This window comes from Rhodococcus daqingensis (genome assembly GCF_042665615.1).
Taxonomy (GTDB): Bacteria; Actinomycetota; Actinomycetes; order Mycobacteriales; family Mycobacteriaceae; genus Rhodococcus_G; species Rhodococcus_G daqingensis.
On the sequence record NZ_JBHTCS010000014.1, the window covers coordinates 1 to 56,416 of the forward strand.

General features: G+C 68.3%; 54 protein-coding genes and 1 tRNA gene (1 of these 55 cut by a window edge). 34 read left to right on the plus strand and 21 right to left on the minus strand.

Features of this window, described 5'->3' with window-relative positions; genetic code table 11:
- Positions 1-159 precede the first annotated feature (159 nt).
- The 4 genes from mscL to ACFQS9_RS12210 form a co-directional block, all read right to left on the minus strand.
- Entirely contained in the window at positions 160-552 is a 393-nt protein-coding gene (gene mscL / locus ACFQS9_RS12195; RefSeq protein WP_378404944.1) for a large conductance mechanosensitive channel protein MscL, read from the minus strand.
- A gap of 95 nt (positions 553-647) precedes the next feature.
- Positions 648-1,337, minus strand: coding sequence for an SAF domain-containing protein (locus ACFQS9_RS12200; RefSeq protein ID WP_378404946.1), 690 nt, complete (start codon positions 1,335-1,337; stop codon positions 648-650).
- 86 nt (positions 1,338-1,423) lie between these two features.
- Positions 1,424-1,726: an FmdB family zinc ribbon protein gene (locus ACFQS9_RS12205; RefSeq protein WP_378404948.1), complete on the minus strand. Its 303-nt coding sequence runs from the start codon at positions 1,724-1,726 to the stop codon at positions 1,424-1,426.
- 88 nt (positions 1,727-1,814) lie between these two features.
- Positions 1,815-2,408, minus strand: a complete 594-nt coding sequence (locus ACFQS9_RS12210; RefSeq protein ID WP_378404950.1) for a 5-formyltetrahydrofolate cyclo-ligase — start codon at positions 2,406-2,408, stop codon at positions 1,815-1,817.
- 87 nt (positions 2,409-2,495) lie between these two features.
- Between ACFQS9_RS12210 and ACFQS9_RS12215 the strand changes: the two genes are divergently transcribed.
- The 6 genes from ACFQS9_RS12215 to ACFQS9_RS12240 all read left to right on the plus strand — a co-directional run bounded on the left by ACFQS9_RS12215 (position 2,496) and on the right by ACFQS9_RS12240 (position 7,206).
- Positions 2,496-3,416: a UTP--glucose-1-phosphate uridylyltransferase gene (locus ACFQS9_RS12215; RefSeq protein ID WP_378404952.1), complete on the plus strand. Its 921-nt coding sequence runs from the start codon at positions 2,496-2,498 to the stop codon at positions 3,414-3,416.
- Between the two features lie 23 nt (positions 3,417-3,439).
- Positions 3,440-4,699: a molybdotransferase-like divisome protein Glp gene (gene glp / locus ACFQS9_RS12220; protein ID WP_378404953.1), complete on the plus strand. Its 1,260-nt coding sequence runs from the start codon at positions 3,440-3,442 to the stop codon at positions 4,697-4,699.
- Positions 4,700-4,729: 30 nt separating this feature from the next.
- Positions 4,730-5,359, plus strand: a complete 630-nt coding sequence (locus ACFQS9_RS12225) for a GNAT family N-acetyltransferase (RefSeq protein WP_378405368.1) — start codon at positions 4,730-4,732, stop codon at positions 5,357-5,359.
- 186 nt (positions 5,360-5,545) lie between these two features.
- Complete coding sequence (gene sepX, locus ACFQS9_RS12230) at positions 5,546-6,295, plus strand: divisome protein SepX/GlpR (protein ID WP_378404955.1); 750 nt, start codon at positions 5,546-5,548, stop codon at positions 6,293-6,295.
- Position 6,296: 1 nt separating this feature from the next.
- Positions 6,297-7,007 (plus strand): histidine phosphatase family protein, encoded by a 711-nt coding sequence (locus ACFQS9_RS12235; RefSeq protein ID WP_378404957.1) that lies wholly within the window; start codon positions 6,297-6,299, stop codon positions 7,005-7,007.
- 123 nt (positions 7,008-7,130) lie between these two features.
- Positions 7,131-7,206 (plus strand) — tRNA-Ala (locus tag ACFQS9_RS12240).
- 83 nt (positions 7,207-7,289) lie between these two features.
- On the opposite strand, the gene ACFQS9_RS12245 is transcribed toward ACFQS9_RS12240, so the two are convergent.
- Together ACFQS9_RS12245 and ACFQS9_RS12250 are read right to left on the minus strand one after the other, a co-directional pair.
- On the minus strand, positions 7,290-8,543 hold the full coding sequence (locus ACFQS9_RS12245) for a tyrosine-type recombinase/integrase (protein WP_378404959.1): 1,254 nt from the start codon (positions 8,541-8,543) through the stop codon (positions 7,290-7,292).
- Positions 8,536-9,201, minus strand: coding sequence for a helix-turn-helix domain-containing protein (locus ACFQS9_RS12250; protein ID WP_378404961.1), 666 nt, complete (start codon positions 9,199-9,201; stop codon positions 8,536-8,538). Before ACFQS9_RS12250 ends, ACFQS9_RS12245 begins: the two co-directional genes overlap by 8 nt.
- 100 nt (positions 9,202-9,301) lie before the next feature.
- Here ACFQS9_RS12250 and ACFQS9_RS12255 point away from each other — a divergent pair, with 100 nt between their 5' ends.
- From ACFQS9_RS12255 to ACFQS9_RS12305, 11 genes are all read left to right on the plus strand, one after another.
- On the plus strand, positions 9,302-9,529 hold the full coding sequence (locus ACFQS9_RS12255; protein ID WP_378404963.1) for a helix-turn-helix transcriptional regulator: 228 nt from the start codon (positions 9,302-9,304) through the stop codon (positions 9,527-9,529).
- A 71-nt stretch (positions 9,530-9,600) separates the two neighbouring features.
- Positions 9,601-9,975, plus strand: a complete 375-nt coding sequence (locus ACFQS9_RS12260) for a hypothetical protein (protein ID WP_378404965.1) — start codon at positions 9,601-9,603, stop codon at positions 9,973-9,975.
- Entirely contained in the window at positions 9,972-10,511 is a 540-nt protein-coding gene (locus ACFQS9_RS12265; protein WP_378404967.1) for a DnaB-like helicase N-terminal domain-containing protein, read from the plus strand. The genes ACFQS9_RS12260 and ACFQS9_RS12265 overlap by 4 nt, the downstream gene beginning before the upstream one ends.
- Positions 10,512-10,519: 8 nt before the next feature.
- Positions 10,520-10,906 (plus strand): hypothetical protein, encoded by a 387-nt coding sequence (locus ACFQS9_RS12270; protein ID WP_378404969.1) that lies wholly within the window; start codon positions 10,520-10,522, stop codon positions 10,904-10,906.
- Between the two features lie 37 nt (positions 10,907-10,943).
- On the plus strand, positions 10,944-15,419 hold the full coding sequence (locus ACFQS9_RS12275; protein WP_378404971.1) for a phage tail protein: 4,476 nt from the start codon (positions 10,944-10,946) through the stop codon (positions 15,417-15,419).
- A 41-nt stretch (positions 15,420-15,460) separates the two neighbouring features.
- The gene (locus ACFQS9_RS12280; RefSeq protein WP_378404973.1) at positions 15,461-15,787 is read left to right on the plus strand and encodes a hypothetical protein; all 327 of its coding nucleotides are present in this window, start codon (positions 15,461-15,463) and stop codon (positions 15,785-15,787) included.
- A 14-nt stretch (positions 15,788-15,801) separates the two neighbouring features.
- Positions 15,802-16,560 (plus strand): hypothetical protein, encoded by a 759-nt coding sequence (locus ACFQS9_RS12285; protein ID WP_378404974.1) that lies wholly within the window; start codon positions 15,802-15,804, stop codon positions 16,558-16,560.
- Between the two features lie 59 nt (positions 16,561-16,619).
- A complete protein-coding gene (locus ACFQS9_RS12290; RefSeq protein WP_378404976.1) occupies positions 16,620-17,117 on the plus strand; it encodes a P27 family phage terminase small subunit in 498 nt (165 codons plus the stop codon).
- A gap of 131 nt (positions 17,118-17,248) precedes the next feature.
- The gene (locus ACFQS9_RS12295) at positions 17,249-18,586 is read left to right on the plus strand and encodes a terminase large subunit domain-containing protein (RefSeq protein WP_378404978.1); all 1,338 of its coding nucleotides are present in this window, start codon (positions 17,249-17,251) and stop codon (positions 18,584-18,586) included.
- A gap of 8 nt (positions 18,587-18,594) precedes the next feature.
- Positions 18,595-18,969, plus strand: coding sequence for a hypothetical protein (locus ACFQS9_RS12300; RefSeq protein WP_378404979.1), 375 nt, complete (start codon positions 18,595-18,597; stop codon positions 18,967-18,969).
- A gap of 329 nt (positions 18,970-19,298) precedes the next feature.
- Positions 19,299-20,585 (plus strand): AAA family ATPase, encoded by a 1,287-nt coding sequence (locus tag ACFQS9_RS12305; RefSeq protein ID WP_378404981.1) that lies wholly within the window; start codon positions 19,299-19,301, stop codon positions 20,583-20,585.
- Here ACFQS9_RS12305 and ACFQS9_RS12310 read toward each other — a convergent pair.
- Positions 20,582-21,043: a hypothetical protein gene (locus tag ACFQS9_RS12310; protein WP_378404983.1), complete on the minus strand. Its 462-nt coding sequence runs from the start codon at positions 21,041-21,043 to the stop codon at positions 20,582-20,584. The two genes, ACFQS9_RS12305 and ACFQS9_RS12310, sit on opposite strands and share 4 nt — an antisense overlap.
- Positions 21,044-21,188: 145 nt before the next feature.
- Here ACFQS9_RS12310 and ACFQS9_RS12315 point away from each other — a divergent pair, with 145 nt between their 5' ends.
- Positions 21,189-21,419, plus strand: a complete 231-nt coding sequence (locus tag ACFQS9_RS12315; protein WP_378404985.1) for a helix-turn-helix domain-containing protein — start codon at positions 21,189-21,191, stop codon at positions 21,417-21,419.
- Between the two features lie 89 nt (positions 21,420-21,508).
- Here the strand turns inward: ACFQS9_RS12315 and ACFQS9_RS12320 are convergent, their stop codons facing one another.
- Entirely contained in the window at positions 21,509-21,760 is a 252-nt protein-coding gene (locus ACFQS9_RS12320; RefSeq protein ID WP_378404987.1) for a helix-turn-helix domain-containing protein, read from the minus strand.
- A 362-nt stretch (positions 21,761-22,122) separates the two neighbouring features.
- Positions 22,123-22,701 (minus strand): hypothetical protein, encoded by a 579-nt coding sequence (locus ACFQS9_RS12325; protein ID WP_378404989.1) that lies wholly within the window; start codon positions 22,699-22,701, stop codon positions 22,123-22,125.
- A gap of 658 nt (positions 22,702-23,359) precedes the next feature.
- Here ACFQS9_RS12325 and ACFQS9_RS12330 point away from each other — a divergent pair.
- The gene (locus tag ACFQS9_RS12330; protein ID WP_378404990.1) at positions 23,360-24,712 is read left to right on the plus strand and encodes a potassium channel family protein; all 1,353 of its coding nucleotides are present in this window, start codon (positions 23,360-23,362) and stop codon (positions 24,710-24,712) included.
- A 209-nt stretch (positions 24,713-24,921) separates the two neighbouring features.
- A complete protein-coding gene (locus tag ACFQS9_RS12335) occupies positions 24,922-26,352 on the plus strand; it encodes an Ig-like domain-containing protein (RefSeq protein WP_378404992.1) in 1,431 nt (476 codons plus the stop codon).
- Positions 26,353-26,448: 96 nt separating this feature from the next.
- Here ACFQS9_RS12335 and ACFQS9_RS12340 read toward each other — a convergent pair whose 3' ends face one another.
- Together ACFQS9_RS12340 and ACFQS9_RS12345 are read right to left on the minus strand one after the other, a co-directional pair.
- Positions 26,449-28,230 (minus strand): AMP-dependent synthetase/ligase, encoded by a 1,782-nt coding sequence (locus ACFQS9_RS12340; protein ID WP_378404995.1) that lies wholly within the window; start codon positions 28,228-28,230, stop codon positions 26,449-26,451.
- A 33-nt stretch (positions 28,231-28,263) separates the two neighbouring features.
- A complete protein-coding gene (locus ACFQS9_RS12345; RefSeq protein ID WP_378404997.1) occupies positions 28,264-29,673 on the minus strand; it encodes an aldehyde dehydrogenase family protein in 1,410 nt (469 codons plus the stop codon).
- Between the two features lie 173 nt (positions 29,674-29,846).
- Between ACFQS9_RS12345 and ACFQS9_RS12350 the strand changes: the two genes are divergently transcribed.
- The 3 genes from ACFQS9_RS12350 to ACFQS9_RS12360 all read left to right on the plus strand — a co-directional run bounded on the left by ACFQS9_RS12350 (position 29,847) and on the right by ACFQS9_RS12360 (position 32,656).
- Positions 29,847-29,990 (plus strand): hypothetical protein, encoded by a 144-nt coding sequence (locus tag ACFQS9_RS12350; RefSeq protein ID WP_378404999.1) that lies wholly within the window; start codon positions 29,847-29,849, stop codon positions 29,988-29,990.
- A 280-nt stretch (positions 29,991-30,270) separates the two neighbouring features.
- Entirely contained in the window at positions 30,271-31,692 is a 1,422-nt protein-coding gene (locus tag ACFQS9_RS12355) for an Ig-like domain-containing protein (protein WP_378405000.1), read from the plus strand.
- Between the two features lie 121 nt (positions 31,693-31,813).
- Positions 31,814-32,656 carry an SDR family oxidoreductase gene (locus ACFQS9_RS12360; RefSeq protein WP_378405002.1) on the plus strand — a complete coding sequence of 281 codons (843 nt, stop codon included), beginning with the start codon at positions 31,814-31,816 and terminating at the stop codon, positions 32,654-32,656.
- A gap of 13 nt (positions 32,657-32,669) precedes the next feature.
- Here ACFQS9_RS12360 and ACFQS9_RS12365 read toward each other — a convergent pair whose 3' ends face one another.
- Together ACFQS9_RS12365 and ACFQS9_RS12370 are read right to left on the minus strand one after the other, a co-directional pair.
- Positions 32,670-33,353: an ABC transporter ATP-binding protein gene (locus tag ACFQS9_RS12365; RefSeq protein WP_378405004.1), complete on the minus strand. Its 684-nt coding sequence runs from the start codon at positions 33,351-33,353 to the stop codon at positions 32,670-32,672.
- Positions 33,354-33,404: 51 nt separating this feature from the next.
- Positions 33,405-34,472 carry an ABC transporter permease gene (locus ACFQS9_RS12370; protein ID WP_378405006.1) on the minus strand — a complete coding sequence of 356 codons (1,068 nt, stop codon included), beginning with the start codon at positions 34,470-34,472 and terminating at the stop codon, positions 33,405-33,407.
- A gap of 128 nt (positions 34,473-34,600) precedes the next feature.
- Between ACFQS9_RS12370 and ACFQS9_RS12375 the strand changes: the two genes are divergently transcribed.
- Both ACFQS9_RS12375 and ACFQS9_RS12380 read left to right on the plus strand, forming a co-directional pair.
- Entirely contained in the window at positions 34,601-35,815 is a 1,215-nt protein-coding gene (locus ACFQS9_RS12375; RefSeq protein WP_378405008.1) for a sensor histidine kinase, read from the plus strand.
- Positions 35,812-36,444: a response regulator gene (locus tag ACFQS9_RS12380; RefSeq protein ID WP_378405010.1), complete on the plus strand. Its 633-nt coding sequence runs from the start codon at positions 35,812-35,814 to the stop codon at positions 36,442-36,444. Before ACFQS9_RS12375 ends, ACFQS9_RS12380 begins: the two co-directional genes overlap by 4 nt.
- 4 nt (positions 36,445-36,448) lie before the next feature.
- On the opposite strand, the gene soxR is transcribed toward ACFQS9_RS12380, so the two are convergent.
- Positions 36,449-36,913, minus strand: coding sequence for a redox-sensitive transcriptional activator SoxR (gene soxR, locus ACFQS9_RS12385; RefSeq protein WP_378405013.1), 465 nt, complete (start codon positions 36,911-36,913; stop codon positions 36,449-36,451).
- A gap of 120 nt (positions 36,914-37,033) precedes the next feature.
- On the opposite strand from soxR, the gene ACFQS9_RS12390 reads away from it, so the two are divergent.
- The gene (locus ACFQS9_RS12390; RefSeq protein WP_378405015.1) at positions 37,034-38,266 is read left to right on the plus strand and encodes an arginine deiminase; all 1,233 of its coding nucleotides are present in this window, start codon (positions 37,034-37,036) and stop codon (positions 38,264-38,266) included.
- A 173-nt stretch (positions 38,267-38,439) separates the two neighbouring features.
- The gene (locus ACFQS9_RS12395) at positions 38,440-38,901 is read left to right on the plus strand and encodes a hypothetical protein (RefSeq protein ID WP_378405017.1); all 462 of its coding nucleotides are present in this window, start codon (positions 38,440-38,442) and stop codon (positions 38,899-38,901) included.
- Between the two features lie 71 nt (positions 38,902-38,972).
- On the opposite strand, the gene arsC is transcribed toward ACFQS9_RS12395, so the two are convergent.
- From arsC to ACFQS9_RS12410, 3 genes are all read right to left on the minus strand, one after another.
- Positions 38,973-39,326, minus strand: coding sequence for an arsenate reductase (glutaredoxin) (gene arsC / locus ACFQS9_RS12400; RefSeq protein ID WP_378405019.1), 354 nt, complete (start codon positions 39,324-39,326; stop codon positions 38,973-38,975).
- 14 nt (positions 39,327-39,340) lie between these two features.
- Complete coding sequence (locus ACFQS9_RS12405; protein ID WP_378405021.1) at positions 39,341-40,711, minus strand: spinster family MFS transporter; 1,371 nt, start codon at positions 40,709-40,711, stop codon at positions 39,341-39,343.
- 82 nt (positions 40,712-40,793) lie between these two features.
- Positions 40,794-41,669 (minus strand): SGNH/GDSL hydrolase family protein, encoded by an 876-nt coding sequence (locus tag ACFQS9_RS12410; RefSeq protein ID WP_378405370.1) that lies wholly within the window; start codon positions 41,667-41,669, stop codon positions 40,794-40,796.
- Positions 41,670-41,810: 141 nt separating this feature from the next.
- Between ACFQS9_RS12410 and ACFQS9_RS12415 the strand changes: the two genes are divergently transcribed.
- The 5 genes from ACFQS9_RS12415 (at position 41,811) to ACFQS9_RS12435 (ending at position 46,202) form a co-directional block, all read left to right on the plus strand.
- Positions 41,811-43,079 carry a PucR family transcriptional regulator gene (locus ACFQS9_RS12415; RefSeq protein ID WP_378405023.1) on the plus strand — a complete coding sequence of 423 codons (1,269 nt, stop codon included), beginning with the start codon at positions 41,811-41,813 and terminating at the stop codon, positions 43,077-43,079.
- Positions 43,080-43,138: 59 nt separating this feature from the next.
- Positions 43,139-43,567 (plus strand): nuclear transport factor 2 family protein, encoded by a 429-nt coding sequence (locus ACFQS9_RS12420; RefSeq protein ID WP_378405025.1) that lies wholly within the window; start codon positions 43,139-43,141, stop codon positions 43,565-43,567.
- A 28-nt stretch (positions 43,568-43,595) separates the two neighbouring features.
- Entirely contained in the window at positions 43,596-43,955 is a 360-nt protein-coding gene (locus ACFQS9_RS12425; protein WP_378405027.1) for a GntR family transcriptional regulator, read from the plus strand.
- 100 nt (positions 43,956-44,055) lie between these two features.
- Positions 44,056-44,484 carry a DoxX family protein gene (locus tag ACFQS9_RS12430; protein WP_378405028.1) on the plus strand — a complete coding sequence of 143 codons (429 nt, stop codon included), beginning with the start codon at positions 44,056-44,058 and terminating at the stop codon, positions 44,482-44,484.
- Between the two features lie 83 nt (positions 44,485-44,567).
- Positions 44,568-46,202, plus strand: a complete 1,635-nt coding sequence (locus ACFQS9_RS12435; RefSeq protein WP_378405030.1) for a BCCT family transporter — start codon at positions 44,568-44,570, stop codon at positions 46,200-46,202.
- A 60-nt stretch (positions 46,203-46,262) separates the two neighbouring features.
- Here ACFQS9_RS12435 and ACFQS9_RS12440 read toward each other — a convergent pair whose 3' ends face one another.
- Both ACFQS9_RS12440 and ACFQS9_RS12445 read right to left on the minus strand, forming a co-directional pair.
- Positions 46,263-47,870 (minus strand): AMP-binding protein, encoded by a 1,608-nt coding sequence (locus ACFQS9_RS12440; RefSeq protein ID WP_378405032.1) that lies wholly within the window; start codon positions 47,868-47,870, stop codon positions 46,263-46,265.
- 169 nt (positions 47,871-48,039) lie between these two features.
- Complete coding sequence (locus ACFQS9_RS12445; RefSeq protein WP_378405372.1) at positions 48,040-49,548, minus strand: dolichyl-phosphate-mannose--protein mannosyltransferase; 1,509 nt, start codon at positions 49,546-49,548, stop codon at positions 48,040-48,042.
- Positions 49,549-49,620: 72 nt separating this feature from the next.
- On the opposite strand from ACFQS9_RS12445, the gene rsmI reads away from it, so the two are divergent.
- Together rsmI and ACFQS9_RS12455 are read left to right on the plus strand one after the other, a co-directional pair.
- Positions 49,621-50,451, plus strand: a complete 831-nt coding sequence (gene rsmI / locus ACFQS9_RS12450; RefSeq protein WP_378405034.1) for a 16S rRNA (cytidine(1402)-2'-O)-methyltransferase — start codon at positions 49,621-49,623, stop codon at positions 50,449-50,451.
- A 380-nt stretch (positions 50,452-50,831) separates the two neighbouring features.
- Positions 50,832-54,926, plus strand: coding sequence for a WD40 repeat domain-containing protein (locus tag ACFQS9_RS12455; RefSeq protein ID WP_378405036.1), 4,095 nt, complete (start codon positions 50,832-50,834; stop codon positions 54,924-54,926).
- A gap of 7 nt (positions 54,927-54,933) precedes the next feature.
- On the opposite strand, the gene ACFQS9_RS12460 is transcribed toward ACFQS9_RS12455, so the two are convergent.
- Positions 54,934-56,190, minus strand: a complete 1,257-nt coding sequence (locus ACFQS9_RS12460) for an aminodeoxychorismate synthase component I (protein ID WP_378405038.1) — start codon at positions 56,188-56,190, stop codon at positions 54,934-54,936.
- Between the two features lie 55 nt (positions 56,191-56,245).
- Positions 56,246-56,416: the 3' end of an NAD(P)/FAD-dependent oxidoreductase gene (locus ACFQS9_RS12465; protein WP_378405040.1), read on the minus strand. The gene runs 969 nt beyond the window's last position; the window shows 171 of its 1,140 coding nt (coding positions 970-1,140); the start codon falls outside the window, past its right edge; it ends in the stop codon at positions 56,246-56,248.

Consider the following 56,416-nt stretch of genomic DNA (forward strand, 5'->3'; position numbering starts at 1 on the left):
GTCGACACCGAGAACGTCAAGGGCACCGTCACCCTCTGGGGCCAGCCCTTCAGCATCGGCTGATCCGTCGCCGACCTGATCTGACAAGCTCTGGGCCCGTATCGAATTCGATACGGGCCCAGAGTGTTTCCGTCGCCGGGTGCTCCGGCGATCGGTGGCTCAGCCGCGGCGTCTGGCGGTGTCGCTGCCCAGCAGGTCGCGGATCTCGGTGAGCAACTCGATGTCCGTGGCCTCCTTCTCCGCCTGGTTCATGTACCGCTCCTTGGCGTGGTTGTAGGGCACGATGAGGATGAAGTACACGACCGCCGCGATGATGACGAAGTTGATGGCGGCGGTGATCACGGCCCCGATGTTCACGAAGGTCTCGGGGCTGTTGGTGATCTGGAAGCCGAACCCCATCTCGTTCGAGCCGCCGAGGGCGGCGATCAGCGGTTCGACGATGTTGCCGGTGAACGCGGTGACGATGGCGGTGAAGGCCGCGCCGACGATCACCGCCACGGCCAGGTCGAGCACGTTTCCCTTGAGCAGGAAGTCTTTGAAGCCCTTCAACATGAGTTGGGTCTCCGTTCCGTCGGCTGGTGATGCTCTCGGACATGAAAATCCTATGGACGCCCCGCGTCGACGGGCAACCGGTGGGGATCCGGGAGTCAGTGGAACGTGACCGTCAGCGCGGACGACAGTGAGGCGGCCGCGACCGTCGTCGCCTCGCCTGCGGGCAACGCGAGCATCACCACCCGTTCGCGCGCGCCGCGGCCGGAATCCTTGGGGGACACCAGGATCACCGTTGCTGCCGAGGCGAGCACCCGCGCGTTCGGCGCCGGCCCCTCGGTGTCGGGATCGACGGTGAGCACGTCCACCCGATCGCCCTCGCGGAGCAGGTCGGTGACCTCGGGATCGGCGAGACGGATCGGCACCACACGGGCATCGGTGGTGCCGGTGGCGGCATTGGCCAGCCGCGGACCGAGTAGCCGGACGTCGGTCAGGGTCTCACCCGTTCTGGCGGGCCCGGTCAGGGTGTGGCCGACGGCGTCGTCGAGCGTGCGCAGCGAGCCCGTGGGCGCCGTGGAGGCGGCCAGCTCGACGAGTCGCACGTCGTCGGCGGCCAGGATCAGTCCCGGCGTCAGGTCGTGGGCGGCCGTCACGACGGCGACCCGGTCGTCTGCCGGGTCGCCGCGTACCAGCAGGATCAGAGCGGTTAGGGCCAGGGCGGCGGCGAGCACCCGGCGGACGGTGGCGACGCGGGCCGATCCCGGCCTGGTCAGGCTCGAGAGTCGGTCTGCCCAGGTGGGGTCGAGGTGCTGGGGTCGACGTCTGCCCGGGATCGGTGCGCGGTCCATGGGGCCACGCTAGGGCGGCGACATGCCGCCTGATCGCCATCCGAGCGTGCCTGTGGATGGATCAGGCGGCTGTGGAGAACGGGGAACTAGGTGGCGGAGGAGCTCGCGCCCGCGCTCGCGGTGGACGTCGCCGCGCTCGTCGCGGGACTGCTTGAGGGGGTCGACGTGGCCGCCGAGTCGGACTTGGCCGGCTCGCTGGCGGTGCCGCCGCTGCCCCGGCTGTCGGTGCGGTAGAAGCCGCTGCCCTTGAAGACGATGCCGACCGAGTTGAACAGCTTGCGCAGCTTGCCGGAGCACTCGGCGCACACGGTCAGGGTGTCGTCGGTGAAGGACTGGACGATGTCGAACCGGTTGCTGCACTCGGTGCAGGCATACGAGTAGGTGGGCACTGAAGGATCCTCCGCACGGGGTACTCAGGCCTGGGTGGTGATACGGCAGGCGTTAGCACTTTACAGTCAGGAGTGCCAACGCCGGTAATCAGCTTCCTATTCCCAGGGCCCGCAGCCCGCCGAGCGGGGTGAGCACCCAGCCGACCCGGATGTCGTGCGACTCATCGGGCAACTCCGCGACCACCTCGTCGTCGCGGATCACCGCGATCAGGCGGGCCGCGGGATCGGCCAGGTCGAGCGTTCGGTCGTAGAACCCAGCGCCCCGGCCCAGTCGGACCCCTCGCCCGTCGACGGCGAGGGCCGGAATCAGGATCGCCGCCGCCGCCGCGATCGCCGTCGGCGGCAGATGCGGCTCGCCCGGTTCGCGTAGGCCGAACGGTGCGCTGACCAGGGCATCGGTGCCGTGGTACTCGGCCCAGTGCAGGGGGCCGGGCTCCCTGGCGACGGGCAACAGGATCCGTGCCACCCGCGGCCGGAGGGCATCGAGGATCGCCGTCGACCCCGGTTCGGTGCCGACCGGTACGTAGGCGCAGACGGTGGCGGACGGTCCGAGCGCGATGCCGAGGTCCGCCGCCGCGGCGGCCAGGGCTCGGTTCTCCGCATCCCTGGTCTCGGCGTCTCGTGATCGGCGTTCGGCGAGCACCCTCGCCCGCCACTGTGCCTTTGTCGCTGCATCGGTCACCGATGCCACCCTGTTCCCCTGGTCCGCGGCCTCATGCTGCCCACCCTAGAATCCGGAGCGCACGAACGAGATGGTTAGGGTGGGTCCATGACAGAGGTCGGCACCAACAAGAACAGGCACTTCCGCACGGCGGTGGTGCCCGCAGCAGGCCTGGGCACCAGGTTCCTGCCCGCAACCAAGACGGTGCCGAAGGAACTGCTGCCGGTGGTCGACACCCCGGGCATCGAACTCGTCGCCGGTGAGGCCGCCGATTCCGGCGCCAACCGGCTGGTGATCGTCACCTCGGAGGGCAAGGACGGCGTCGTCGCCCATTTCGTCGAGGACCTGGTGCTCGAGAGCAAGCTCGAGGCCAGCGGCAAGTCGCACCTGCTCGAGAAGGTCCGCAAGGCGCAGGGCCTGCTCCAGGTGGAGTCGGTCATCCAGGAGGAGCCGCTCGGGCTCGGCCATGCCGTCGGCTGCGTCGAATGCGTGCTCGACGACGACGAGGACGCGATCGCGGTCCTGCTTCCCGACGACCTCGTCATGCCGCGCGGGGTGCTGGAGACGATGGCCCGGGTCCGGGAGAAGCGTGGCGGCAGCGTGCTCTGCGCGATCGACGTGCCCAAGGACCAGGTCAGTGCCTACGGCGTCTTCGAGGTCGAGGAGGTGCCGGACACGACGAATCCGGACGTCCTGCGGGTCACCGGGATGGTCGAGAAGCCGAAGGTGGAGGACGCACCCTCGACCTTCGCGGCCGCGGGCCGGTACCTGCTGGACCGGGCGATCTTCGACGCGCTGCGCCGGATCACCCCGGGCCAGGGTGGCGAGCTGCAGCTGACCGATGCGATCGCGCTGTTGATCTCCGAGGGACATCCGGTGCACGTCGTGGTGCACCGTGGGTCGAGACACGATCTCGGAAATCCCGGAGGGTACCTGCGGGCTGCGGTTGACTTTGCCCTGGACAGTGAAGAATACGGTCCTTCGCTGCGCGACTGGCTCATCCAGAGACTGCAGCAGACGGGACCTTAGTGGGGTCGGGAGGCAGTGACTACATGCGCTCGGTTGAGGAGCAGCAGACGAGGGTGACGGCCGCTGCGGTCGCACCCCGGCCGGTCCGGGTGGCGATCTCGGAGGCCCAGGGTCTGCTGTGCGCCGAAGAGGTGGTCACCGAGCGCCCGCTGCCGGGATTCGATCAGGCCGCGATCGACGGCTACGCCGTGCGCAGCGTCGACGTCGCGGTAGCGGGCGGGGAGAACCGGGGCGAGGACGGTGAACCCGTCGAGGTGACTCTGCCGGTGGTCGGTGAGGTCGCCGCCGGTTCGCGCCAGCCGATCCGGCTGCAGCCGCGACAGGCGGTGCGGGTGGACACGGGGGCGCCGCTGCCGACGCTCGCCGACGCGGTCCTGCCGCTCGATCGCACCGACGGCGGGCTGAACAGGGTGAAGGTCCTCTGGCCGGTCCGCTCGGGTGACTACGTCCGGCGCATCGGCGATGACGTGCAGCCGGGAGATGTCGCCGTGCGGGCGGGCACCATCATCGGCGCGGCCCAGGTCGGCCTGCTCGCCGCGGTGGGGCGGGACAAGGTGCTGGTGCATCCGCGACCGCGGCTGTCGGTCATCTCGGTCGGCGGGGAGTTGGTCGACATCGATCGCACCCCCGGCCCGGGGCAGGTCTACGACGTGAACTCGTACGCGCTGGCCGCGGCCGCACGCGATGCGGGCGCCGATGTGAACCGGGTGGGCATCGCGGGGAACGACCCGCGTCGGCTGCGTGAGGTGGTCGAGGGGCAGCTCATCCGCTCGGAGATCGTCGTCATCGCGGGTGCGGTCGGTGGCGGGGCATCCGATCAGGTTCGGGAGGCACTCCGTGAACTCGGCGACCTCGAGGTGGAGCGGGTGGCCATGCATCCGGGGTCGGTGCAGGGATTCGGCCAGCTCGGCCGCGACGAGGTGCCGACGTTCCTGTTGCCGTCCAACCCGGTCAGTGCGCTGGTCGTGTTCGAGGTGATGGTGCGGCCGTTGATCCGGATCGCGCTGGGCCGGCGGCAGCCGATGCGCCGTGTGGTGACGGCCCGCACGGTGGCCCCGATCACCTCGATCGAGAATCGCAAGGGATTCCTGCGCGGGCAATTGATGCGCGACGAGTCGACGGGGGAGTACCTGGTGCAGGCGCTCGGCGGGGCGCCGGGCTCCTCCTCGCATCTCCTGGCGACGCTGGCGGAGGCGAACTGCCTCGTCCTGGTCGATCCGGAGGTCACCGACGTCCGGACCGGCGACGAGGTCGACGTGGCCTTTCTCGCCCAGCGAGGCTGAGTGTTGGGAACGCCGCTGCGCAAGTACTCGATGCATCCGGGGTGGCCGGCGCATCTCGGCCCGCTCACCGTGGGCGCCGGACGGGTGACCCTGCGTCCGATCCGGTTGCGCGACGCCGCGTCCTGGAGCCGGATCCGGATTCGCGACCAGGAACACCTCGAACCGTGGGAGCCGACGGGGGAGGGGCCGTGGGACGGCAGGCATCACATCGGGAACTGGCCCGGGCTGTGCGCTTCGCTGCGCTCGGAGGCGCGCAAGGGCCGGATGGTCCCGCTGGTCATCGAGCTCGACGGAAAGTTCTGCGGGCAGCTGACGATCGGGAACATCGTGCGTGGTGCCCTGCGCTCCGCGTGGATCGGTTACTGGGTGACCAGGGAGGTCGGTGGCCAGGGGGTGGCGACCGCGGCGGTCGCGCTGGGACTCGATCACGGCTTCGGGGCGCTGGGGCTGCACCGGGTGGAGGCCACCGTCCGGCCGGAGAACCTGGCGAGTCAGGCGGTGCTGCGCAACGTCGGGTTCCGCGAGGAAGGGCTGTTGCGCCGGTACCTGGACGTGGACGGTGCGTGGCGCGATCACCTGCTGGTCGCGATGACGATCGAGGAGGTCGAGGGCACCGTCAGCGACAGGTTGGTCCGGGCGGGCAAGGCGGCGTGGGGCTGACGCGCGGACCCCGTCGGATCCACTCGGTGGCGGGTAGTGCAAAACACCACTCAGGTAAGTGACTATTGTGACAGTTGGGAAAGTTGAGTCGGCGCGTCTGCGGGGAACTGCGCGCCGAGGCAATTAGCCTGAATGGGCTGATTGAGTCAAATGTGCTGGTAGACGACTGGGAGGGAGGTCGCCGGTATGCCGAACTCGATCCTGTGGATCGCTTTGGTCGGGATGTGGCTGTTCGTGCTGCTGCCCATGCAGGCGAAACGTCGCCCTCGGATCCGTCAGACCACCGATGCAGCGCTGGCGACCCGTGTGCTCGACCGCGACCAGCTCGCGCGTCAGCAACACCGCGGTCCCGCCTCAGGACACCGCAGCGACCCGAACTGGCGCCGCGAAGCCCCTCGCCCCAGGTACGCGGAGGACCGCATGGACACCCACGCAGAAGTCGACGAGTTCGACGACGAGCGGGCCGCGGCTCGTGAGTACGTCCCGCAACGCCGCGGTCGCGGTGGGTTCGACCCCGAGGCCGACGCGATCGCGCGGGCCGCGCGGTACGGCTTCCGGCAGCGCGCCGTCCTCGGCCTGATCCTGGTCGCGATCATGTCGGCCGCGCTCGCGCTGATCGTCTCGCCGATGCTGTGGTGGCTCGCCGCGGCCGCCTTCCTCGGCCTCGGCGGGTACCTGGCCTACATGCGCAGGCAGGTCCAGTTCGAGCAGGAGATCCGTCGGCGCCGGATGGCGCGACTGAGCCGTTCCCGGCTCGGGGTGGAGTCCCGCGAGGACGACGAGCTGCGGCTGATCCCGTCGCGGCTGCGCCGACCGGGCGCGGTGGTGCTCGAGGTGGACGACGAGGACCCCGTTTTCGAGCACCTCGAGCACTACGAAGTCCGGTTCGAGGAGGATGCGGCGCCCCAGGAGATGCGCCGGGTCGTCGGTCAGTAGGTTGACCGGCGCTGCGGACGGGGCCGGGCCGGAGCGCATCGTGCTGCTCCGGCACGGCGAGTCCGAGGCGAACATCGATCCCGCGATCTATGAGCGGGTCCCGGACTACCGGATCCCGTTGACCGCACGCGGCGTGGCGCAGTCCAGGGCCGCGGGGGAGCGTCTGCGGGAGCAGTTCGACGGGCAGAAGGTCTGCGTGTACGTCTCCCCGTACCTGCGGGCCTACCAGACGCTCGAGGCGCTCGGCATCGACGACCTGATCGAGCGCCGGATCGAGGAACCCCGTCTGCGCGAACAGGACTGGGCGAACTATCAGGACCCGGACGAGATCTCCCGGCAGACCCGGTTGCGCAACACCTACGGGCACTTCTTCTACCGGTTCAACGAGGGCGAATCCGGTGCGGACGTCTTCGACCGGGTGAGCACCTTCATGGAGACCCTCTACCGGCACCGTGCCAAGCCGGGGTTCCCGCCGAACACACTCGTGGTGACGCACGGCCTGACCATGCGGCTGTTCTGTATGCGCTGGTTCCATTGGTCGGTCGAGTACTTCGAGTCGCTGAACAACCCGGGCAACGCCGAGACCCGGACCCTCGTGCGGCAGGCCGATGGCCGGTTCGTGCTCGAGCAGCCCTTCGATCAGTGGCACGCCGTCCCGGAGGGGCAGACCATCCTCGACACCACGCGACGGGGCGCCATCCTCCCCGAATGAGGACCCTTCGCACGCTCGGACGAACCGCTCCGATTCACGGCGAACACCGGCCGGACCGGGCGATTTTTTCTCGGGCGGGCCGGGCTGCTACAGTTGCCGAGCGTTCCTTCGGGGGCGTGGTTCGGGGCTGTGGCGCAGTTGGTAGCGCGCTTCGTTCGCATCGAAGAGGTCAGGGGTTCGATTCCCCTCAGCTCCACCATTGTTAGAGCAGGTCAGAGGCGTTATCCGAGAGATCGGGTAGCGCCTCTCTTGCGTTCGGTCCGCAGTGGGTCCGCAGTAGATTCAGCGAGCAGCTCGGGCAGCGACATCGAGAGCCTCGGCCACTGCCTCAAGATCGTCCTCGAATAGGTCCGCGTACACGTCGAGAGTCATGCTCGCCTTCGCGTGTCCGAGCATCCGTTGGACACCCTTCACGTTCGCGCCGGCGCTGATCGCCAGAGACGCGGCCGTGTGCCTCAGATCATGTGGAGTCACGGTGGGGAACTCGAGGGTGACAGCCTCACCCGACTGCTCCGCTTCTCGCTTCCGGGCTCCGAGGGCCTGGGCCTGCAGACGTGCCACAGCTGGCGCGAAGATCCGCGGACGGTAAGTGCTGACCCGCAGCACCGCCCCATTCACCCCAGCGAACACCAGGTCGTCCCTGCCCTTGCCGCGCATGAGCCCGGACAGCTGGTCTACGAGGATGCGAGGGAAGGGCACAGAGCGTCGCTCGTGGGTCTTGGGGGTGCTCCATACGACCTGTCCCTTCACTTCGGCTACAGCCTGGGAGATGGTCACACGTCGGCGCAGCATGTCGAAGTCCTTGACTCGCAGTGCTGCCATCTCGCCCCATCGCAGGCCAGTGAGGGCGAGGAACCGCACAACTTCGGGGTGCGTGGTGACCTCCTGGGCGAGTTGCTCGACCTGCCTATGGGTGAGGTACCCCCGGGCCTTGTGCTGGCGTTTGGGGGCCTTTACAGCGGTGCAGGGGTTGGTGGCGATCTGTCGGTCTTCGACGGCGATGTCGAGGGCCTGGCGTAGGGCTCCGAGTGCGTTTTCGATTGTGGGTGTGCCGGTGCCGGCTGCCACCATTTCGGCGACCCATGCCCGCACTTCGGTTGTGCGTACGTCTCGGACGGCGGTGGTTCCCCATCGTGGCTGGACGTGGACTGACCAGGACACGGTTCGTGTGGCGGAGGTGGTGGCTTTGAGGTGCCCGTTTGCGGCGAGCCAGCGGGTTCCGAGTTCGGCGACGGTTCCGCGGCCGGCTGAGGGTGCGACGTGTGAGCCTTGGACTAGGGATGCGGTGACCGAGTCGAGCCATGCCTGCGCATCAACTTTCTTGTCAAAGGCTTTGGTGTGTTCGCGGCTTGTGTCGTCGACGTAGCGGGCGCGCCAACGCTTTCGGGCCGGTGGGGCGTCTTTGCCTTTGTCGTCGACTGTCCAGCCCGCGGTGTGGACAGTCTTTGTGCTGCCGTCTGTTTCGCGGATGGTCTTCCACCAGCGGTCTTCGACGCCGGCGCGGCGATTCCGCCGTGGCCCTTCTAGATCACTCACTGGTCCCACCTCCGAACGGGAATGGGGCGTGCTTCGAGATATACCGAGCTAGTCGGGTGGGGACGATTCTGTCCGCAGCGCGAGGGTCGTCGGCAACTTCGGCCCACTCAACCCCGGCAGCGATCAGCTCCTCCGGGAGTTCCATATCGCGAAGCACTTCGACGAGATCGATTCGGAGCCCCAGAGGTGTTCCCTCCGTGCATGACTCGACGTAATGGGCAATGTCATCAAGCGCGTCACTTACTCCTTCCCTCCGTCCAGAAGCCTGGTACTCGCGTAGCACCGTGAATGCCCTCCAGAGGGCCGTGGCTGCGTCATTTTCCGCCCTGAGTTCAGCCAACTCCTGTTCCACAGACACCACTTCGACACTCAGGTTCCCCGCTTGCCTTAGCCAGGTGCGCACCTGTTCGTCAACTAGTCGAGCGCGTGGGATCAACTCCTCGGTCGACACATTGAAGATGTGGGCCAGCGCAACTAGCTCGACAGCCGTCACTGGACGTTGACCGCGCTCGAGTCTCGTGATGGTTGTCGGGTCGACCCTTTCCTTTTCGAGGTTAGCGGCGAGCGCCATCGCCAACTGAGCTTGTGACATCGATTTGTCATTGCGTAGCTCGGCGATCTTGGCACCGATGATTGCGTTGACTTCCGAGAGCTGCATATGACGCAGTCTGTCACTGCTTGACGCGCAGAACAAGTGGTGGCACTCTGATCTGCGTCAGCTGCAGATCGCAACTGCATTAGATGCAGAAGGGGTTGAGATGATGTCGACCGCAAATGAGGCGACCACGACGGAGTTCATGACGACAGACGATGTGGCGCGCGAGAGGCGTATTTCGGTGAACACGCTGCGGTACTGGCGGATGACCAATGTGGGCCCCGAGTCATTCAAGCTCGGCCGCCGGGTCATGTATCGCCGGAGTGAAGTCGAAGCGTGGTGCGCGGCACAGGAATCTGCTAGCCGCCGCGGCGGCGGGAGTGCTGCGTGAGACAAGCCCCAATTAACACAACAACGCCCCTGGCAGATCCCGGTGTTCGTAGCACCGAGGCCAAGGGCGTCGTGATCACCAACCCGCTACAGGAAGGCGAAGCAATGTCCACTATCGCACCGACGAACGACAATGTCGACTTCGTCCACCACGTCGCCGAGATCCCCACGGATGGGGGCGAACTCGACATTGAGGCTCAGGTCTGCCGCAACGCGGACACGTCGGTGAGCCGGCTTGTGGTCGTCGGCGGCCGCGGAATCGAGCTCGATCAGATTCCGGCGCTGATCGAGGCGCTGTTCGCGGCGTACGCCATTGCTGCTCCCGGGGGCCCCCGCACCCCGGGCGACGCTGGCGACATCGTCCGCGACGTCAGCGTTGCTCTGTCAGCTCGTGCCACATCCGCACACGTCGCTTGCTCGTACTTGCTCCAGCAGGAGGCCGCGTGACGATTGCCGATGAGCGGGAGGCTCCGGCCGGCGCTTTGGCACCGGCCGGGCCGCCGCCCGCGGAAACACTGCTGCTCGGGTCGCTGATGGCCTGGTTCGCGGCGCCTCAGGAAGTCACCAGGGTCCTCGCTCTTGTCGAGGATGAGGACCTGGAGGATCCGTTTCACCAGCAGATCCTGGCTGCGATCCGCTCGTTGGTGGCAGCCGGGCGTCCTTGCGATCCGGTCACCGTGCAGGCCGAGTTGATGCGAATCGGGGCGGTATCTGAGGACCACGCTGCCCGTCGCTCCAAGCGGCTGATGGATGCAGTGACCTGCAATGCATCCGATCTAGCTGGGCTGGAGTACGCGGCCGTTGTGGTTGCTTCCGCGTATCGCCGCCGGTACTTGGCTCTCGCCGCTGGCCTGGCGGGCTTTGCCGCGACTCAGCCTGAGGCGGAGCTCTTGCCGTACCTCGTCCTCGTCGGCACGCAGTGCCGCAGCCACTCCGAGCGTCTCGCGCAGTTGCGCGGAGACGCCCCCATCGAACCCATCTAGGAGACCGCATGATCGACCTCCCACCGGACCGAAACGAGTCACATGCACTCGACGATCTCCACGCCTTGATGAACGCGGTCTCGGCAGGTCAGATCGACTCACTCGACAGCATGCTCGACACCATGTCGCAGCCCGAACTGCGCAACACCCTGCGCCTGGCCGCCGGCCAACTCGCACTCCGCGGCCTCAACAAGCCCCAGGTGCCCGCACCGGCCCTTTCCGTACTGGTGTCCATGGGGCAGGCGATGCGCGACCACATGGTGCAGATGGCGAGGGATTGCGAGGAGTCCCCCAACGTCGAGGCTCAGGAACTCAATCAGGCGACCCTGGCCAAGGTCGTCGAGATGGACGCGCTACTGACGAGCCTCCGTCAGATCGCGGGTGACCAGCAATGACCCACATCCAGACCCAAAGGTCCCGAGGAGGTAACCCGTGGCACTTGACGTAGGAACATTGGTCGTCACCCTCACCGCCGACGACTCCGGTCTGCGCACCAAGATGCAGTCCGCCAAGGCGGGAATGGCAGACCTGGACCAGGCCGCTGGGAAGGCGTCACGGTCCCTCGTCGCGGTCGGTGACGGCTTCGACGGGCAGAAGGTCAAGCGGGAAGCCGACCAGGCGTCATCGTCGATGAATGCCCTCGGCGCCGCCACCGAGCTGACGAAGAAGGCGGCGATCGGCATCGGCGCCGCCTTCACGCTGGACAAGGCCGTCACCTTCATGAAGGACGCCGTCATGGCCGCGTCCGACCTGTCGGAGTCCACCAACAAGGTGCAGCAGGTGTTCAAGTCCGGCGCCCGCGACATTGAGGCGTTCGGGGCGACCGCAGCCAAGAGCATCGGCATGTCGAACCTCGCCGCCCGCGAGGCCGCCTCCACGTTCGGCGTGTTCGGCAAGAGCGCAGGCCTGTCAGGGAAGGACTTGGTCGGGTTCTCCACGAACCTGACCAAGCTTGCCGGGGATATGGCGTCGTTCTCGAACACCACCCCCGAGGAAGCGATCGAGGCGCTCGGTGCCGCGTTGCGCGGAGAGAACGAACCGATCCAGCGGTACGGCGTCCTGTTGGATGACGCCACCCTCCGCCAGGAGGCGATGAAGCAAGGCCTGATCGCCACCACCAAGGACGCGCTCACCCCGGCACAGAAGGTTCTCTCCGCCTATGGCGTGGTGATGGCACAGACCAAGGACTCTCAGGGCGACTTCGGCCGCACCTCCACCGGACTCGCCAACCAGATGCGAATCCTCAAGGCCGAGTTCACCAACACCTCGGCCGAGATCGGGTCGAACCTGCTGCCGATCGCCGAGTCGTTCGTCTCACTGTTGGCCGGCCCCGGCATGGCCGCATTCGGTGCAACCGCGGACGTGCTGAAGGTGATCGGGACCGCGGTTGGCACGCTCGGGTCCGCGTTCGGGTCCCTACCTGGCCCGGTGCAGGGCGTCATCGGCGCGATCGTCGCCCTCAAGGTGGCGCAGGCCGCGCTCGGTACTGAGATCGGCCAGAAGTTCACCGGCAAACTCGCCGACGCCCGCGAGTCCCTGGTCGGGCTCGGCCGCTCCGCCGCCTCAGGTCCCGGCGCGATGCTGTCCTCCCTGCGGGAGACCTTCGCAGCTGCGGGCGGTCAGGCGGAGGGCTTCGGGAACAAGCTCAAGGCCGCGGGCACAGTCGGTGTCGGTGCCATGCGCTCCGGCCTGTCCAGCCTCATCGGGCTGATGGGCGGCCCGCTCGGCATCGCGATCACCGGGGCGACACTGGCGTTCGCGCAGCACGCGGCCGCGGTCGCCGACGCAAAGGCGCAGACCGAGCAGATCGGAACCGCCGTCAAGGGTGTGGCCGACGAGATGGGCAAGTCCGGCGGAAAGTACACCGACGCCGGGCAGAAGGCAGCCGCCGCCGCGCTGTCGCAGATCAAGCTGCGGGATGGCACCACCAGCCTGTCCAAGGCCTTGTCCGACATGCATATTCCGCTTGACACGGCAGCGCAAGGTTTGGCCGGGCTCGGAAAGTCCGCCGACAAGACCCTCGAATCCCTCAAGGCGCAGAAAGCCGAACAGGAATCCCAGTTGTCGGGCTGGGAACGGTTCAAGCAGGGCGTCGGCATCGTCCTCGACGACCCACTGTCCACCAAGCCCGTCAACCAGCAGTACAAGACCCAGGGCGGGGACGCCCTCAAGGCGTACGAAGAGGCGCGGAAGCAGATCAAGGAGCAGCAGGACCAGCTGCAGCGCGACGCCGACGCCGGCGCATTCACTCTCGATGTTGCCCCGAACGGTAAGAAGTCGATCTCGGACATGTCGCAGGCGATGGCCGATCTTGCTGAGAACGGCGATGGCGCGGCGAATGCGGTAAAGATCCTCTCGACCACCCTCGACAAGCTCATGTCCGACGGGCTGACGATGGACGACGCCCTGCAGGGCTGGAACGATGGTCTCGCCGAACTCCGCACCGCAGCCGCCGAGGTTAACGGACCCCTGTTTGACCTGGCCGGAAACGTCAACTCCGCCAATACGTCCGTGTCCGCGTTCTATTCACAGGCCAAGACCGGCGCATCGGACATGCATGCGGTCGCCGCCGCTGCACAGCAGCAGGGCGCATCATTCCAGGGCATCGTCGACGCGGTCCAGCCGATGTACGACGAGTTCGTGCGGATGGCTCAGGCTGCGGGGATTCCGCAGCCGGAGATCGACAAGCTCGCCGCCAAGCTGAACATGGTGCCGACTGATCTGGCCCTCAAGATTGAGGCTGGGGACCTGCCCGTTACCTCGCAGCTGGCAGACATTCTGCGCGGCAAGATCGTCGACATCCCCGACAGCAAGCACATCGAGGTGTCCGACAACTCGCCGGAGATCATCAAGAAGCTGCAGGATCTGGGACTCAAGGTCGACACGTTGCCGAATGGGCACATCGTTGTCACCACCAACGCAGCCCAGGCCGGCAAAGAGGTCGACGATGTAGCGAACAAGCCACGCCAAGCGTTCATCGACGTCTACCAGCGGATGATCACCGGGGCCAACACGCCCGAGGCACAGAAGCCGCGAACCGGTGGACTGGCTGGGTTGATGCTGCCCAACAACGCCAATGGCTCGGTCCGCCGGTATGCCAACGGCGGCATCTCAGGGGCGCTGCCCGATCGGGCGGTCATGCAGCCCGCTGTCCCCGGTGGGCTCGTGCAGTGGGCAGAAGGTGAAACCGAGGGCGAGTCGTTCATCCCGCACGCCTCATCCAAGCGGGCACGCTCGCTGAAGATTTGGGCGGAGACCGGTCGCATCCTCGGAGTGTTCGCCAACGGCGGCATCACTGGATCGCTCATTGACCTGGCCCGCAAGCAGGCCCCGGGCCTGCAGGTCACCGACTCATTCCGGGCTGGCGCCAATGACTACCACGGCAGTGGCAACGCCGTCGATTTCTCGAACGGCTCGGGCAACACCGACGAGCAGCTCGCCTGGGCCAACTATCTCGCCGACCACCACGCCGCCGAACTGGCGGAGCTGATCTACGACGATCCCCGGTTCACGCGGAACATCAAGAACGGCAAGGTTGTCGACCGCTCCTTCTATGCCGGGGCGGGGGACCACACCAACCATGTGCACGTGGCAGCCAAGGCGCCCCTCACCGGCAACAAGGATGCGCGAACCGAGCGGGAGAGGGTCGTCGACGCGATCGTCGCCGAAGGGCGGCGTCGCGGGATCTCTGACAAGGGCATCAAGACCGCCATCGCCGCGGGGCTCGCGGAATCGAACCTCCAGGATCTGCCGGACATTCCGAACAGTGAGTACGACTCAGCTGGCGTGTTCCAGCAGCGCCCGTCAATGGGCTGGGGTCCAGCTGGTCAGGGCGTTACCCAGGACGCCGGAGACTTCTACGAGCGGCTAGCGCAGCTGGACTACGAGGGCATGGATCCGGCGGCGGCAGCGCAGTCGGTGCAGCGGTCGGCGTTCTCGGATGGCTCGAACTATCAGGCCAAGCTCTCCGAGGCGGACCAGGTGTTCGCGGATTCGATGGCCCGCAACGGCAACGACACATCCACAGCCCCCACTCCTGACTCGTCGTCGCGGGGTGGGTCGGTGCAGGACGTGTACGTCACAAACTGGCCCGGGGGCTACAGCCCTACCGGCAGCGGCGACACAGGCATGGCAAGCGGTATCGGCACCCCGGTATCGGCACCCGCCAGCCCGGTCGACGAGCAGGCCCCCGAAGGCCCCAAGGGTGACCCCCTCCTAGGCCCTGACGGACTGTTCGGGTCCGGCTCGGACCTGGTCGCCGCCGCAAACATGGCCGGATACCAGATCAACCGGGCCGCCACCGGCAAGTCGGGTCCGCCGATGGGCCGGTCGATGCTCGACGTGTTCCCGATCCTCGCCGCCAAGGGTGAGCGGGTCATCGACGCGGAAACCAACGCGAAGTTCGGTCCGATCCTCGACGCCCTCGTCAAGGACAAGGTCCCCGGCTACTTCTTCGGCGGCACCGTCGGGTCGAACCCGAACTTTATGCCTGGCGGGTCTAAGCACAACGACACCGTCAAGGCATGGCTCGGCGCTGGCCCAGCCGGGGGCGGAGCACTGTCGACGATCGCGAAGGCGAACCCAGCGGTCGTGCGAGGTGAGCAGGCGTACCGCGGCGCTGTCGGCGCCGTCGGCGCGATCATCGAGGTAGCCAGCCTCCTTTCCGGTATGGCGTCCTCCGGCATCTCCGGCCTCGGATTCGACGTCGCCAAGCAACTGCTCGAACACCAGCAGGGCCAAGGCAAACCGCAGGGCGGTGGGTCGGCGCCGGTCGGGCAGACCACCCGCAAGTCCGACACGGCCGTGGGCGCCCAGTTCTTCGGTCCCGTCCAGATCAACGACGCCGAGGGCTTCCTCACCCGCAACGCGGACATGGCCCGCGACGCTTTCGCAAAGAACAACTTGTAGCCCGAAACACTCAGCACACCAACAACACCCAGGAGAACACCATGACAAGCAACCCCCAGCAAGGCCACCCCGCATTCGGCTGCCACTACGACACCGAGACCGGCAACTTCGTCATGCGGGGCGGCTCGCAGCTCACACCGGCTGGCCTCTACATCGCACCCGACGGCAGCCGACCCTACGGCGCACGGCGCCTCCGCCTCCGGGTCAAGGACGGCTCGATCTCTGCCGCGATCCCGCCGCAGGACGGAGCAAACCCGCAGCCCCTTCCCCCGCTCGTTCCCCAGGGTGATGGATGGCCGGCAGCGCCTGAAGGCTTCGGCTGGCCGAACCTCCAGAACCCCAACTCCATCTACGACCAGCACAACTAAGGGAGACCGCCATCATGAACACCATCAAGGATCTGCAGAAGAAGGCCCGCGAGCTCAAGCAGGATCGCCAGTCCAAGCTCAATGAGATCGTTGCGAAGGCGAACGCGGACGCGATGATGACGCCATCCGAGCGTGCTGAGTACATCGCACACTGGCGTCAGGCCCTCGCCAAGCAGTACGCCCCGAAGTTCGCCGCAATCAAGGAGGAGGTTGCGTCGATCGCCAGCGCGACGCGCCGGGAGGCCGACAGGGCTCGCCCTCAGTTCGACCCGAACAGCCCCACGGATCTCGTCCGTACTGAGCAGGCATGGCGCAACGTCGTTCTCCCGCAGCTCGAAAAGGGACGCAGCCTCAAGGCCGCCCTCCGCAATGCAGGTGCCGACGCGGTCCTCGGTGCCGAGCGCTTTGCTCCCGCCTGGATGCAGGCGAACCTGCCCGGCCCGAACGCCAGCGGTCTGGCCGGCATGCAGGTCGAGGTCCAGAAGGTCCCGGGCCGCAATGGCGGAAAGCTCGTGAGTGCAGACAAGGAAGTGGACACCTCGGGCGTCGCGCGAGCCGTAGCCGGCAGGTTCGCCGAGCTCGCAGATGCTCAGGGCGCCGCAGCCATCGCCTCGGCGATCACGCTCGACTCAGTCCTGCCCGCGTTCGATCGCTACATCGACGACCTCGACAGCGGCACCGGAGGTGGGCTCGACACTGCGATCGGTCTGCATATGGCCATGAGTCAGGGCGCCGACGGCGACGAACCTGACGCTGGTGAGGACGCAGCGTAGCGACTCCCCATAGCGGCCCCAGTCATTCGCCGACTGGGGCCGCCCCGGAAGGACCCACCATGGCCAACGAACCCGACACCACCGATATCGCCTCCCACATCAGCCAAGGCCCCGCCCGCGGCTACTCGTGGGAGCCGTTCAAGCCGGGCCACACCAAATCCCTCAAGCACGGCGCCCGTTCCGAGCGCGTCATCGCCCCTCTGACCGCCGAAATCGCCAACGGCCTCATGCAGAACCACGAGCGGCTCCAGAACCCCCTCTATCGAGAAACGGTCCTCGAGTACTCACGCCTCCTCGCGCAGGTTGAAGTGCTCGAGGCCTACATCGACGAGCACGGAACCATCATCGAGTCCGGCGACAAGGCCGGGAAGGTGCAGCCGGCCGCCGAATACCTGCTCAAGGTCCGCAAGCAGGCAACCAACGTCGCCGACAAGCTCGGCCTCAACCCCCTCGCTAATGCCCGGCTCGGCAAGGACACCGCCGCGGGCCAGCTCGATCTCACCAAGATCTTTGCCGCCATCCAAGCCCAAGCCGGAGAAGGGAACTCACCCCTGTGACGACTACCCCCACCGCCGACGATCTTCGCGCCGCCCTCGCCAGCCCCACAGTCTTCGCTCAACGTCTCGTCGGGCAGCCCCTCTGGGGCCACCAGCAGGCCCTCGCCGAATCGCCCGCCCGCTACCGAGTCGTGTGCGCCGGCAGGCAGGTCGGCAAATCGCGCGGCCTCGCGATCCTCGCCCTCCACCGAGCCTTCACTCAACCGAACGCCCTCATCCTCCTCGTCTCCGCTGGCGAGACCGCATCACTGCGACTGCTTGAAGAGTGCGCCTCGCTGGCCCTGAATTCGCCGCTGCTGGCGGGTGCTGTCCTCGACGACCACAAGACCCAGCTACTGCTCTCCAACGGCTCACGGATCATCTCAGTACCCGCCTCCCAGAGGCAGATCCGCGGCTGGTCCGTCGACCTCCTCATCGTCGACGAAGCTGGGTTCGTCGACAACGAGATCTGGCGCGCCGCAGAGCCCGCCATCATCGCCCGCCCCGGATCCCGCGTCATCCTGTCATCGTCGCCGTGGGGCAACTTCGAGCACTTCTTCCGCCGCCTCTGGAAGCAGGGCATGGACCGTCCAGACGCCGACGTGGCGAGCTTCCACTGGCCATCCTCGGTGTCCCCGCACATCAGCCAGGACGACCTCGACAAGATCCAGGCCCGCGAACCCGCCCACTACTTCAATCGCGAATACCTGGCTGAGTGGACCGACGAGACCGGCGCCTACTTCACCACCGACGAGCTCGACAACGCAGTCGCCGACTACACCCTCGTCGAGCCCGCGCAGGTCAAGGGTCGACAGCTCGTAGTGGGAGGCATCGACTGGGGATTTTCCAACGATGCCAACGCAGTCGTGTTCCTTGCTGCCCAGGGCGATGTCGACCTGAACCGCGACCGGGTCGGCGACGAACAGGCCGTCTTCTACATCCCGTGGCTCGAAGCGCACCACCGCATGCCCTACGCCGCCTTCGTCGACCGGCTGGCCGCGCTCACACAGCACTTTCAGGTGTTCCGGTACATCAGCGAGTCCAACGGCGTCGGGTCGATGCCCACGCAAGTTCTCGCGGACCGAATGTACCGCCAGAGCCACGAACACGGCCTCACCTATGTAGCGAAGGTCGTGACGGATATCCGCCGAAAGGCGAGCGGATTCGGGCGCCTGAAAGTGCTTCTGCAGCAGGGCCGTCTTGTGCTACCGAACCATCCCGCGCTGCTGCGACAGCTGCACTCGCTCGAGTACGAGCAGTCCGGCGCCGGCCAGTTCAAGATCTCAGTACCCGAGGCCGCCGGCCACGACGACCTCGCCATGGCATTGATGCAGGCTGTCTCGCCTGTCTTTGTGATGCAGCGCGCACGGGATTGGGGTGTCACCGGCCGCGGCGATGTCCTGGCCACCCCCGGAGGCACGCGCATCCACCAGCAGCCTCAGGCCCACCCCGACGTCAATCTGTTCGGCTCCTCGCCGAACAAGGTCTAGGAGCCACGATGACAAACCCGAACAAGACCAAGGGGGACCGCGCCGAACGTGCAGTGCGGGACTTCCTACGCACCAACGGCTTTCCGCACTGTGAACGCACCCGCGCCGGATACACCCGCGACGCCGGAGACCTTCACCCCGCCCCAGGGCTCACCGTGCAGGTCAAAGACCGCGCCGCCTATGCCTGGCCCGAGTGGCTGCGACAGCTCGACGAGCAGAAGGACGAGGCCCGAGCAGACCATGCACTGCTGGTCCTCAAGCGCCGCGGGCTGGGCGATCCGGGGGAGTGGCTGGCAGTGATGCCGCTCGCCCGGATGGCTGAGCTGCTCCGTGCCGCTGGCTACGGCCACGCCATCGAACGCGACGCGCAGAGGGCCGAATAATGTTGAAAGACAGTGCTCATCATGGAATCATGGGTGTGTCGAGAACCGCACGGTACGAGACCTGAGACCCGCACGGGACCAGCGTTCACCCCCCACCCCTCGCAGAGCCTCTAAGGAACTCCCGTGCCTCTCAACCCTCGAACGGGTCTACCCGTCAAACCTGCCTCAGTCCGCGAAGGCGCCACCCGCGCCGACTGCACCACCCGGACGATTCACAACTACTTCACCCGGGGGCTTCTCACCCGATACCGCAGAGGCGGGCGGGTCTTCGTCGACCTCAACGAAGTCGATAGCCTCCTGGTCGCCGACATCCGTGACGGTGGTGCCGCATGAGCAACCCCGCACAAGGAGAAAGGCCCCTCGGGACCAACGAGGAGCCTTTCGATGAGGCCAACCGCCGCCAAGCCGCTGACTCTGCAGCGGACTCTATCGCAGAGCAGGGACATTGGACGGGAAGCGCAGACCCCTACAGCGACGTGCCGCACATCGCGGACGTGGTCATGCTCGACCGCCGCGACCTGCATGAAATCCAGGTCAAAGGCGAACTCTCCAAACTCCTCGTGCGAGAGGAGGCTCGGAGCCGCCTGCAGGCGCTCAAGAACGCGTCGACTCTCGCAGCCATCACGCCGCCAGTGTCCCTGACTGACTTCCTTGCCATCCCCGATGAAGACACCAAGTACCGAGTCGACGAGCTCTTCCCTGTCGGAGGCCGCATCATGCTCTCTGCGCAGTTCAAGGCCGGAAAGACAACGCTTGTTGGGAATCTCATCCGGTCGCTCGTTGACGGGGACCCGTTCCTCGGCAAGTTCGCAACGGAACCGGTCGGGCAAGTCACCCTCCTCGACAACGAGCTCGACCAACGAACGCTCAGAGGCTGGCTCCGAGACCAGGGCATTGAGAACGTGCAGGCAGTCAAGGTGCTGTCCATGCGCGGCAGAGTCGGCAGCTTCAACATCCTCGACTCCGATGTCCGAGCACGGTGGGCCGAAGTCTTGGCCGGGACAAACTTCCTCGTTCTCGACGTACTTCGTCCGGTCCTCGACGCGATTGGGCTTGACGAGAACCGCGATGCCGGCCGGTTTCTCGTCGCGTTCGACTCCCTGCTCGCCGAGGCTGGAATCGACGAGGCAGCCGTCATCCACCACATGGGCCACAGCGGCGAGCGGGCACGCGGGGACTCGCGCCTCCAGGACTGGCCAGACGCGCTCTGGCGCCTTGTCCGTCAGAATGACGAGCCCAACTCCGCCCGCTATTTCTCGGCATTCGGTCGCGATGTCGATGTCGCGGAAGGGCAGCTCACCTACGACGTCCGCAACCGAAACCTCACTTATGCCACCGGGAGCCGGAAGGAAGCTGTCGACACCGTCGCCGAAGCTGCCGCCCTTCCTGACATCCTTGAATTTGTTGGCCGGAATCCGTACTCGAGCGGTCGAGACATCATCGCCGCGGTGACCAAGCAAGGGCATCCGCAGAAGGTCGCTCGCGCAGCACTCAAGGGCGCCGCGTCAGGCGGCCATGTTGCGACGTGCCCCGGCCCACGGGGTGCGACGTTGCATACCCTTGTCGAGGCGGGCAACTCGCAGAAACTGGACGGCAACGGTTTCGTTCTGGACTAGCAGTTGTCCTGGACCCAGGAGCCGTTCATGAAGGTCCACGTCGCAGGCTGCATCTTCCCCTTCCCGTCGTACGACTTGATGACGACAGTCGCCACGGTGCCGTTCATGGTGATCAGGTACTGCTCCGGGCCTGAGAAGTCGCGGCCCTTGTAGCCCTCGTCGACCAGGGCTACGTAGTCTTCCCTTGGTGTCGCGAGCTGGCACCGTGGCGAACCGAAATCGTAAACACCTGACCAATCGCGCCTCTGGATGAACACATACTGATCGGCCAGGGTCTGTCGCAGCCCAGCCTCGCTCGCGGGATCGATCGTGGGCGTTCCAGTGGGACCTGGCGTGGAGATAACAGCATCACCAGGACTACCAACAGCCCCCTCCTCGCTTAGTTTCTCCGCGCTCGAGGTGCAGCCGGCCAGCAGCAAGGCCCCCGCGCTGAGGGCCACGATCATCGTCCGCTTCATGGATGAATGCTTATCAGATGAATCGGACGCCCTCGCGGAGTTGCGTCAAGGCCAGAATCTGTCGTTCAGCCAAGTTTTGGAAGCTGGCTGATGATGCCTCTGAGCCGCAGGGTGGGCCTGCTGCCGACTTCTGAGGAGTTCATCTATGCCAGCACGGATCGTCCTTCGCCGCCAACAGCTCACCAAGTACATGACCCTCGCCGGCATGACCCGTCAGAAGGACCTCGCAGAAGCCGTCGGCATCAGCGAGGCGTCCGTCTACCGCACCCTCGAAGGCCGCAACCCTCCCGGCGGAAAGTTCATCGCCGGACTGCTCGCCACCTTCGCGTTCGCCGGAGTCGACTTCAACGACCTCTTCGAGATCGTCACGCACTAGAATGACACTGAATAGGACGCCATCCCCTGCAAGCCGTTAAATGACCGGCCGTCAGAACGCGGGGGCGGGCGTCCTTTTCACGACGTCGGCTAACCGCCAGACGTCGCCGCGGTGCCTGGATCAACCACAACCTCAAATAGATCCTCGAACGACAACATCGGGAACGCAGTCAGGAGCCCGGCGATGAACCTCACGCCCGGGTCGATGAAGCCGTTGAGCGTTCGGGACAACGTGGAGCGCTCCATGCCCATTGCGTCGGCGAGTTTCTGCTGTGTGTCCATGCCGGATAGCTGCCGGTACTTCGCGAGCTGCCCCTGCTTGAGCTTGATCGTCCAGGCCATCAGGCCAAAGCCTCCTCACACTGCTCTTAGTCAGCTGCCAATCGCGGGGCCGACGCTTCCCTCGTCGGCCCCGCGATTTCCACCCTAGCTTCTATCGAACGTGCGTGCGAACCGCCCTAGGCTGAGGGCATGGCCGCGCACATCGAACCCGCGCCCACGCACTGCCCGAACGGCCACCGACTCGGCGCGAAACGCTGCCTCGTCGGATGGGAACAGTGCGGGTGCGACGATGCTCGCCGAGGTGGGCACCGGACCCACTTCTGCCGCGAGTGCGGAGTCACGATCCGCACCCCACCATGCGCAGGCCCGCGACCGCAGAAGGATCGGTGGGCGAAGTGATCGACAGGCAGATTCGCCGGAGCTCAATTGGTCCGAGCGATCGACTTCATCGCTTTAGCGATGGCCTTCAGGGACTCTTTTGGATCAGCAGGTGAAGTGACATATGTGCCATGACGGATAACCTCGGCGTCAAGCACAAACTCGTCCCTGTATCGATCCGGGCGGCGGTACCACCGCCCGTCGGCAGACTCGCACTCGAGAGTGACCGTCACAGGCGGGGGCATCGTACGGTCGGCATCCCAGTAGACGTTGCGTAGTTCAGCACCGGGCACAAGCGTTGCGACAAGGCTCGAGTAACGACGCTCGATGTACCGCAGGCTCGCGTCCTCCGCGTCCACCTGATGGAGAGGCGGGTCGAAGGCCACCCGAACGTTCTTGGCGAGCGACGGACCGAAGTTGCGGACAACGAGGTGCGCGACACCATCTGCATAGCGATCGGGCACCAACTCGGCGGCGACCATTGGCCGGGCACGCGAACGACTGTCGCGCATGCTCCGCTGCAATGCCAACACCGCGACCGTCGCCGCCACCACCGCGCCTAGCGAGGCGACCCTTGCGGTGTTGAACCAGCCCCAAGCGTCTCCGAACCAACCGAGATCCATGCCAGGCAAGTTAGTGCCAAGCACCGACACGTCTCGACGGAGGCGCGACCTGCCCGCAACCCACTGACCGAGTGACAACCCCATCCAGTGAGTGCGTCAGTGCGTTCTTCTATATACGCACTGACGCACTAACGCACTGGATTCAGGACCGCGTTGACGCACTGGCAACGCACTGGCAACGCACTAACGCGCTGAGGGAAAACAGGGGGAAGTAGGGATGCGTCATCGTTTGGTCCAGGCTGCTACGACGATTGGTACAAATGATGCGCACGCGTGAGCGAATCGGAACGTCGGGTCCGCAGTGGGTCCGCAGCACTGCCACTGACTGCCAACTCAGTCAGCTCTTGCCAACGCACGAAAGCCCAGCGTGATCGAGAGACTCAGGCTTCTCGACTCGCTGGGCTGTGCTGGGACTTCATCCCGATTGTCGTTCGCATCGAAGAGGTCAGGGGTTCGATTCCCCTCAGCTCCACCAGTCGAAAGGCGCTTCTCCTTCGGGAGGGGCGCCTTTCGCGTTCCCGGCGGTGTACGCCGGCTCACAGTGCGACGGCGGTAGCTGATCGGTCACCGAGGGGCCGTCCCGGTGTGCGGGCGCCCGAGTTCCGTGGTCCCCTGAAGTTCGCAGGTCCCTCCTCCGCGAGCTGAGAGGACAGTGACGATGACCGAACCTTCCTTTGTCGTCATCGGTGACACGACGGTCGCGAGGCGCGTGTGCTCCTCGCTGGCGCAGCGGGGACACGAGGTGCGCCATATCGACAGGCCGGACGACGAACTACTGCGTGCAACGCTCGAGTCCGCGCCGGTGCTCGGGATCGCGATCCTGCTCCAGGACGATGTCGTCGCACTCCGGTATGCGTTGGCGGCCGCCAACATCCACCCGTCGGCGCCGATGGTGGTCACCATCTTCGACCGGACGATCGGGGACCAGTTGGCTCGCTTCCTGCCGCTGTGCGACGTCACCTCCCCCGCCGACCTGGCGGTCTCCTCGCTCGTGGGTCCCTGCCTGGAGCCGGGACTGCTCGCGGTGACCTGGGAGGGCGCGCAGCCGCGGGGGATCCGCAGCGTCGGCCCGGTTCTCGACGAGGTCCCGATCTCGCTCCCGCGTGGCCGGGGCTGGCGTCGGTGGCCGGCGCAGCTCGCCGGGATCCTGCGCTCGCACGACACCGGCACGCGCATCCTGCTGGCGGGCATGCTGGGGATCGCGGCTGTTCTGGTGGGGGATTGGGCATGGCTGGTGGTCGGCGAGGGCAGCGGTGGGGTCGAGGCGTTCCACGAGGCGGTGCGGGTGGTCACCACCGTCGGCCCGGCGGCCGACACCCACGGGAGCTCGGTGTACGCGATGGTGGCATCGATCGCCATGCTCGCGACCATCGTCTTCACCGCGATGTTCACCGCCGGTGTCGTGGACCGACTGCTCGGCCCGCGACTCACGGCACTGATCGGCCGCCGGGCGTTGCCGCGATCGGGCCATGTGATCGTGGTCGGGCTGGGGCAGGTCGGGCTCCGCCTGTGCCGCGAGCTCCGTTCGCTCGGGGTTCCGGTCGTGGGCGTCGAGCGCGACTCCGATGCCCGCGACCTTCGAATGGTGCGGGAGTTGGGGATTCCGGCGGTGCTCGGGCACGGCGGGGACCGGGCGTTGCTGGTGCGACTCGGCGTCCATCGCGCCGCCGCGCTGGCTGCGGTCGGATCGGACGACCGCGACAACGTGGCGGTATCCCTTGCCGCGCAAGGGGTGACGCCCGGACTGCGGCTGGTGTTGCGGGCCGGTGAGTGGGAGGCCATCGCCGAGACCCGGTCCCTGCTCCCGCTGGGCGTGACCCGCGACGTCACAAGCCTGAGCGCCACCTACGTGCTCGCCCGGTTGCTCGGCCTGGACCCCGTCGGCGTGGTGGCCGGTGAGGCGCACGTTCACCTCCGCCTGGCCGGGGGAGGGTTCGAGGAGATGCCGATCGCATCGCGAGGTGGGTGCCCGCACGTCCGGCCGGCGGTGAACGGCCGCCTGCCCCGCTGAGACACCGGCGCGACGAGGCGATGCCGGACAACTGTCCATGTCATTCACAAAAGAGACATTGCACTCGCGCCGTATGTGATCTACTTCATGTCGCCTCAGCGGGTCGGGACGTCATCGCCGTGCGACGGAGGGGCGCGCTGGTCAATACAAGAGCCTGGACGGCCGGGACGTCTGCCGATGTCCCGGGTCGGCCGCATGGAGGGAAGCGTATGTCTGACAAGAGCATTCGTCGCGTGGTTGGCGGTGCGAGCATGCTGGCCTTGTCGGCCGGCTTCGCCGCCACGGTCGGCGCAGGTGTCGCGGGGGCGGCGCCGGCGAGCGTGACGTGGGACGACGGAAACGAGCGGATCACTCGCACGATCAGTGATGCGAATCCCGCCGAGGGCGACATCATCACCTCGACCACCAAGTTCGATCGCACCGGCGGCGTCGTCGAGTACATCTACGAGGTCAAGGACATCCATCCGACGTGCCTCACCTATGTGGACGGCTCGGCGAAGGTGGACGGCTCGCCGCGTGGCCTGGACAGCCAGGGCGCGGACTTCGCGAAGGTCAAGGGCAGCAGCATCGAGTGGCCGCTGTACCCGCACATCTCACCGAACGAGCGGGTCTTCGAGTTCTCGTACAAGGTCGGGCCGAACTGCGATCGCAACGTCCCGCTGATGACGACGGTGCACTACGGGGGCTCGCTCGGTTCCGGCACCTATCAGAACAAGGGCCCGGCGGTCTCGGTGCGCATCAACACCTCCACCACCGCCCTGGCCGCGCCGTCCGACGTGCAGGTCGGGCAGTCGGTTCCGCTGAAGGCGACCGTGACCGGTGGCGCCGAGGGCAATCCCGTCGAGTTCTTCGACGGCGGGGCGAAGATCGGTGAGGCCCCGCTGAACGCCGCCGGCGAGGCGACGTTCAACTGGACGCCCACCACCCGCGGCGCGCACGGCCTGTCCGCGAAGTTCCTGGCGACCCCGCGGGCCGAGGGCTCGCAGTCGCCGGTCCGGACCGTGCAGGTCGCGCAGGCCGACGCCGTGTCCTCGACCGTGCTCGCGCCGATCTCCGGCGCGGAGGTCGGACGTTCCACCCTGCTGAAGGCGACCGTGTCGCCTGCGGGCGCCGGCGGCAGCGTCGCGTTCAAGGACGGGGCGGCGACGCTGGCCGACGTGCCGGTCGATGCCAACGGCGTGGCCGCCTACACCTGGGTGCCGTCCACCGCGGGCAGCCACGCGATCTCCGCGACCTTCTCCGGGCGCTCCGGCGTCACCGGCTCGACGGCCAACGCGACGGTGAGCGTGGCGGAGGCCCCCGCGGGCAACACCAACTCGACCACGGTGCTGAACCTGGGTGGCGCCCCCAAGGTCGGTGCGGCGCAGACGCTCTCGGCCCAGGTCACCCCGGGTGACGCGGGTGGCACCGTCACCTTCAAGGACGGTGACATCGTCATCGGCACCGCTCCCGTGAACGCGGGCGGTCAGGCCAGCCTCTCGTGGACGCCCGCGAACGAAGGCCAGCGCGTCATCACCGCCGAGTTCTCCGGTGCCGGCACCGTGAACGCGTCCGCCGACCAGGAGTCCGTGGTGGTCGCGGGGAGCGGCGGCGGCACCCCCGGTGGTGCCGGCAGCCTCGGATCGATCTTCGGATCCTGAGTGAGTTCCGCCGGGACGTACCCGGCGGAGCGACCTGAACACACGGGTGTGGCCCCTGACGATCAGTCGTCGGGGGCCCCACCCGTTTCTGTCGGGTCAGCCCGCGTACAGCTCCTCGATCTCGCGGGCGTATTTGGAGTCGATGGGCTTGCGCCGCAGCTTCATCGTCGGGGTGAACTCGTCGCCGCCCGGTTCCCAGATGGCCGACAGCAGGGTGAACTTCTTGACCTGCTCGACGCGGGAGAGCTTTTCGTTGGCCGCGGCGATGGCCCGGTCGACCTCCGCTCTCACGACGGGGTTCGACGCCAGGTCGCCCGGCGATCCGTTGTGGATTCCGTTGCGGGTGGCGAAGGCGGCCGCCGCGTCGGGGTCCAGCGTCAGCAGGGCGACGACGTAGGGGCGGTCGTTGCCGATCACCACCGCGCCGCCGATCAGCGGGCTGGCCGCGCGGATGGCGCCCTCGATGTTCGACGGCGACATGTTCTTGCCCGCGGCGTTGACGATCAGTTCTTTCTTCCGGTCCACGATGCGGACGTAGCCGTCCTCGTCGATGGTCGCGATGTCGCCGGTGTGTAGCCAGCCGTCGGCGCCGATGGTCTCGGCCGTCTTCTCCGGGTCGCCCCGATAGCCCTTCATCACGAGTGGCCCGGCAACGAGCAGCTCGCCGTCCTCGGCGAGCTTCAAGGTCGCTCCCGTGACGACCTGGCCGACCGTGCCGATTCGGATCGCATCGGGCCTGTTGATGGTGGCCAGGCACGACAACTCCGACATGCCCCAGCCCTCGCAGCATGGGATGCCGAGTCCGAGCACGAACTCGAGGACCTCCGGCGAAATGGCCGCCGCCCCGGACACGGCGGCGCGCACCTCGTCCAGCCCGAGCTTTTTGCGGATGGCGCCGAGCACCAACCGGTCGGCGAGCGCGTGCTGTGCCTGCAGCGCGCGCGGCACCGGGGTGCCGTCGGATTGCAGTCGGGCCCTGCGGCGGCCGACCCCGATCGCCCAATTGGCGAGCCGCTTCTTGACCGGGCTCGGCTCCTCCGCGAGTGCCAACTCGATCGCCGCCTTGAGCTTGTACCAGACCTGGGGCACGGCGGCGAAGATCGTCGGACGCACCTCGGGCAGCACGACGATCGCCTGCTTCATGTCCGCGAGCGTGGTGATCTGTATGCCGGTGCCCATGCCGTGATAATGAGCGCCCCATCTGTTGGCGATATGAGCGTCCGGCAGGTAGGAGACGATCCGGTCGTCGGGGCCGCAGGGCAGGATACGGCGAATCGCCTCGGTCTCGGCGAGGATGTTCTCGTGGGTGAGCTCCACGCCCTTCGGCGGCCCGGTGGTGCCGGAGGTGTAGATGATGGTGAGCACGTCGCCGGGCTCGACTGACTGCCAGGACGACTCGAAGTCGAAGTCCGGATCGCCACTCGATTCGAGGTCCTGCAGGCTCATCGTGCCCTCGGGGGCGGCGTCGACGCAGACCACGTGCTCGACCGCGGTGCCGGCGCGGGCCTTCTCGATCACCGGCAGGAACTGCTCCTCACAGACCATGACCTTGTTGCCGGCATTGCCCAGCACATAATTCAGCTGCTCGACGGCAAGCGAGTTGTACACCGAGAACGGGGTCGCGCCCGCGTGCAGCGCGCCGGTGTCGACCAGGTGGAACTCGGGCCGGTTCGTCAACATGATGCCGACGGTGTCGCCGCGGCGGACCCCGAGCTTCGCCAGTCCCGCGGCGATCCGGCTCACCCGCTCGGCGTAGAGGCGCCAGGTGATCACGATGCCGTCGCCGGGCGTCCGGAGCGCGACGGAATCCGGGTAGCGCGCGGCCGTGGCCTGAAAGGCCTCGCACAGGGTCCGCGGTGACGCGATGCTCGTGTTCATCGGTGAACTCCTTGAGGTGAGACGAATGAGGTACTAGAGCAACCTGCGCATGACCTTGATTGCCCGGTCCGTGTAGGGCGGGTAGAAGTAGCGAGGATCCGGTTTGAAAGGCTTGACCAGCACGGACTTTCGGTGACTGAGCGCCTCGAACCCCCACCGGCCTTTGTAGGAGCCCATCCCGCTGGCGCCGACCCCACCGAACGGGAGCTGAGGCGGCGCGTACTGAAACATCAGATGGTTGACCACCGCGCCGCCGGAGCTCACCTCGGACAGCATTCGGCGACTGTCGGAGCGCGACCCCGTGAAGATGTACGCGGCAAGGGGTTTGGGTCGGGAGTTGACGAAGGCGATGGCCTCGTTCAGTGAATCGACGGCCAGCACCGGCAGGATGGGCCCGAAGATCTCCTCGGTCATCACCGGTTCGTCGTGGCTCGGTTCCACCAGCACGGTGGGTTCGATCGTCAGTGCTGTCCGATCGGAGCTTCCGCCGAGCGCAACGGTGGCTCCGGTGGTCGCGAGATACCCGGCCAGCCGGTCGAACTGGCGCTCGTTGACTATTCGCACGCCCCGCGACGGCTCCTGCGCCCGGAGTTCGGTGACGGTTGTGGCGATCCGCTCGACCAGCTCGTCCCGGACGGCGCGCTCGACCAGCACATAGTCCGGTGCCATGCAGATCTGGCCGGAATTGAGCAGCTTCGTCCAGGCGATGCGTCGAGCGGTGACGGTGAGATCCGCGTCCCTCGTGACGATTGCCGGGCTCTTGCCGCCGAGTTCGAGTGTCACCGGGGTCAGGTGCGCGGCGGCCCCGGCCATCACCTTCTTGCCGATTTCGGTGCCGCCGGTGAAGAACGCGTGATCGAACCCTTGGGCGAGGAGTTCCTGCGTCGTGCGCCCGTCGCCCTCGATCACCGCTACCGCCTCGTCGTCGAGGTACTGGGGGATCAGTCGGGCCAGCAGGTGCGAGGTCGCCGGGGCGAGCTCGGATGGTTTGACCACCGCGCAGTTCCCCGCAGCCAGCGCCGCGATCAGCGGATTCAGGGCGAGGACGACCGGGCCGTTCCACGGTGCGATGACGAGCACCACGCCGAGTGGCTCGTACTGCACCCACCCCAGCGCGGGCAGTTGGTTGAGCGGCAGCGGCTGTGGTCGGCGGCGCATCCACCTTCGTACCCGCTTGCGCGCATAGGCCGCCTCGACCTTTGGGTTGTTGATGTCGATCAGCCATGCTTCGACGGCGCTGCGCCCGAGGTCCTCGGCGAGGGCCTGGGCGATCTCGCCCTCGCGCTCGTCGAGCAACCGCTCGATTCCGCGCAGTTGCTCGATGCGCCACGTCGCGGGTCTGGTGCGGCCGGTGGCGTACGTCGCGCGGAGCGCCGCGACGACCTCGGGAATGGTGCTCTCTGATGCGTTGATGCCTGGTTCGGCGTTCAGAGCGCTCTTCACGGCTTCCTCACCTCGATGTGAGTTGACCGCGGCACTGCGTGCCGCGGTTGATGCGGCGTGACCGCCATCAACAGTGGTCGCGTTGCGAGTCGCCGTCAAGACCCCGCGGTTCGCTCTCCAACCCGCTGGCCCAGGGCGGCCGACCCGGGCACACTGGTGACATGGATCACAGGATGACCGACAACGAATTGCGCAAGGCGATCGGGACGTTGCGGGATCGCGCGGACGAGGCTCGCCGTCACGGTAATCCGGAGGACGCCGAGGCCATCGAGAAGACGATCCGGGACTATCAGGACGAGATGTCGACCAGGTTGTGACGCCTGTGACGAATGGTGCGCGCCTGCTGTAGCAGCGGCGATGTGTCCTGAACGAGCGCCGGTACGCGGCGGCGCGGAGCCGTGCGTGAGCGACCGGCGGTAACTTGCACAACCGTCCCTTTTCTTCTGCGAAAACGACATTGCGAGCGGGGGAGGCGTGGTCTACTTCTGCTCGATTCTGTGCACGCCGACGGCTCCGCTGCGGGTGGGTCGGATTCCGTGACGACACAACAGGGCCACCCCAACAGGTGTGGGCGCCCTCGTCTTTGGGAGGAAATGCATGTCGGGGAGGTCTGTGCGCCGCACCATCGCGATGGCGGGTGCGTTCGCGGTCACCGCGGGGTTCGCGGTGACGATGGGGACAGGTGGCGCCGGCGCGGCGCCCGCGACGATCACTTGGGCGGACGGGGGTAAGAACTTCACCCGCACGGTGAGCAACGCCGCCCCGCTCGAGGGCGAGGTGGTCACCATGTCCACGACGGTCGCCGGTGCCGACACGATCAACTGGTTCGAGGATCAGCGCAACACCTGCCTGACCTATAAGAAGGACTCGGCGAAGGTGGCCGGGATCCCGGTCGCGCTGCAGAGCTCAGGTGCGGGCGTGCTGCGGGTTGCGGGCAACTGGGACGCCAACACCTCGCCGGTCTTCGAGTTCCAGTACGTGGTCGGGGCCAACTGCCCCCGTGAGGTGGCGCTGAACACGGGGCTCAAGTACGGCGCCGTGGCGTCCTCGGGTGAGAACCTCAACTTGGGCCCGGCGTACGTGGTGCCCAAGAACGTCAGCACCACGGTGCTCAACCCGGTCGGTCCGCTCAAGGCAGGCATCGAGTCGACGCTGACGGCGAAGACGCTCGGCGGCCGCGCGGGTGACCTGGTGAAGTTCTTCTCGGGCACGAACGAAATCGGCACGGCGGCCCTCGACGCCACCGGCGCCGCGCCCTTCAAGTGGAAGCCTGCCGCGAACCAGGCCGGCCCGCACGACCTGACCGCGAAGTTCCTGGCGACGCCGTTCGCGATCGAGTCGGTCTCGGCGGTGCAGTCCGTGACCGTGGATCCGGGCGACCAGACCACGCAGACCACGCTGATCATGCCGGCGAGTGCGGTGATCAACGTGGACGTGGTCATCGAGGCGCAGGTCTCGCCGTTCCCGGGTGCCGGCACGGTGACCTTCAAGAACGGCATGACCGAGCTGGGGACCGCCCCGGTCGGCCCCGACGGCAAGGCCAGCGTGACGCAGAACTTCTCGGTGCCCGGCAACAAGTCGATCACCGCGATCTTCTCCGGCGCCCCCGGAGTCGGCGGAGCACCCGGGTTCGCCGGTTCCACCTCGGCGGCGAAGACACTGAGCATCACGGATCCGGGCGCGACGGATGTCGCGACCACGATCACCCTGAATCTGCCTGCGCTCGCACAGAAGGGCCAGTACGTGTTCCTGAGGGCGAACGTCGCGCCGAAGGCGGTCGGCGGCACCCTCCAGTTCTTCAGCGGTCCGGAGCCTCTGGGCAACCCGGTGCCTGTCAAGGACGGATTGGCCAGCCAGAGCTACATGTTCACCGTCAGCGGCGTCCGCGACGTCCGCGCGGTGTACTCGGGTGCGCCCGGCTACCTCCCCTCGGAGGCATCGGGGACGGTCACCGTCCAGGATGAGCCGGTACCCGGTGAACCCGGCGCGGGCAGCTCGATGCCGACGTTCGGTTCCTGAAAGCTGATCGATCCTGACAGCTGACCTACCCACGGCGCCCCGTCCCGGACATCTCCGGGCGGGGCGTCGTGGTCGTTTAGACTCCGCGTGATCGACCGAGACGACGTGAGGGGCGGACATCGTGAGGGACCTGCGGGGTAAGAAGTGCCTGATCACCGGGGCCGGAAGCGGGATCGGGCGGGCCACGGCCCTGGCCTCCGCGGCGGAGGGCGCCGAGCTGTTCCTCACCGACATCAACGAGGTCGGCCTGGCGGAGACCGTCTCGATGATCGCCGACACGGGCGCCGAGGTGACCGTGTCGAGGGCGCTGGACGTATCCGACTACGACGCCGTCACCGCGTGGGCGACGGAGATCCATGACACCCACGGCAGTCTGGACGTCGTCATGAACGTCGCGGGCATCTCCGCCTGGGGCACCGTGGAGAATCTCGAACACCGCCATTGGAAGTCCATGGTGGACGTCAATCTCATGGGGCCGATCCACATCATCGAGAACTTCGTGCCGCCGATGGTGCGCGCGGGCCGCGGTGGTCACCTGGTCAACGTCTCCTCCGCGGCGGGTCTGCTCGCGTTGCCCTGGCATGCCGCCTACAGCGCCAGCAAGTTCGGCCTCCGCGGGGTGTCCGAGGTCCTGCGCTTCGACCTCAAGCGGCACGGCATCGGCGTCAGCCTCGTCGTGCCGGGTGGGGTGAAGACCCCGCTGGTCGGCACGGTGCAGATCGCCGGGGTGGACCGCGACGATCCGCGGATTCGAAAGCTGGTGCACCGCTTCGAGAAGCGCGCGGTCTCACCGGAGAAGGTCGCGGAGTGCATCGTCCGCGGCATCAAGAAGAACCGCTATCTGGTCTACACCTCGAACGACATCCGGTTCGGGTACTGGTGGGCCCGCAAGTTCGCGCCGCCGTACGAGTTCGTGATGCAGAAGGCCAATGACCAGTTCAGCAAGCTCCTGCCGCCGGTCTGAATCCGGCAGCCTGCTAGGCGGGCACGGTTGCCTTCGACAGGGCCCCGCTGTGCATTTCGTAGACGTTGTCGACGAGATCGAGTTGGCCGAGGTCGTGGGTGACCATCACGATCGCCACGTCGCGTTCGTGGCTGAGAGTTGCCAGCAGCCCGACGATCTCGCGGCTGCGGTCCTCGTCCAGCGCCGAGGTCGGCTCGTCGACGAGCAGCACCGACGGGTCGTTCATCAGGCTGCGCGCGATCGCGACCCGCTGCCGTTGTCCACCGGAGAGCTGGTGCGGTCGCCGGTCCAGCTGCTTCTCGAGCCCCAACGTGGACAGCAGGTCCCTGGCCCTGGCGCGCTGGCCGCGAACGCTGCCGCCGCCCAGGTGGGTGATCATCAGCAGCTGCTCCGTTGCGGTCAGCGAGGCCATCAGGTTCGCCTGCTGGAAGACGAATCCGAGCTGCTGGCGGCGCACGGTGGTGCGGGCCGTCCTGTCCAGGCCGGTGACGTCGGTGCCGTCGATGGTGACCGTGCCCGAGTCGGGGGTGATCAGCAGGCCGGCGACGGCGAGCAGGCTGGACTTGCCCGAGCCGGACGGCCCGGTGATCGCGGCGAGTTCGCCGCGCTCGACCGTGAGGGACACATCGTCGAGGGCGCGGAGCCGGGTGTCGCCGTCGGGATAGGTGAGGACCGTGTTCTGCAGGCTGATGCTCATGGATACTCCTGGAGGCGTGGGGTTTACGTGTGGCGGCGGTGCCGTCGGCGGTTACCTGGCCGCGCCGAGCGCGGTCAGCGGGTCGACCTTGACGATGCGGGTCAGCGCCGCCGCGGCGCCGAGCATGCCCAGCGCGATCAGCGCGAAGAACGGGACGAGGGTGCCGGTCACCGTGAGGGTGAACGGGACCACGGTCGCGGCCACCGAGCCGAGCCCGATCGCGGCGAGGGTGCCGAGGCCCGCGCCGAGGGTGAGCACGATCAGCCCCTGGCCGAGTGCGTCGACGAGCAGGTAGCGGGTGGAGGCGCCGATGGCCTTGAGAACGGCCAGATCCTGACCGCGCTGGATGGTCCAGATGGTGAAGAAGGCGCCGACGACCAACGCGCTGATCGCCAGCAGCATGCCCTGCATCAGCAACAGCGAGCCGCGCTCGGAGGAATATGCGCCGATCGCGTTGAGTGCGCCCTTCTCGTCGGTGATCGCGGTGCCGGTGGCGGATTCGGCGGCCGCCGCGTCGAAGTCCGGGGAGGTGCGCAGCGCGATCGTCGTGCCCTCGCTGTCGCCCGCGGTCGGCAGCCGGCGCCAGTCCGACAGGTCGAGCCACACCACCGACTGGTGGCTGTAGTACGAGTCGTCGACGAGCGTGCCGATCGTGAGCGGGTGCCCGGCGATGTCGACGGTGGTGCCGACGGCCCAGCCGTTGTCGTCCGCGAGTTCCCGGTCGACCGCGATCTCGCCCGCGTGCAGCGGGGCGGGCGCGGCGAAGGAGTCGCTCGCGACGCCGAAGCCGCTGGCGCTGACATCGCGACCGTCGACGGTGATCCGGATGGGCGCGATGCCGAGGATCGAGGCCTCGTCCACACCGGGGGTCGATGCGAGCTGGGCCCGCTGGGCCTCGGTGACCTGGGAGTCGGTGAACGCGACCTTCTGACCCTCGGCGGGCGCGCCGAACGCGAACCGGTCCGCGCCCACGTTCTGGATCGCCGCGATCGACTGATTCCCGAGTCCCGCGGTGAGGCCGGAGAGCATCACGACCATCAGCGAGATGAGGAACAGGACCGCGCTCATGAGAGCGAACCGGCCCTTGGCGAATCGGAGGTCACGGATACTGAGGAACATGGCTTCCAGCCTCGCGACCCCGAGGTCTGTCCCGCATCGCGCAACGGATGGGCGTCCGGATCAATCGAAAGTGGGAGATCTGGGATCGCGGCCGGTCAGGGCCTCGAGGTGGTGTTAGCGTGGATGAAATGCTGTTGCCGGAATACCGCCATGACCGTGGCCCGACACCGGTGCTGCGCATCATGCAGTTCGGTGCGCATGGGCTCTTCGTCCTCCTGCTCGCCGTCGGGACCGCCAGAGCGGCCGTCGATGAGCCGAATCCGCTGCCCGCATTCGTGCTCGCCGCGGCGGTGCTGGTCTGGTATCTGCTCGGGGTGTGGTTTGCCCGCCGCGCAGCAGAGGCCACCGGCCGCGACTGGTACGGCCCGCTGTGGCTGGGGGTCCTGGTGCTCGGCTGGCTCGGTCTGTCCGTGCTCGCCGCCGGTTTCGTGTGGGTGGCGTTCCCGCTGTTCTTCCTGTGCTTCCATCTGCTCTCGACCAGGGTTGCGCTGGCGGCGACGGTCGCGATCACGGCCGTCGTCATCGCGGCCACGCTCTGGCACGGCAGCAGCAACACCGTCGCGTCCTTCCTCGGTCCGATCTTCGGTGCGACCGCCGCCGCGGGGATGGCGCTGATCTACCAGCAGTTGCTGCGTGACACCCAGCAACGTCAGCGCCTGCTGGACGAGCTGACCCGATCGCACGACGAATTGCTCAGTGCGCAGGATGAACTGGCGGCGTTGCAGCGCGAGGCCGGTGCTGTGGCCGAGCGCGCGAGGCTGGCTCGGGACATTCACGACACTCTTGCGCAGGGATTTTCGTCCATCGTGCTGCTGGCGCGTGCGGGTCAGCGCAGCGGCGACCCCAAGGCGATCCTCGCGCAGATCGCGGAGAGCGCCCAGGACAACCTGGGTGAGGCGCGCCGGGTGGTCGGGGCGCTGGCGCCGTCGGCACTGGAGGACGCCTCACTCGAGTCGGCGCTCGGCCGCCAGTTGGAGCAGTTGCGCCGGCACGCGGGCATCGTCGGCGTGCTGCGCGTCGAGGGGGATCCGCTGCCGCTGCCGATGGACTTCGATGTGGCGTTGTTGCGGGTGGCGCAGAGTGCGCTGGCGAACGTCCGGCTGCATTCACGGGCCGAACAGGTCCGGGTGACACTGAGTTACGACCAGGACGAGGTGCGCCTCGACGTGGTCGACGACGGGGTCGGGTTCGACCCGGATTCGGTGGTCGACCCGGCTTCCTTCGGGCTGCGGGCGATGCGCGATCGACTCGGCACGCTGGGGGGTTCGCTGGTCGTCGAATCGGCGCCCGGCGATGGAACCGCTCTCGCGGCAACGCTTCCCGTCACCGGGGCACAGTCGTGACCGGCCCGCGGTTGCGGCTGTTGCTGGTCGACGATCACCCGGTGGTCCGGGCGGGTTTGCGTGCGCTGCTGTCCTCACACGAGGGCGTGGACGTGGTGGCGGAGGCGGCCTCGGGCGAGCAGGCGCTCGAGTTGGTCGAGACCACCCGACCGGACGTGGTGCTGATGGACCTGAGGCTCGGTGCGGGCATGGACGGCGCGCAGTCCACCGAGGCGATCATGGCGCGACCCGATCCGCCGCGGGTGGTGGTGCTCACCACCTACGACACCGATGCCGACATCCTGCGCGCGGTCGAGGCGGGTGCGGCCGGATACCTGCTCAAGGACAGCGATCCGCAGGTGTTGCTGGACGCCGTGTGGGCCGCGTCCAGGGGCGAGACGGTGCTCAATCCGGATGTGGCGCAACGGTTGTACCGCCGCATCCGGGAGCCCCGGGTGGACCTGAGTGCTCGCGAGACGGAGATCGTCCGGCTGGTCGCGGACGGGTTGTCGAACCGGGCGATCGCCAAGCAGTTGTTCGTCACCGAGGCGACCGTGAAGTCGCATCTGGTGCACGTGTTCGCCAAGCTCGGCGTCGACAGCAGGACGGCCGCGGTGGCGGGCGCGCGCGAGCGCGGGCTGTTGCGCTGAGTGCTCAGCAGCGGAGGCGGACGTCGAGTACGCGGGCGCCGGGTCCGGCTGTGGCGAGGCGGTCGTGCGGGTTGGCCAGCGCGCAGCTGTTCATGGACAGACATCCGCAGCCGATGCAGCCGGTGAGGTTGTCCCGGAGCCGGGTGAGCTGCTCGATGCGCCGGTCCAGGTCGGCGTGCCAACTCGTCGAGAGCCGCTCCCAGTCGGCACGGGTCGGGGTCCGTCCCTCGGGCAGGGTGTCGAGCGCCTGCCGGATCTCCGCGAGCGGGATGCCGACCTGCTGAGAGATCCGGACGAAGGCCACCCGGCGCAGCGTGTCGCGCGTGTAGCGGCGCTGGTTCCCGCTGGTCCGACGGCTCTCGATGAGGCCCTCGCGCTCGTAGAAGTGCAACGCGGACACGGCTACCCCGCTGCGCTCGGACAGCTGCCCGGGCGTGAGTTCCTTGGCCTTCCAGTCCGGCATCTCCACCTTTGCCTCCTGTCGTAGACCTCGACAATAGTTGGGGGAGTCCGGGCGGTGACCGGGCTCCTCGTGTGGCCGGGATCGGAAGCCCTCGCGGCGCGGCCGGTCGCGAACTACCGTCTAGCCATGGAGCGCAGCGCCGTGGGGAACGAGGGACCGTCCGTGCTGGGGGCCAACTCGGAGGTGGGCACCCTGCGCACCGTGCTGCTGCACCGCCCCGGCGACGAACTCAAGCGGCTGACCCCGCGCAACAACGACCAGCTGTTGTTCGACGGGTTGCCCTGGGTGGACCGGGCACAGGAGGAACACGATGCGTTCGCCGCGCTGCTGCGCTCGCACGGGGTGGAGGTGCTGCTGCTGTCCGAGGTGTTGACCGAGACTCTGACGGTGAGCGGGGCGGCCCGCATGCAAGGCATCTCGGCGGCGGTCGACCCACGCCGCCTCGGACACCCGCTGGCACAGGAGCTCGCCGCGCATCTGCGCACCGTGGAGCCCGCGATGCTGGCCACCGTCTTGACCGCGGGCATGACCTTCGACGAACTCCCGCTCGGGCCCAGCGGCGCATCGCTGGTCCGGCGAATGCACCACGGCGCCGACTTCGTGATCGAGCCGCTGCCGAACCTGCTGTTCACGCGGGACTCGTCGTTCTGGATCGGGGACCGGGTCGCGATCACCTCGCTGGCACTGCCCGCCCGGGTGCGTGAGGCCTCGCTGACCGACCTGATCTATGCGCATCACCCGCGCTTCCGCGGGGTCCGCCGGGCCTATGAGTCGCACACCGCGCCGGTCGAGGGTGGCGACGTGTTGTTGCTCGCGCCGGGCGTGGTGGCGGTCGGGGTGGGTGAGCGGACCACCCCGGCCGGGGCGGAGGCCTTGGCTCGCAGCGTCTTCGAGGACGGCCTGGCCCACTCGGTGCTGGTGGTCCCGATCGCCCAGTCGCGAGCGTCGATGCACCTGGACACGGTGTGCACGATGGTGGATGTCGATGCGGTGGTCATGTACCCCGCGATACAGGACAGCCTGTCCGCGTTCACCATTCACCGCGAGGACGACGGTGTCAGCATTCGAGGTGCCGAGCCGTTCCTGAAGGCCGCGGCCGACGCGATGGGTATCGGCAAGCTCCGGGTGATCGACACCGGACTCGACCACGTCACCGCCGAGCGTGAGCAATGGGACGACGGCAACAACACCCTCGCCCTGCAGCCGGGGGTGGTCGTCGCCTACGAGCGGAACGTGGTGACCAACTCGCGACTGGAGGCGTCGGGCATCGAGGTGCTGCGTATCTCCGGATCCGAGCTCGGCTCCGGCCGGGGTGGACCGCGGTGCATGTCCTGCCCGGTGTCGCGCGATCTGCTCTGACCGTCAAAGGTTTGGTGCGGCAGGCGAAACCGTTGCCGCCGACCCGGTGATGTGACTCGCGTCACCTATGTGTGATTCGGCATGTGATCACCCCGATGGTGGCTACCTTCCCAGTTGGACAATTGTCCAACTGACTTAGTGAGCGGAAGGAAGTTATGCGCAAGCTGGTTTCGATGTCCATCGCATCCGTGGCGGTCGCCGGAGGCGTTCTCGCGGGCGCGGGCGTCGCCTTTGCGGGCACCCCGGTGATCACCCACGACGGAGGGTTCCAGGTGGGTACCGCTGGGCTCGCGCCCGGCACGTACGAGTCGACGGGCCCGACCACCCTCGGTGCGCCCTGCACGTGGACGCGGCTCGCGCTCACGAACGGGCAGCCTGCGGTGGTCGAGTACATGCAGACCAACGGCCCGGCGGAGGTCACGCTGCAGGCCACCGACAGCACCTTCGTCACCTACAACTGTGGTGTCTGGACGCCGGAGGCGGCCGCGGTGCCCGAGACCCCGGTCGTGACGGAGCCGGAGCCGCAGCCGGTGGTGGAAGAGGAAGAGGCCGCGTCGGGCTCGGTGGATCTCGGCTCGGTGGACCTGGGCTCGGTGGATCTGGGCTCGGTCGATCTCGGTTCGGCGGGATCCTAGGGATCCCCAGGGCGAATGCGAGACGGCCCCGTCGGCGCGAGCCGGCGGGGCCGTGTTCGGATCGGTCTTGACTACAGGATCGTGGCGACCCGCTCGGCGGGCCGGGCGAGCACGGTGCCCTTGGCCGTCACCACGATGGGCCGCTCGATCAGGATCGGGTTCTCCACCATCGCCTCGAGCAGTTCGTCCTCGTTCGCCTCGGCCAGGCCGAGTTCCTTGTAGAGCGCTTCCTTCTTGCGGATCGCCTCGCTCGGCTTGAGTCCGGCGTCGTCGAGGAGTTTCCGCAGTCCGTCGCGCGAGGGCGGCGTCTCCAGGTACTTGACGATGGTCGGCTCGATGCCGGCCTCCTCGATCAGCTTCAGAACGGTGCGCGAGGTGCTGCAGCGCTGGTTGTGGTAGATAGTCGCGTCGGCCATGACGGTCATTCTCCCGGAACCGCTCAGCGGGTTTCCAGTGACCGGCGCATCCGGGTGGAGTCGGCGGCGATGGTTCGGGTGGCCAGGTAGATGAACACGGCCGTGAGGACCAGCATCAGCGGGACGAGGTACATCGCCGAGTTCAGCCCGTCGCCTGCGAACTGCTTCAGCGTGCCGGTGCCGGCCTCGTCGAGGGCCCGCTGAGCGAACCAGTCGGAGATGGCGCCGACCACGACCGGGCCCGAGAACCCGCCGAGCAGGTACATCGCCGCGAAGAACAGCGCGGTCGCGGTGGCGCGCAGTCGTGGGACCACGACGTCGTGGATCGCCGGGTAGACACTGATGTAGAAGCCGTAGGCGAGCAGCCAGCCGGCGGCGAAGAGGGCGGTGAAGGCCACGACGCTCCCGCCGTTCTGCATCAGCGCGAGGGCGGTCAGCGGCGCGGCGACCGCGCAGCTGACGACGCCGATGGTGAGCCGCGCGTTCGGCGACCTGGTCGACGCGCGGTCCGCCAGCCGCGCTCCCGCCAGCAGGCCGATCAGTCCGGTCAACCCGACGATGATCCCGGTGACCGCGGCGGCAGGCGTCAGCTTCAGCTCGTACTGGCGCATCAGCAGCGGCACCACGAACGAGTTCACCGCGTACGCGGCGAAGTTGAAGGTCAGCCCCGCGAGGATCAGCCAGCGCAGCGTCGGGATCGACAGCAGCCGACGGATCGGCCGGGTGATCGGGGCGTTCTCGACGGTGCTGTCGGCGCCGCTCGCGGCGGTGTGCTCCGAGCCGCCGCGTTCGGGGTCGCGCATGCGGAACATGACCAGGGCGAGCAGCACGCCGGGCACGGCCGCCACGAAGAACGGCGCCCGCCACGATCCGAAGGCCTCCGTGATCTTGCCGACGGTGAAGTACGCCAGCATGAGTCCGACCGGGAGCCCGAGCATGAAGATGCCGAGGGCTCGTGAGCGTCGCTCCGCCGGATACATGTCGCCGATCATCGAATTCGCGGCCGGGGTGAAGCTGGCCTCGCCGACACCGACACCGAGCCGGGCCAGGATGAAGAGCATGTAGTTGCCCGCGGCACCGGTCGCCGCGGTCAGTCCGCTCCACAACAGCAGCCCGGCGCCGATGATCTTGGGCCGGTCGCCGCGGTCCGCGAGTCGGCCGAGCGGCAGTCCCGCCACCGCGTACACCAACGTGAACGCCGACATGATGAGGCCGAGTTGCAGGTCGCTGAGCGAGAACTCGGCCTTGATGGGTTCGGCGACCACCGACGGGATCGCGCGGTCGAAGAAGTTGACCAGATTCGCCAGGAACAGGGCGATCAGCGCCCCGCTGACGACCTTGGTCGTGGCTGTCGGCAGCGCCGATGGCGCAGCGGTGGGTTCGTGCACGGACATGGGGCCTCGCTAGGTCGGTGAGGGGAGGACGGAAAGTGCACTGCCGCAGGCGGTGCGGTGCGGTGTGTGTGAGGTGATGTGCTCAGCGCAACTCGTCGGCGACGTGTGCGCCGATCGCCTGCATGCCGAGCACTGTCGGGTGCAGTGGCACCGCGGGCTCCGCCGGGACCAGGCCCGCATAGTGGGCCTGCGCGGGGCGTGCGCAGATGTCGTGACCGGAGGTGGCCTGCCTGATGTCGATGAACCGGATGCCGCGCCGGGCCGCCTCGGCCGCCATGGCCTCGTTCGCGTCGGCCATCACGCTCTGCAGGTAGTCGGCGTCCTGCGGCCAGATCGGCTGCTGCGCAGGGCATCCGCCCGGCCGGAGATAGGTTCCGTACCCGACCACCGCGATCTCCGCGTGGGGGGCGCGCTCGCGGACCTTGTCGAGCATCGCCCCCCAGGCCGGGGCCCAGTCGCGGATCATGTCCCGCTGGTGGTTGCGTCCACCCGCGGTGAACTTGTCGCGGCAGGACGTGCCGGTCGGCTGGGGCAGCGGGTTGGTGCAGCTGAGGGCGGTCGTGAAGAGGTTGAAGTCATTCGCTCCGATGGTGACCGTGACGAGGTCGGTGTCGGGGCTCAACGCATCGAGCTGCGGGGGCACGGCTCCGGAGAACGTGCCCTGGCGCGTGTCGGTGATGTGTGCCGTCCTGGCGGACGAGCAGGTGACGTCGGTGAGGGTGGCGCCGAGGGCCGCGGCGACCACCGCGGGGTAGTTGTCCCGCGACCGCAGGCATCCCGGCGCGCTCATGTCCTGGTCGGGGAGCAGCGGCCCCGCGGCGGCGGAGTCGCCGAGCGCGACGTAGTCGATCGCGCCGGGTTGCAGCGGCGCGGCGCCGGCATTGCCCGCGGCTGCCGCCGCCAGCAGACACAGGGTGGCGGCGGCCGTGGCTCCCGACCGGGTGGCGCGGCGGATCATGTTGGTCACCGAGACTCCTTCTCTCATATCCCGCCCCCGTGCGATGCGCCCTTTGTGCATCGGAGAGTGGCGTGGATTACATATTGATCGGAAAACTCCTGGTCGTGGTTGTAGATTGCGATCAACTATTCGGAGGATTTTGTGTCTGGAATCAAAACCGACCCGGACGGGCCCATCAGGATCGGCGGTCGGTCACTGGCCGACCAGCTGGCCCAGCGGACGCATGTGCTGGTCGCGGAGACGGTGCACGCGGTGCGGACCGATGTCCCCTTTTATCGGTCGCTGCCCGAGGAGGCCATCCGCAACGACGTCACCGCCATCGTGCGGCGCAATCTGGAGCTGTTCATCGCGATGCTGCGGAGCGCGCGTGAGCCGAACCCGGGGGAGGTGGCGGAGCTGCGTGATTCGGCCGGTCGCCGTGCTGAGGAGCTGGTACCCCTCGCCGAGGTCCTGCACGCGTACCACCTCGGGATCCAGCACTGGTGGGCGGCGATCTCCGAGCTGGCCACCGAAGGGGACGGCCAGGCCCTGGCGCGGGCCGGGCGGCAGCTGCACACCTACCTGCTGGCCGCCACGTCCGCGGTCGTGGCCGGATACGGGTCGGATCACGGGTCGGCCGGGGACGACGACGCCGCCAGGCGCGCCCTGCTGATGGCGTTATCCGCGGGTTCCGACCCGGCCGGCACCGCGGACCGGGTGGGCCTGACGCTCGCCCGGCTCTACTGGGTCGCCGCGATCCACGTCGATCCGCACCCCGACGAATCCGCGGCGGAGGTGGACACCGCGGTGGCCGAGCGGCGCAAGGTGCGGCGGTTGCAGCGGGAACTCGACAACGTCGGCCGGGACAAGGCGCTGTGCGCGGTGACCAGTAGCGGCGGGACGGCGCTGATCCCCATCGTCGATTCCGATCCCGCCGAGGACAACTGGGAGGGCAGCCCCCAGTACGCGCAGCTGCGGCGCAACCTGCTCGATCTCGAACGGGCGATCGGCGCCGCGGTCGTGGTCGCGGTTTCCGCCGCGGCGCCGTCCCGGGTGCCGGGCGCGTTGCAGGAGGCTCGCGAGGTGCTCGAGGTGGCGCGGTGTCACGGGCACCGCAGCGGGCTCTTCCGGCTGCGGGACGTCCCGGTCGAGTATCAACTGACCAGGCCGAGCGCCGCGCACGCGGTGCTGGCGAATCTGTTGTCCCCGTTGGATGCCCAGGAGCCGATCCTGCGCACCCTCGAGGCGTTCGTGGACGCCGGCTACGACCGGGCGGCCGCGGCCGCGGCCCTGCACGTCCATCCGAACACGGTGCTGTATCGGCTTCGCAAGCTCGCGACGCTGACCGGGCTGGACGTGTCGTCGCCGCGGGATCTGGTCCGCGTCACCGCGGCGCTCGCGGCGAGGCGCTCGGGCACCACGGCGACCTGAACGGCAGTCGTTGTCGCATTCGGCGGCGCGACCCACCGCCGGTGCGTTTGTATGTCGGCATGGACCTGCAGACGATCTCCGACCGCATCGAGATACAGGATCTGTTCACCCGCTATGCGCATGCGGTGGACAGCAAGGACTGGGCGCTCTATCGCACCGTGTTCACCCCGGACGCGCACATCGACTACTCCACCGCCGGCGGACCGACCGGTGACCTGGAGTTCGTCGTGGCGCAGCTGGCGACGATGCTCGACCTGTTCGCGCAGACGCAGCATTTCGTCTCGAACATCGACGTGGATCTCGACGGTGACCGGGCCAGGGTCCGGGCGATGTTCTTCAACCCGATGATCGTCAAGAAGGACAGGCAGTTCTTCTGTGGCGGCTGGTACAACCACGAGCTCGTCCGCACGCCCGAGGGCTGGCGCAGTCGCAGCCTGGTCGAGGAGTCGGCGTGGTTCGACGGTGTGGCGGAGGCGTTCGCGGACTGACCGCGGCGTCGCGGGGTTAGCCTCGATCATGCGCATCGACATCGACCCACACTCGTCCACGGCGCCGTACGAGCAGCTGCGGCTGCAGATCCTCGATCGCGTCCGGCGCGGCGAGCTGATCGCGGGCACCAAGCTGCCGACGGTGCGGGCCCTCGCCGAGGAGTTGGGGCTGGCGGCGAACACCGTGGCCCGGTCGTATCGAGAGCTCGAACAGCTCGGGGCGATCGAGACGAGGGGTCGGCTGGGATCGTTCGTGGCCGCGGTCGGAGACGCCTCGATGGCCGCCGCGCAGCGCGCCGCCACCGACTACGTCGCCACGGTCCGCGGGCTCGGGCTCGACGACGAGACGGCCGAGCGGTTGCTCAAGGCCGCGCTGCGCGGGGCATGACCGGACGACCAGAGCCGCATTGGTTGACGCTTCAACTATCACTGTGTCACAGTTGGTGGGTACCCAGTCCGTCGCGTCGCACACCGAAAAGGACATCGTCATGAAATCCGCTGCATTCCGAGACCTCGCCATCCTCATCGCCCGGATCGGCATCGGCATCATCTTTGTCGCCCACGGCTGGCAGAAGTTCTTCACCAACGGCATCGACAAGACGCAGATCGCGTTCGAGGGCATGGGCGCCCCCATGCCGAACGTCTCCGCAATCGTGGCCGCGGCGGTCGAATTGGTGGGCGGGTTCGCCCTCATCGCCGGGATCGCGACGCCGATCGCGGGGATCCTGCTGTTCCTCGACATGGTCGGGGCGTTCTTCATCGTGCACTACGACAAGGGCATCTTCGTCAGCGAAGGCGGCTACGAGCTGGTGCTGGCCCTCGGGGTCGGCTCGCTGCTGCTCGCCGCGACCGGGGCCGGACGGTTCAGCGTCGACGGGATCCTCGGCGGCAGAAAGTCGGCAAGGTCGGTGGCGTAGCACGTCGACGCCGCTCGGGTAGGTCGCCGTTCGGCGCCTGTCGCGCTTGCTTTTGCCGTACCAGGCAAGCAACGTAGGGGCACATGGCGTCGAATTCCGATCTACCCGAGCAGGATTCCGGCCGCACCGACGAGGAGATCATCGGTCACGTCATCACCCGCGCGACCGGGGTCCGGACCGACCGTGTCGTGTTCGGGGTCACGGCCGCGATCGTGGCAGCAATCCTGCTCTGGGGTCTGATCGGCCCGGACAGCCTCGACTCCGCCACGGGCTCCGTCCTCGACTGGCTGGTGACCAACCTGGGCTGGCTGTTCATCCTCGCCGCGACCGGCTTCGTGTTGTTCTCGGTGTGGTTGGCGCTGAGCAAGTACGGCCGGATCCCGCTCGGGAAGGACGGCGAGAAGCCGGAGTTCAACACCGTCAGCTGGATCGCCATGATGTTCAGCGCGGGAATGGGTATCGGGCTCATGTACTTCGGCGTGGCCGAGCCGCTCGCGCACTTCGTGACCCCGCCGCCAGGGACCGACGGGGGAGTCGGGACCGCGATGGCGACCACCATGTTCCACTGGAGCCTGCATCCCTGGTCCACCTACGCGGTGGTCGGAATGGCGCTCGCCTACGGCACCTACCGGCGCGGCCGTAAGCAGCTCTTCAGCTCCGCGTTCGTCGCGCTGCTCGGGCGCCGTGCGGAGGGCCCGATCGGCAAGGTCATCGACATCCTGGCGATCTTCGCGACCATGTTCGGCACCGCCGCCTCACTCGGGTTGGGTGCGCTGCAGATCGGCTCGGGCTTCGAGGTCGCCGGCTGGATGGACAAGGCAGGCACGCTGCTGCTGGTCTCCATCGTCGCCGTGCTGACGCTGGTGTTCGTCGCGTCCGCGGTCTCCGGGGTGGCCAAGGGGATCCAGTGGCTCTCGAACATCAACATGGTGCTGGCGCTGGTGCTCGCGGCCTTCGTGTTCGTGCTCGGTCCGACGGTGCTGATCCTCAACCTGATCCCGACCACCCTCGGCGCCTATGCCGCCGAGATCGCGGAGATGTCCGCGCGCACAGCGGCATCGAGTAACCCGGACACCGCCGAATGGCTGTCCTCGTGGACCATCTTCTACTGGGCGTGGTGGATCTCGTGGACCCCGTTCGTCGGAATGTTCCTCGCCCGCATCAGTCGCGGCCGCACGATCCGCGAGTTCGTCATCGGCGTGATCCTGGTCCCGAGCGTGGTCAGCCTGGTCTGGTTCTCGGTCTTCGGCGGCGCCGCCATCGGCGAGCAGCGCGCCGGCATCGACCTCGCGGGACGCGGCAGCTCCGAATCCCAGCTCTTCGGCATGCTGGACAACCTCCCGCTGGCGGGGATCTCGACCGTCCTGGTGATGCTCCTGGTCGCCATCTTCTTCGTCTCCGGCGCCGACGCCGCCTCGATGGTGATGGGAACGCTGTCCCAGCGCGGCACCCTCGACCCCAGCCGCTGGGTCGTGATCTTCTGGGGCCTGGCCACCGGCGGGGTCGCGGCGTTGCTGCTGTGGACGGGCGGCGAGGATGCACTGCACGGACTGCAGACGATGACGATCATCGCGGCGGCGCCGTTCGTCCTGGTGATGATCGGTCTGTGCGTTGCCCTCTACCGAGACCTGTGCCACGACCCGATGATCCTGGAGGCGAAGGGCGAACCTCGGCGGCTGCCGCGTCCCCGCACGCGGGCCAAGCAGGTCAGTCGGTAGCGGCAAGGGTGGTGCGACGGAAACCGAAGGCAATCAAGGGTTTCCGTCGCACCTTCGCGCTCACCGGCTCAGGTCGGCCCTGAGCTCGTGCTTGCGGGCCTTGCCGGTCGCCGTCTTGGGCAGCGCGTCGAGGACGATCACCCGCTTGGGCACCTTGAAGCCGGCCAGGTGCAGCTTGGCGTGCGCGATCACCTGGGCCTCGAGCTCGGCGGGCGCGATGTCGGCGTCGGTGGCGACGACGACGGCGCACACAGCCTCACCCCAGCGGTCGTCCGGCAGGCCGACCACGGAACACTCCTGCACGCCGGGCGCCGCCGCGACGACGCGCTCGACCTCCACGGACGAGACGTTCTCACCACCGCTCTTGATGATGTCCTTGAGTCGGTCGGTGAACCAGACGACCCCGTCCTCGTCGAGGTGGCCGACATCGCCGCTGTGGAACCAGCCGTGCGCGAAGGCCGCCCGATTCGCGTCGGCGTTGTTCCAGTAGCCGCTGCTGACATGCGGCCCCCGATAGACGATCTCGCCGCTCTCTCCGGCGGGCAGCAGGGCGCCGGCGCCGTCCATGATCTGCACCTCGACGGTCGGGACCGGCGGGCCCCACGAGTTCGCCTTGGTGTGGCGGTGCTCGGGCCACTGCAGCACGGTCGCGGGCACCACCTCGGTCTGACCGGACCCGAGGATGACCGCGGCGTTCGGGAAAGCCTCGTCGACCTGGTCGAGCAGCTCGCCGGGCATCGGCGCCATCGCGTAGATGCACAGTCGGACCGAGGAGAGGTCCCGTGCCGTCGCGGCCTGCGCCCCCAGCAGCGCGCGGTACATGATCGGCAGGAACATCACGTGCGTCGCGCGGTGCGACTCGATCGCATCGAGCACGGCGCCCGGGTCGAACGGGCCGGGGAGCACCACGGTGCCGCCGATCATCAGGGTCGGCAGGACGAGCGTGTTCAGGCCCGTGGTGTGGAACATCGGCAGCACGTTGACCAGGGTCGCGTGGTCGCCGCCCCAGGACCCGCCCTGCATCAAGGCGTTCGTCAGGCCCGCGACGAACACCGCCGTGTGGCTGGCGAGCACGCCCTTGGGTCGGGAGGTGGTGCCGGAGGTGTACAGGCACTGCGCGGTGTCGCGGTCCTCGACCAGCACCTCGACCGGCCCCGAGGTCCCGCGCGCCGCGAGGTCCTCCCAGGACCGGGCGTCCAGCCCGCCCACCGTCGCGGCGGGCTCCGCGCCGACGAGGACGACGGACGTCACCGAGTCCAGCCCGGGCAGGATCTTGTCGAGCAGCGGCCCGAAGGCGGCATCGGCAACAATCGTGGTGGTCCCCGAGTCGTTCAGGATCCATGCGATGTCCTCGGGCGCGAGCACGACGTTCACCGGCATCGCCACCAGACCGGCCTTGGCGCAGGCGAAGTAGGTCGCGACGAACTGCCACGAATTGCCCATCAGCATCGCGACCGGCTGCTGGCGGGCCAGGCCCGCATCGAGGAGCGCGCCCGCGACGGACTCCGCGGCCCGGTCGAGTTCGGCGTAGGTCACCGATCGGCCACGATCGGCGATCGCGGTGCGAGCGCCGAACATTCGTGCGGACCGGGTGAGGGCGTCACCCAACGAGGTGCGGGTGGCCAGATTGACCTCGAGCTCGGTCAGACCGGACAGATCGGGTTGCATGTGTGGCCTCCACTGGACGTCGAAAGGACGCGCCACCCGAACGGCTGGGCGCCCACGATGTTGGTGACTGGGGTCACAGAGGGCCCCTTGCGAGGCGACTGTAGGCGCGAACGGAAAAACAATCAAGCATGCTTGATTGGATTGATGTGGGGCTGCCCGTACTGCCGGGTCAGCGCCAGCTCGGCAACCAGAGCTGGTGCTGCCAGGCCTCCGGCGTGATCGGCATCGCGGTGAGAATCGGCCAGAGCCAGATGAAGTTCGCGACCACCAGCCCGAGGTAGAGACACACCGCGAGCAGGCCGGTTCCGCGGCGTTCCGCCGAGGACCGGGCGTGGCCGATGATCTCGCCCAGTGCCAGCGCCAGTCCCATCACGAGGAAAGGGGCCAGCGCGACGGCGTAGAAGAAGTACATCTGCCGGTCCATGGTGACGAACCAGGGCAGGAGTCCGGCACCGTATCCGGTGAGCACGGCCGCGTATCGCCAGTCCCTGGACACCACCGTGCGCCACAGCGCCCAGGCGAGCATCGGCAGCGCCAGCCACCACATGGCGGGGGTGCCGATGAGCATGACCGCCTTGACACAGGTCGATGCGCCGCACCCGGAGATCTGGTCACCGTCGGCGAAGTAGTACAGCATCGGCCGCAGGCCCATCGGCCAGGACCAGGGCTTGGACTCCCACGGGTGGTGGTTGCCCGCGGAGTTGGTCAGCCCGGAGTGGAAGTCGAGCACGTTGCCGCTGTAGTACCAGAGCGAGCGCAAGGCGTCCGGGACGAACGCGAACTGCCCGCCGAGGCCCACCTTGGTGCCGACGGCGTTCCGGTCCACACCGGTCTCCGAGGCGAACCACGACCAATAGCTCGCCAGGTACACCAGAACCGGAACCAGCACCAGCGCGTAGAGGGCGGGCCCCACGTCGCGCAGCCAGACGCCGACCCACGGCCGGCGGACCCCGTAGGCGCGCCGCGCGGCGACATCGAAGGCGACGCTGAGGAGGCCGAAGAAGACGATGAAGTACACGCCGGACCACTTCGTGCCGCACGCCAACCCGAGCAGCACGCCCGCACCGAACCGCCACCAGCGCACGCCGAGGCGCGGTCCCCAGGGCGAGTCGTGGATCCGTCCCTCCACCCACACGAGCGCCATCCGCTCGCGCACCTCGTCCCTGTCCACCACGAGGCAGCCGAACGCCGCGACCACGAACACCGCCATGAAGATGTCCAGCATCCCGATCCGCGAGGACACGAAGGTGACGCCGTCGGCGATGAGCAGCAACCCGGCGATCGCGCCGACCAGGGTGGAACGGGCCATCCGGCGCACGATCCTGATCACCAGCAACACCAGGATGGTGCCGGCGACCGCGGACGCGAACCGCCAGCCCCAGCCGTTGTAGCCGAAGATCGCCTCCCCGACGGCGATCAGCTGCTTGCCGATCGGCGGATGCACGACGAGGCCGTACCCGGGGTTGTCCTCGAGCCAGCCGCCGGTCAGCACCTGCCAGCCCTGCGGTGCGTAGTGCTTCTCGTCGAACACCGGGGTGCCCGCGTCCGTGGGGTAACCGAGCATGGCGAAACGGGTGATCGCCGCCAGCGTGGTGAGGACGATGGTGACCGCCCAGCCGCGCATCCGGTCGGTCGGGCCGAGGTCCAGGGCGGGCGCGGCCGGGGCCGGGCTGACGATCAGGGTGTCGACTGCGGGCGTCGCGCGCTCGTCGGTCAACTGGGTCACGTGGTCGATCGTAGGCTGTGGGACATGAACGGTCGTCTTGTCCTTGCCGCGACACCGATGGGTGAGGTCCGTGACGCCTCGGAACGCCTGAAGGAGGCCCTCGCCACGGCGGACGTCGTCGCTGCGGAGGACACCCGCCGAACCAAGCATCTGGCCGCCGCGCTCGGGGTGGTGATCGCCGGCAAGGTGGTCAGCTTCTACGACCAGGTCGAGACCACCCGGCTACCGGCATTGGTCGCGGATGTCGCCGAGGGCAAGACGGTGCTGTTGGTGACGGATGCGGGGATGCCGTCGGTCAGCGACCCCGGCTACCGGTTGGTGGCCGCCTGTGTCGAAAAGGATCTGCCGGTGACCTGCCTGCCGGGTCCGTCGGCCGTGACGACCGCGTTGGCGCTGTCCGGGCTGCCGGTCGAGCGCTTCTGCTTCGACGGCTTCCCGCCGCGCAAGCAGGGGCAGCGCCGAACCTGGCTGGAGTCCCTGCGCACCGAGCAGCGGGCGTGCGTGTTCTTCGAGGCGCCGCACCGGTTGGCGGCCTGTCTGGCCGACGCGGTCGAGGTGCTCGGTGGTGACCGCCGCGCGGCGGTCTGCCGGGAACTGACCAAGACCTACGAGGAGGTGCGCCGCGGCACGCTGGCCGAGCTGGCGCAGTGGGCGATCGAGGGCGCACGCGGGGAGATCACCGTCGTGCTGGAAGCGGCGCGACTGGTCGCCGCGGAACCCGAGGATCTGGTCGGGGAGGTGGAGCGGCTCGTCGAGGGTGGGGCGCGGCTCAAGGACGCGTGCGCGATGGTCGCGACGGCCGGGGTGTCCAAGCGTGAGGTCTACGAGGCGGTGCTGGCGGCCCGACAGGGCTGAGTGGATCGGCGGTCGACGGACCGTCACATCGGCGGTGCGCCCATCAACATGATGAGGCCGACCGCGGCAGCCAGGACGAGTGCTGCGGCGAGGGTGGGCGGAACCGTGGACGCGATCTTGGCGGCGAGTCTGCTCATGGTCACTCCGTCGTGTGTGGTCGGCCACGGACACACCGGCGGGAACAACCCCCCCTCGGGCTGACAGTTCCCGCCGGTGTGGCGCGGCGATGCAGGGCCCCCCGTGCGTCGGGATCAACTCTGGTCGGTGCGGGGGACCCAGCCAAACCGCAAACCTCGGTATCCGGGTATCGTCCCAGTTCGCAGCGGGTGAGGAACTTTTCCGCAGCGGATTTTCCACGGTACGAACTGAGGTGATCGACGATGTCCGGTGGCGATTCGGCCGATGCGGTGGACGGCGCCGCGGACAGCGATCCCGGCAAACCGGATCGGGGCGACCGGGAGGAACAGGCGCGACTGCACTTCGCGGATCAACTGCGCCTGCTGTTCGCGACCGCGGGCGGACCCGCCCTCAAGAAGGTCGTGTCCGAGTCCTCGGCGGTCGGCCGGACCATCGGCACGGACCGGCAGATCTCGGTCCAGCGATTGAGCGACTGGCGCTCGGGCAAGCGGGTACCCGCCACGTTCGATTCCGTTCGCCCGGTCCTCGTGGTCCTCATCCGGGGGGCGCAGGCGCTGCACGGCACCCAGCCGCCCGTCGCCGGTCTGTACTCGATGAAGCAGTGGCTCGCGTGGTGGTCGAGCGCCCGCGATGCGAACGCCACGCGCGGCCGCGGTGAGGCCGCCGATCAGCAGGCGGCGACACCGGTGACCGGGGTTCGGCCCTATCGGGGGCTGGAGCCCTACCGGGCCGAGGACGCGCGGCTGTTCTTCGGCCGGGGCGCCAGCCTGCCCGGCCTGGTCGCCACGGTCACCTCCGCGCAGGGTCGGGGGCTGGTGATCGTGACCGGCGCCTCGGGCGTCGGGAAGTCGTCGCTCGTCCAGGCGGGTCTCGTCGCGGAATTGACGGGCGCGGCACCCGCCGCCGGAGGCAGCGGCTGCCGGCCGGTGGTGCTCACTCCCGGGCCCAACCCGTTGCAGGCGCTGGGCGAGGCGATCTCGGAGCTACGGGAGTCTGCCCCGGATCCCCGCCCGGAGACCGTCCGCCGCGCGGTCCGCGCGGCCGCCGCCCGGCTGGGATCGAGCCCGCTGTTGATCGTGGTCGACCAGATCGAGGAGCTGTTCACCCAGTGCGACGACCCCGGAGAGCGGGACCGCTTCCTCACGCTCCTCGACCTGGCAGCGAGGACGATCGGTGCGGACGAGACGCCCGACGCCGCACCTTCGGTCATCGCGACCATGCGATCCGACTTCTACGAGCAGGCCCTCTCGCAGCCGGTGCTCGCCCGCGCCCTCGAACGGCACAGCAAGGTCCTCGCGCCGCTGACGCGGGATGACATGGTGGAGGTGATCACCCAGCCCGCCCGGATGATCGGCCTCAAACTCGAAGCCGGTCTCGTCGATCTCATCCTCCACGATCTCGGGGTCCTCACCTCGGACGAGGGCACCGGCACGGTCCTGCCGTTGCTGTCGCACCTGCTCGACACGATGTGGGAGCGCAGGCGTGGGGGGGTGCTCACCGTGGCGAGCTACCGCGCCACCGGTGGTGTCCGCGGGTCCGTCGCGGCGACCGCCGAACGCACCTGGGCGGCGCTGGACGAGCGGGGCAGGGTGCTCGCCCGGGCGATGCTGGTGCACCTCGTGTATGTCACGGACACCGGCACCGACGTGAAGATCCGGCGGACGCTGCCCCAGCTGCTGGCCTTCGCGGGCGAGGACACCGCGACCGGCAGGCAGGTCGTGGACCAGTTCATCGCGGCCCGGGTCCTGGTCGCGGACACCGAGAGCGTCGAACTCATCCACGACGCGGTGATCGATGCCTGGCCCCGGCTGAAGCAGTGGATCCAGGAGGACCGCTCCTACACCGCGTTGCGGCAGCAGATCGAGGCGGACGCCGCGAACTGGGAGCTGTCGGACCGCAACAACAGCCTGCTCTACCAGCGTGGCCGCCTCGACATGGTCGCCGAGCACGATGCGTCGCGGATCGCGGTGGAGGGGCTGGGTGCGACCAAGGTGGCCGCGTCCCTGACCCCGACGGCGTCGGAGTTCCTCGCCACCTCGACCGGGCACGTGCGCCGGGACACCTGGATCCAGCGCGCCGTGATGGCGGCTCTCGTGGTGTCCACCGTGATCGCCCTGGTCGCGGTGTCGATGGCGTGGACGGCGAAGCAGCGGGCCGAATCGGAACGCTCCGCCGCACAGTTCAACCAGTTGGTCGCGCTGACGGATTCGCTGCGCGACTCGGACCCGACGACCTCCGCGCGGCTGGCGATCGAGGCGTGGCAGATGAAGCCGGGAAACGACACCGCGTTCTCGCGCCTGATCGCGACCGAATCGACCCCGGTGGGCCGCGTCTTGAGCGGCCACCACGGGCCGGTCTACGGGGTGGCCGTCACCCGCGACGGCACGATGATCGCCTCCGCCAGCGACGACCGCACCGTCCGGCTGTGGGACCTCACCGATCGCACCGACCCGCGCCCGATCGGCGTCCCGCTCGGCGGGGCCGAGAAGTACATGGCGTCGGTGTCCTTCAGTCCGGACGGCAAGATCCTGGCCGCGGGCAGCGGCGACGGTCTCGTCTTCATCTGGGACGTCACCGACCGGTCGGCGCCGCGGCCCCTGCTCGACGGGGCCAAGGTGGGACCCCGGGCGGTCCACAACATCCGGTTCAGCCCGGACGGGCGGATCCTGGCCGTGCCCGCCGACGACGGCACCGTGACGATGTTCGACACGTCGGACCCGTTCTCGGGCCGATTCGGGTCCACGGTGCTGCCTGCGCATCAGGGCGCGGTACGGACGGTGTCGTTCCGCGGCGACTCGACGGTGCTGGCAACCGCCAGTGACGACCGCAGTGTCCGGCTGTGGGACATCGCCGGGCTCGGCGCGGGTGTCGCACCGGCCCCGCTGCCGTCGGTGCTGACCGGATTCGGCGACGTCGTGCACTCGGTGGCGTTCGCGCCCGACGGGCGGACCCTCGCCGCCAGCAGCGACGACGGGTTCCTCCGGGTGTTCGACACCGCGGACGTGCGGGCGGTCGGCGAGATCGGGGTCCCGATCCAGGCCCACACGGGTGGGGTGTGGACCATCGCCTTCGCGTCCGACGGTGCGACGCTGGCGAGTGCCTCGTGGGACGGGACCGTGAAGACATGGTCCCTGGACCCGGCTTCGCGGAGTCTGCACGAACTGCGTCCCGCGCTGACCGGCAACGGCGGCGGCGTGCCCGCGCTCGCCCTCTCGCCCGACGGTTCGGCGATCGTCACCGGGGGCCAGGACTCCACCGTCCGGGTGTGGTCCCTGCCGACGACGGCGATCCACGTCTCGGCGTCGGCGTTCACCCAGCCCGCGACGAGCCGGGACGGTTCGTTGGTGGCCACCGGCGGCTACGACTCGGTGATCCGGCTGTGGCGGGCGGGGGCGGACCGCCGGATGTCCCTACTGAGCGAGCTCACCATGCCGCGCCCGTTCGGCGGCGCCCACGTGGTGGCACTGGCACCGGACGGCGGAACGATGGCGACCGCGCCGACGTCCGGCGGGCAGGTGCAGTTGTGGGATGTGCGCGACCCGCAGCACCCGCGTGCCCTGGGCGGACCGATCCTGACCCAGACGAGGTTCACCTGGGAGATGGCGTTCAGTCCGGACGGGTCCACGCTCGCGATCGGTGCGGACGACGTCAGCGTCCGGCTGTGGAATCTGGCGGACCCGGAACGGCCGACGCCGTGGGGTGAGCCGCTCGACGGTCCGACGAATCTCGTTCGCACGGTGGGCTTCAGCCCGGACGGGCGGAACCTGGTGGCGGCCGATGCGGACGGCGGCATGCACGCCTGGGACGTGCGGGAGGCGGCGAGTCCCCGAGAGGTCCCGGTCGCGGAGAGCGGTCAGGCGGACGGGATCAACTCGATCTCGTTCAGCCCGGACGGGACGATGCTGGCGGCCGGCGGCGATGACCAGTCGATCGTGATGTGGGATCGGGCGGACGACGGCACGCTCACCCTCAGGGGCTCGCCGCTGCGCGGGCACACCGGCACCGTCTACTCGGTGTCGTTCGATCCCGATGGCAGGCACGTGATCAGCGGAGGCGACGACGGTACGGTGCGGCTGTGGGACGTCGCCGACGCGGGGTCGATGCGCAGCGTCGGCGGGCCGATCACCACGACAGGTACGGGGCGGTGGCAGGTGGCCTTCCTGCCGGGCACCCACGCGGCGCTCTCCGGCGACGGTGAGGGCGTGCTGCGGATCTGGGATCTGGACGCGTCGTCGATCATCCGCCGAATCTGCTCGTCGACGACGCCCCTGCCCGCGGAGCGCGCGGCGGATTTCGAGTTGTCGGGCTCGGGTGAGCAGGCGTGCGCGCAGGGCTGATCGGCGATCAGCCGAGCGAGATGATGCTCGACGCCTTGTCCAGGCATTCCTGCCATTCGGCGTCCGGGTCGGAGTCGATGGTGATGCCACCGCCGACACCCAGCACCGCGTTCCCGCTCGGATCGAATTCGACGGTGCGGATCGCGACGTTGAGTTCGGTGCCCGCGAGCGGGGAGGCGAATCCGACCGCTCCGCAGTAGACCCCGCGATGGTCCGGTTCCCACTCCGACAGGAGCTGGCGGGCACGGTGTTTCGGGCACCCGGTGACCGAGGCTGGCGGGAAGGTCGCGTCCAGCAGTTCCGCGGTGGTGGTGCCGGTGGCGGCGGTCGCCGCGACGGTGGAGACCAGGTGCCAGACTCCCGGGGCGGGGTAGACGCCGAGGAGGTCGGTGACCGTGACCGATCCGGGCACCGCGACCCGGCCGAGGTCATTGCGCACCAGGTCGACGATCATCACGTTCTCGGCGACGTCCTTGATCGAGGCGCGCAGGCGGTCCGGATCGTCGGCGATGGGCAGTGTGCCCTTGATCGGGCTCGAGCGGAGCAGGTCGTCGTGGCGCGAGAGGAACAGTTCGGGGGACAGCGAGGCCACCGCGCCCCACTCGCCCTGCACGAAGGCGGCGCGGGCGGGCCGGGTCGCGGCCACGGCGTCGGCGAAGAAGTGCAGGGGGTCGCCGTCGGCCAGGCCGCGGAACTGGGTGCAGACACAGGCCTGGTACACCTCGCCCTGCCGGATGGCCTCGAGACACTCCTGCACGCCGCGGCGGTGAGCGTCGCGGTTGGGCGCGGTCCACTCGATCCGCCAGGGCCGCGCGGGGGCGTTGGGCGCGGTGACCGCGTCCGACCAGGCCGCGGGGCAGGGGTCGTCGGTCAGGCTCTCGTACCACCAGCAGCCGCCGGGGTCCTGCCGCAGCACCGAATCCGTCCACCCGCCCGCCGCCGCCGGGAGCGCGGCGGTGGCCCCGCTGGTCGGGGTGTCGGGGTACCCGAGGTAGCCGATCCAGCCGCCGCCGATCACCGGTCCGTCGTCCCCGCGGGCGGCCGCCCGCCCGGGGACGGTGACCGCGCCTCGGTTCGAGAGGTCGAAGGTGCTCGCCGTGCCGACCGGGGCGGTCCGCACGCTCGGGGCCAGCACCGCCCGGGATCCGAACCAGTCGCCGATCAGCGCCGCGGGTGCGGGTGTGCCGCGTTCGACGGCCAGGTCCGCGAGGGCGCGCAACACGTCGGCCGGGTCGCCGCCGTCACCAATCCGCTCGATCCGCACCCGACAAGCGTGACACGGCCTCGCCCGCACACCCGAATCGAGCGGTCACGGGCCGTCAGCGCGGACCGCGCCGCCACCGGTACGCCCCGCGCGTCGCCTGCTTCGTCATGAACTGCACCGTCGTGGCGCAGACCTGCTCCTTCACGAGCGCTCCCACACGGCCGGTGATCGCCGGCCAGGCGGGGGAGTCGTCCGCGCGGGTCGGCTGGAAGGCTCCGCGTCGCCT

Coding starts and splice junctions, on each gene's coding strand:
- ACFQS9_RS12215 (WP_378404952.1), top strand. CDS start 2,496: ATGACAGAGGTCGGCACCAACAAGAACAGGCACTTCCGCACGGCGGTG.
- ACFQS9_RS12335 (WP_378404992.1), top strand. CDS start 24,922: ATGTCTGACAAGAGCATTCGTCGCGTGGTTGGCGGTGCGAGCATGCTG.
- glp (WP_378404953.1), top strand. CDS start 3,440: ATGCGCTCGGTTGAGGAGCAGCAGACGAGGGTGACGGCCGCTGCGGTC.
- ACFQS9_RS12395 (WP_378405017.1), top strand. CDS start 38,440: ATGTCCATCGCATCCGTGGCGGTCGCCGGAGGCGTTCTCGCGGGCGCG.
- ACFQS9_RS12375 (WP_378405008.1), top strand. CDS start 34,601: ATGCTGTTGCCGGAATACCGCCATGACCGTGGCCCGACACCGGTGCTG.
- ACFQS9_RS12300 (WP_378404979.1), top strand. CDS start 18,595: ATGACAAACCCGAACAAGACCAAGGGGGACCGCGCCGAACGTGCAGTG.
- ACFQS9_RS12435 (WP_378405030.1), top strand. CDS start 44,568: ATGGCGTCGAATTCCGATCTACCCGAGCAGGATTCCGGCCGCACCGAC.
- ACFQS9_RS12440 (WP_378405032.1), bottom strand. CDS start 47,870: ATGCAACCCGATCTGTCCGGTCTGACCGAGCTCGAGGTCAATCTGGCC.
- ACFQS9_RS12410 (WP_378405370.1), bottom strand. CDS start 41,669: ATGATCCGCCGCGCCACCCGGTCGGGAGCCACGGCCGCCGCCACCCTG.
- arsC (WP_378405019.1), bottom strand. CDS start 39,326: ATGACCGTCATGGCCGACGCGACTATCTACCACAACCAGCGCTGCAGC.
- ACFQS9_RS12315 (WP_378404985.1), top strand. CDS start 21,189: ATGCCAGCACGGATCGTCCTTCGCCGCCAACAGCTCACCAAGTACATG.
- ACFQS9_RS12280 (WP_378404973.1), top strand. CDS start 15,461: ATGACAAGCAACCCCCAGCAAGGCCACCCCGCATTCGGCTGCCACTAC.
- ACFQS9_RS12365 (WP_378405004.1), bottom strand. CDS start 33,353: ATGAGCATCAGCCTGCAGAACACGGTCCTCACCTATCCCGACGGCGAC.
- sepX (WP_378404955.1), top strand. CDS start 5,546: ATGCCGAACTCGATCCTGTGGATCGCTTTGGTCGGGATGTGGCTGTTC.
- ACFQS9_RS12255 (WP_378404963.1), top strand. CDS start 9,302: ATGATGTCGACCGCAAATGAGGCGACCACGACGGAGTTCATGACGACA.
- ACFQS9_RS12455 (WP_378405036.1), top strand. CDS start 50,832: ATGTCCGGTGGCGATTCGGCCGATGCGGTGGACGGCGCCGCGGACAGC.
- ACFQS9_RS12200 (WP_378404946.1), bottom strand. CDS start 1,337: ATGGACCGCGCACCGATCCCGGGCAGACGTCGACCCCAGCACCTCGAC.
- ACFQS9_RS12355 (WP_378405000.1), top strand. CDS start 30,271: ATGTCGGGGAGGTCTGTGCGCCGCACCATCGCGATGGCGGGTGCGTTC.
- ACFQS9_RS12340 (WP_378404995.1), bottom strand. CDS start 28,230: ATGAACACGAGCATCGCGTCACCGCGGACCCTGTGCGAGGCCTTTCAG.
- ACFQS9_RS12405 (WP_378405021.1), bottom strand. CDS start 40,711: ATGTCCGTGCACGAACCCACCGCTGCGCCATCGGCGCTGCCGACAGCC.
- ACFQS9_RS12285 (WP_378404974.1), top strand. CDS start 15,802: ATGAACACCATCAAGGATCTGCAGAAGAAGGCCCGCGAGCTCAAGCAG.
- ACFQS9_RS12290 (WP_378404976.1), top strand. CDS start 16,620: ATGGCCAACGAACCCGACACCACCGATATCGCCTCCCACATCAGCCAA.
- ACFQS9_RS12320 (WP_378404987.1), bottom strand. CDS start 21,760: ATGGCCTGGACGATCAAGCTCAAGCAGGGGCAGCTCGCGAAGTACCGG.
- ACFQS9_RS12270 (WP_378404969.1), top strand. CDS start 10,520: ATGATCGACCTCCCACCGGACCGAAACGAGTCACATGCACTCGACGAT.
- ACFQS9_RS12250 (WP_378404961.1), bottom strand. CDS start 9,201: ATGCAGCTCTCGGAAGTCAACGCAATCATCGGTGCCAAGATCGCCGAG.
- ACFQS9_RS12390 (WP_378405015.1), top strand. CDS start 37,034: ATGGAGCGCAGCGCCGTGGGGAACGAGGGACCGTCCGTGCTGGGGGCC.
- rsmI (WP_378405034.1), top strand. CDS start 49,621: ATGAACGGTCGTCTTGTCCTTGCCGCGACACCGATGGGTGAGGTCCGT.
- ACFQS9_RS12430 (WP_378405028.1), top strand. CDS start 44,056: ATGAAATCCGCTGCATTCCGAGACCTCGCCATCCTCATCGCCCGGATC.
- ACFQS9_RS12425 (WP_378405027.1), top strand. CDS start 43,596: ATGCGCATCGACATCGACCCACACTCGTCCACGGCGCCGTACGAGCAG.
- ACFQS9_RS12330 (WP_378404990.1), top strand. CDS start 23,360: ATGACCGAACCTTCCTTTGTCGTCATCGGTGACACGACGGTCGCGAGG.
- ACFQS9_RS12350 (WP_378404999.1), top strand. CDS start 29,847: ATGACCGACAACGAATTGCGCAAGGCGATCGGGACGTTGCGGGATCGC.
- ACFQS9_RS12325 (WP_378404989.1), bottom strand. CDS start 22,701: ATGGATCTCGGTTGGTTCGGAGACGCTTGGGGCTGGTTCAACACCGCA.
- ACFQS9_RS12370 (WP_378405006.1), bottom strand. CDS start 34,472: ATGTTCCTCAGTATCCGTGACCTCCGATTCGCCAAGGGCCGGTTCGCT.
- ACFQS9_RS12305 (WP_378404981.1), top strand. CDS start 19,299: ATGAGCAACCCCGCACAAGGAGAAAGGCCCCTCGGGACCAACGAGGAG.
- ACFQS9_RS12225 (WP_378405368.1), top strand. CDS start 4,730: ATGCATCCGGGGTGGCCGGCGCATCTCGGCCCGCTCACCGTGGGCGCC.
- mscL (WP_378404944.1), bottom strand. CDS start 552: ATGTTGAAGGGCTTCAAAGACTTCCTGCTCAAGGGAAACGTGCTCGAC.
- ACFQS9_RS12310 (WP_378404983.1), bottom strand. CDS start 21,043: ATGAAGCGGACGATGATCGTGGCCCTCAGCGCGGGGGCCTTGCTGCTG.
- ACFQS9_RS12420 (WP_378405025.1), top strand. CDS start 43,139: ATGGACCTGCAGACGATCTCCGACCGCATCGAGATACAGGATCTGTTC.